Origin of the sequence: Yimella sp. RIT 621 (genome assembly GCF_004146205.1) — a bacterium.
GTDB classification, from domain to species: Bacteria; Actinomycetota; Actinomycetes; order Actinomycetales; family Dermatophilaceae; genus Yimella; species Yimella lutea.
This window is the reverse complement of sequence record NZ_SEIP01000002.1, coordinates 226,798-283,334: the sequence shown is the minus strand read 5'-3', so window position 1 is coordinate 283,334 and position 56,537 is coordinate 226,798. Positions and strand designations below refer to the sequence as shown.

Annotated in this window: 55 protein-coding genes (1 of these 55 running past the window's edge); 29 read left to right on the top strand and 26 right to left on the bottom strand. The window is 67.4% G+C overall.

The window, feature by feature from the left end; genetic code table 11:
- Both EU513_RS03205 and EU513_RS03200 read right to left on the bottom strand, forming a co-directional pair.
- On the bottom strand, window positions 1-2,058 hold the 5' portion of the coding sequence (locus EU513_RS03205; protein WP_129624446.1) for a discoidin domain-containing protein. 132 nt of this gene lie to the left of the window's left edge; only the first 2,058 of its 2,190 coding nucleotides appear in the window; its start codon is at window positions 2,056-2,058; its stop codon lies beyond the left edge, outside the window.
- A gap of 118 nt (window positions 2,059-2,176) precedes the next feature.
- Window positions 2,177-2,731 (bottom strand): TIGR00730 family Rossman fold protein, encoded by a 555-nt coding sequence (locus tag EU513_RS03200; protein ID WP_129624445.1) that lies wholly within the window; start codon window positions 2,729-2,731, stop codon window positions 2,177-2,179.
- Window positions 2,732-2,909: 178 nt separating this feature from the next.
- On the opposite strand from EU513_RS03200, the gene EU513_RS03195 reads away from it, so the two are divergent.
- The 5 genes from EU513_RS03195 to EU513_RS03175 are packed head-to-tail and all read left to right on the top strand — an operon-like array spanning window position 2,910 to window position 9,127.
- Window positions 2,910-4,352 carry a cytochrome ubiquinol oxidase subunit I gene (locus EU513_RS03195; RefSeq protein ID WP_129624444.1) on the top strand — a complete coding sequence of 481 codons (1,443 nt, stop codon included), beginning with the start codon at window positions 2,910-2,912 and terminating at the stop codon, window positions 4,350-4,352.
- A 33-nt stretch (window positions 4,353-4,385) separates the two neighbouring features.
- Window positions 4,386-5,450 (top strand): cytochrome d ubiquinol oxidase subunit II, encoded by a 1,065-nt coding sequence (gene cydB, locus EU513_RS03190; RefSeq protein WP_129624443.1) that lies wholly within the window; start codon window positions 4,386-4,388, stop codon window positions 5,448-5,450.
- A gap of 1 nt (window position 5,451) precedes the next feature.
- On the top strand, window positions 5,452-7,071 hold the full coding sequence (gene cydD / locus EU513_RS03185; protein ID WP_129624442.1) for a thiol reductant ABC exporter subunit CydD: 1,620 nt from the start codon (window positions 5,452-5,454) through the stop codon (window positions 7,069-7,071).
- Window positions 7,068-8,747 carry a thiol reductant ABC exporter subunit CydC gene (gene cydC, locus EU513_RS03180; RefSeq protein ID WP_129624441.1) on the top strand — a complete coding sequence of 560 codons (1,680 nt, stop codon included), beginning with the start codon at window positions 7,068-7,070 and terminating at the stop codon, window positions 8,745-8,747. Before cydD ends, cydC begins: the two co-directional genes overlap by 4 nt.
- The gene (locus EU513_RS03175) at window positions 8,744-9,127 is read left to right on the top strand and encodes a BlaI/MecI/CopY family transcriptional regulator (protein ID WP_129624440.1); all 384 of its coding nucleotides are present in this window, start codon (window positions 8,744-8,746) and stop codon (window positions 9,125-9,127) included. The genes cydC and EU513_RS03175 overlap by 4 nt, the downstream gene beginning before the upstream one ends.
- On the opposite strand, the gene EU513_RS03170 is transcribed toward EU513_RS03175, so the two are convergent.
- Window positions 9,128-10,012, bottom strand: coding sequence for a M56 family metallopeptidase (locus EU513_RS03170; protein WP_129624439.1), 885 nt, complete (start codon window positions 10,010-10,012; stop codon window positions 9,128-9,130).
- 83 nt (window positions 10,013-10,095) lie between these two features.
- Here EU513_RS03170 and EU513_RS03165 point away from each other — a divergent pair, with 83 nt between their 5' ends.
- From EU513_RS03165 to EU513_RS03155, 3 genes are all read left to right on the top strand, one after another.
- Window positions 10,096-11,553, top strand: a complete 1,458-nt coding sequence (locus tag EU513_RS03165) for a UDP-N-acetylmuramoyl-L-alanyl-D-glutamate--2,6-diaminopimelate ligase (protein ID WP_129624438.1) — start codon at window positions 10,096-10,098, stop codon at window positions 11,551-11,553.
- 257 nt (window positions 11,554-11,810) lie between these two features.
- Entirely contained in the window at window positions 11,811-12,098 is a 288-nt protein-coding gene (locus EU513_RS03160; protein WP_129624437.1) for a mycoredoxin, read from the top strand.
- Between the two features lie 3 nt (window positions 12,099-12,101).
- A complete protein-coding gene (locus tag EU513_RS03155) occupies window positions 12,102-12,599 on the top strand; it encodes a metallophosphoesterase (protein WP_129624436.1) in 498 nt (165 codons plus the stop codon).
- Window positions 12,600-12,619: 20 nt separating this feature from the next.
- On the opposite strand, the gene EU513_RS03150 is transcribed toward EU513_RS03155, so the two are convergent.
- Window positions 12,620-13,606: a 3-hydroxyisobutyryl-CoA hydrolase gene (locus EU513_RS03150; RefSeq protein ID WP_129624435.1), complete on the bottom strand. Its 987-nt coding sequence runs from the start codon at window positions 13,604-13,606 to the stop codon at window positions 12,620-12,622.
- A 147-nt stretch (window positions 13,607-13,753) separates the two neighbouring features.
- Here EU513_RS03150 and EU513_RS03145 point away from each other — a divergent pair, with 147 nt between their 5' ends.
- The 5 genes from EU513_RS03145 to EU513_RS03125 all read left to right on the top strand — a co-directional run bounded on the left by EU513_RS03145 (window position 13,754) and on the right by EU513_RS03125 (window position 18,085).
- On the top strand, window positions 13,754-14,524 hold the full coding sequence (locus EU513_RS03145) for a glycerophosphodiester phosphodiesterase family protein (RefSeq protein WP_240795896.1): 771 nt from the start codon (window positions 13,754-13,756) through the stop codon (window positions 14,522-14,524).
- Between the two features lie 18 nt (window positions 14,525-14,542).
- The gene (locus tag EU513_RS03140; RefSeq protein WP_129624434.1) at window positions 14,543-14,974 is read left to right on the top strand and encodes an ATP-binding protein; all 432 of its coding nucleotides are present in this window, start codon (window positions 14,543-14,545) and stop codon (window positions 14,972-14,974) included.
- Between the two features lie 98 nt (window positions 14,975-15,072).
- The gene (locus EU513_RS03135; RefSeq protein ID WP_129624433.1) at window positions 15,073-15,948 is read left to right on the top strand and encodes a DUF5926 family protein; all 876 of its coding nucleotides are present in this window, start codon (window positions 15,073-15,075) and stop codon (window positions 15,946-15,948) included.
- A complete protein-coding gene (locus EU513_RS03130) occupies window positions 15,948-16,646 on the top strand; it encodes a glycosyltransferase family 2 protein (RefSeq protein ID WP_129624432.1) in 699 nt (232 codons plus the stop codon). The genes EU513_RS03135 and EU513_RS03130 overlap by 1 nt, the downstream gene beginning before the upstream one ends.
- Window positions 16,643-18,085, top strand: a complete 1,443-nt coding sequence (locus EU513_RS03125; protein ID WP_129624431.1) for a hypothetical protein — start codon at window positions 16,643-16,645, stop codon at window positions 18,083-18,085. Before EU513_RS03130 ends, EU513_RS03125 begins: the two co-directional genes overlap by 4 nt.
- 17 nt (window positions 18,086-18,102) lie before the next feature.
- Here EU513_RS03125 and EU513_RS03120 read toward each other — a convergent pair whose 3' ends face one another.
- The 5 genes from EU513_RS03120 to arsB form a co-directional block, all read right to left on the bottom strand.
- The gene (locus tag EU513_RS03120) at window positions 18,103-19,032 is read right to left on the bottom strand and encodes a cation diffusion facilitator family transporter (protein WP_129624430.1); all 930 of its coding nucleotides are present in this window, start codon (window positions 19,030-19,032) and stop codon (window positions 18,103-18,105) included.
- Complete coding sequence (locus EU513_RS03115; protein ID WP_129624429.1) at window positions 19,029-19,454, bottom strand: arsenate reductase ArsC; 426 nt, start codon at window positions 19,452-19,454, stop codon at window positions 19,029-19,031. The genes EU513_RS03120 and EU513_RS03115 overlap by 4 nt, the downstream gene beginning before the upstream one ends.
- Before the next feature lie 443 nt (window positions 19,455-19,897).
- Window positions 19,898-21,664, bottom strand: coding sequence for an arsenical pump-driving ATPase (gene arsA, locus EU513_RS03105; protein ID WP_129624428.1), 1,767 nt, complete (start codon window positions 21,662-21,664; stop codon window positions 19,898-19,900).
- 12 nt (window positions 21,665-21,676) lie between these two features.
- Window positions 21,677-22,099, bottom strand: a complete 423-nt coding sequence (gene arsD / locus EU513_RS03100; protein WP_129624427.1) for an arsenite efflux transporter metallochaperone ArsD — start codon at window positions 22,097-22,099, stop codon at window positions 21,677-21,679.
- Window positions 22,092-23,201, bottom strand: a complete 1,110-nt coding sequence (arsB, locus tag EU513_RS03095; RefSeq protein WP_255407408.1) for an ACR3 family arsenite efflux transporter — start codon at window positions 23,199-23,201, stop codon at window positions 22,092-22,094. Before arsB ends, arsD begins: the two co-directional genes overlap by 8 nt.
- Before the next feature lie 262 nt (window positions 23,202-23,463).
- Here arsB and EU513_RS03090 point away from each other — a divergent pair, with 262 nt between their 5' ends.
- Window positions 23,464-23,811, top strand: coding sequence for a metalloregulator ArsR/SmtB family transcription factor (locus EU513_RS03090; protein ID WP_129624425.1), 348 nt, complete (start codon window positions 23,464-23,466; stop codon window positions 23,809-23,811).
- Between the two features lie 63 nt (window positions 23,812-23,874).
- Here the strand turns inward: EU513_RS03090 and EU513_RS03085 are convergent, their stop codons facing one another.
- Window positions 23,875-25,902 carry a hypothetical protein gene (locus EU513_RS03085; protein ID WP_129624424.1) on the bottom strand — a complete coding sequence of 676 codons (2,028 nt, stop codon included), beginning with the start codon at window positions 25,900-25,902 and terminating at the stop codon, window positions 23,875-23,877.
- A gap of 108 nt (window positions 25,903-26,010) precedes the next feature.
- Here EU513_RS03085 and EU513_RS03080 point away from each other — a divergent pair, with 108 nt between their 5' ends.
- Window positions 26,011-27,276: a glycosyltransferase 87 family protein gene (locus EU513_RS03080; protein WP_129624423.1), complete on the top strand. Its 1,266-nt coding sequence runs from the start codon at window positions 26,011-26,013 to the stop codon at window positions 27,274-27,276.
- Between the two features lie 2,081 nt (window positions 27,277-29,357).
- Here the strand turns inward: EU513_RS03080 and EU513_RS03075 are convergent.
- Complete coding sequence (locus EU513_RS03075; protein WP_129624422.1) at window positions 29,358-29,987, bottom strand: TMEM165/GDT1 family protein; 630 nt, start codon at window positions 29,985-29,987, stop codon at window positions 29,358-29,360.
- 36 nt (window positions 29,988-30,023) lie between these two features.
- Between EU513_RS03075 and EU513_RS03070 the strand changes: the two genes are divergently transcribed.
- Window positions 30,024-30,509, top strand: coding sequence for a DUF4446 family protein (locus tag EU513_RS03070; protein WP_239702640.1), 486 nt, complete (start codon window positions 30,024-30,026; stop codon window positions 30,507-30,509).
- A gap of 117 nt (window positions 30,510-30,626) precedes the next feature.
- Window positions 30,627-31,565, top strand: coding sequence for a prephenate dehydratase (pheA, locus tag EU513_RS03065; protein WP_129624421.1), 939 nt, complete (start codon window positions 30,627-30,629; stop codon window positions 31,563-31,565).
- Here the strand turns inward: pheA and EU513_RS03060 are convergent.
- Both EU513_RS03060 and EU513_RS15705 read right to left on the bottom strand, forming a co-directional pair.
- Window positions 31,562-33,106, bottom strand: coding sequence for an HNH endonuclease signature motif containing protein (locus EU513_RS03060; RefSeq protein WP_129624420.1), 1,545 nt, complete (start codon window positions 33,104-33,106; stop codon window positions 31,562-31,564). The genes pheA and EU513_RS03060 overlap by 4 nt on opposite strands.
- A gap of 548 nt (window positions 33,107-33,654) precedes the next feature.
- Window positions 33,655-34,029: a class F sortase gene (locus tag EU513_RS15705; protein WP_168990117.1), complete on the bottom strand. Its 375-nt coding sequence runs from the start codon at window positions 34,027-34,029 to the stop codon at window positions 33,655-33,657.
- On the opposite strand from EU513_RS15705, the gene EU513_RS15700 reads away from it, so the two are divergent.
- Window positions 34,028-34,630 carry a hypothetical protein gene (locus tag EU513_RS15700; RefSeq protein WP_168990116.1) on the top strand — a complete coding sequence of 201 codons (603 nt, stop codon included), beginning with the start codon at window positions 34,028-34,030 and terminating at the stop codon, window positions 34,628-34,630. The genes EU513_RS15705 and EU513_RS15700 overlap by 2 nt on opposite strands.
- A 191-nt stretch (window positions 34,631-34,821) precedes the next feature.
- Complete coding sequence (locus tag EU513_RS03050) at window positions 34,822-35,277, top strand: hypothetical protein (protein WP_129624418.1); 456 nt, start codon at window positions 34,822-34,824, stop codon at window positions 35,275-35,277.
- Window positions 35,278-35,301: 24 nt separating this feature from the next.
- On the opposite strand, the gene EU513_RS03045 is transcribed toward EU513_RS03050, so the two are convergent.
- Together EU513_RS03045 and EU513_RS03040 are read right to left on the bottom strand one after the other, a co-directional pair.
- Window positions 35,302-35,748 carry an SRPBCC family protein gene (locus EU513_RS03045; RefSeq protein WP_129624417.1) on the bottom strand — a complete coding sequence of 149 codons (447 nt, stop codon included), beginning with the start codon at window positions 35,746-35,748 and terminating at the stop codon, window positions 35,302-35,304.
- A complete protein-coding gene (locus tag EU513_RS03040) occupies window positions 35,745-36,677 on the bottom strand; it encodes a diacylglycerol kinase family protein (protein WP_129624416.1) in 933 nt (310 codons plus the stop codon). The genes EU513_RS03045 and EU513_RS03040 overlap by 4 nt, the downstream gene beginning before the upstream one ends.
- An 83-nt stretch (window positions 36,678-36,760) precedes the next feature.
- Between EU513_RS03040 and serS the strand changes: the two genes are divergently transcribed.
- The 7 genes from serS to EU513_RS03005 all read left to right on the top strand — a co-directional run bounded on the left by serS (window position 36,761) and on the right by EU513_RS03005 (window position 42,173).
- Entirely contained in the window at window positions 36,761-38,074 is a 1,314-nt protein-coding gene (gene serS / locus EU513_RS03035; protein WP_129624415.1) for a serine--tRNA ligase, read from the top strand.
- Window positions 38,075-38,187: 113 nt separating this feature from the next.
- Window positions 38,188-39,129 (top strand): hypothetical protein, encoded by a 942-nt coding sequence (locus EU513_RS03030; RefSeq protein ID WP_129624414.1) that lies wholly within the window; start codon window positions 38,188-38,190, stop codon window positions 39,127-39,129.
- Window positions 39,130-39,215: 86 nt separating this feature from the next.
- Window positions 39,216-40,001 (top strand): HAD family hydrolase, encoded by a 786-nt coding sequence (locus EU513_RS03025; RefSeq protein WP_240795894.1) that lies wholly within the window; start codon window positions 39,216-39,218, stop codon window positions 39,999-40,001.
- A gap of 18 nt (window positions 40,002-40,019) precedes the next feature.
- Entirely contained in the window at window positions 40,020-40,829 is an 810-nt protein-coding gene (locus tag EU513_RS03020) for an RNA methyltransferase (protein ID WP_129624412.1), read from the top strand.
- Between the two features lie 94 nt (window positions 40,830-40,923).
- On the top strand, window positions 40,924-41,577 hold the full coding sequence (locus tag EU513_RS03015) for a VOC family protein (protein ID WP_129624411.1): 654 nt from the start codon (window positions 40,924-40,926) through the stop codon (window positions 41,575-41,577).
- Between the two features lie 86 nt (window positions 41,578-41,663).
- Window positions 41,664-41,945: a metal-sensitive transcriptional regulator gene (locus tag EU513_RS03010; RefSeq protein WP_129624410.1), complete on the top strand. Its 282-nt coding sequence runs from the start codon at window positions 41,664-41,666 to the stop codon at window positions 41,943-41,945.
- 15 nt (window positions 41,946-41,960) lie between these two features.
- On the top strand, window positions 41,961-42,173 hold the full coding sequence (locus tag EU513_RS03005) for a heavy-metal-associated domain-containing protein (RefSeq protein ID WP_129624409.1): 213 nt from the start codon (window positions 41,961-41,963) through the stop codon (window positions 42,171-42,173).
- A 211-nt stretch (window positions 42,174-42,384) separates the two neighbouring features.
- Here EU513_RS03005 and idi read toward each other — a convergent pair whose 3' ends face one another.
- The 10 genes from idi to EU513_RS02955 are packed head-to-tail and all read right to left on the bottom strand — an operon-like array spanning window position 42,385 to window position 50,957.
- On the bottom strand, window positions 42,385-42,927 hold the full coding sequence (gene idi, locus EU513_RS03000; RefSeq protein WP_129624408.1) for an isopentenyl-diphosphate Delta-isomerase: 543 nt from the start codon (window positions 42,925-42,927) through the stop codon (window positions 42,385-42,387).
- Complete coding sequence (locus EU513_RS02995; protein ID WP_129624407.1) at window positions 42,924-43,802, bottom strand: phosphatase PAP2 family protein; 879 nt, start codon at window positions 43,800-43,802, stop codon at window positions 42,924-42,926. Before EU513_RS02995 ends, idi begins: the two co-directional genes overlap by 4 nt.
- A complete protein-coding gene (locus EU513_RS02990) occupies window positions 43,799-44,281 on the bottom strand; it encodes a hypothetical protein (RefSeq protein WP_240795905.1) in 483 nt (160 codons plus the stop codon). Before EU513_RS02990 ends, EU513_RS02995 begins: the two co-directional genes overlap by 4 nt.
- Window positions 44,281-45,375, bottom strand: coding sequence for a glycosyltransferase family 2 protein (locus EU513_RS02985; protein WP_129624405.1), 1,095 nt, complete (start codon window positions 45,373-45,375; stop codon window positions 44,281-44,283). The genes EU513_RS02990 and EU513_RS02985 overlap by 1 nt, the downstream gene beginning before the upstream one ends.
- Window positions 45,368-46,747, bottom strand: coding sequence for a cytochrome P450 (locus EU513_RS02980; protein ID WP_129624404.1), 1,380 nt, complete (start codon window positions 46,745-46,747; stop codon window positions 45,368-45,370). The genes EU513_RS02985 and EU513_RS02980 overlap by 8 nt, the downstream gene beginning before the upstream one ends.
- Window positions 46,744-47,076, bottom strand: coding sequence for a lycopene cyclase domain-containing protein (locus tag EU513_RS02975; protein ID WP_129624403.1), 333 nt, complete (start codon window positions 47,074-47,076; stop codon window positions 46,744-46,746). Before EU513_RS02975 ends, EU513_RS02980 begins: the two co-directional genes overlap by 4 nt.
- On the bottom strand, window positions 47,076-47,441 hold the full coding sequence (locus EU513_RS02970) for a lycopene cyclase domain-containing protein (RefSeq protein WP_129624402.1): 366 nt from the start codon (window positions 47,439-47,441) through the stop codon (window positions 47,076-47,078). The genes EU513_RS02975 and EU513_RS02970 overlap by 1 nt, the downstream gene beginning before the upstream one ends.
- Window positions 47,438-49,015, bottom strand: coding sequence for a phytoene desaturase family protein (gene crtI, locus EU513_RS02965; protein WP_129624401.1), 1,578 nt, complete (start codon window positions 49,013-49,015; stop codon window positions 47,438-47,440). Before crtI ends, EU513_RS02970 begins: the two co-directional genes overlap by 4 nt.
- On the bottom strand, window positions 49,012-49,878 hold the full coding sequence (locus EU513_RS02960; RefSeq protein WP_129624400.1) for a squalene/phytoene synthase family protein: 867 nt from the start codon (window positions 49,876-49,878) through the stop codon (window positions 49,012-49,014). The genes crtI and EU513_RS02960 overlap by 4 nt, the downstream gene beginning before the upstream one ends.
- Entirely contained in the window at window positions 49,875-50,957 is a 1,083-nt protein-coding gene (locus EU513_RS02955) for a polyprenyl synthetase family protein (protein WP_129624399.1), read from the bottom strand. Before EU513_RS02955 ends, EU513_RS02960 begins: the two co-directional genes overlap by 4 nt.
- A gap of 110 nt (window positions 50,958-51,067) precedes the next feature.
- Here EU513_RS02955 and EU513_RS02950 point away from each other — a divergent pair, with 110 nt between their 5' ends.
- The 3 genes from EU513_RS02950 to EU513_RS02940 are packed head-to-tail and all read left to right on the top strand — an operon-like array spanning window position 51,068 to window position 54,916.
- Complete coding sequence (locus tag EU513_RS02950) at window positions 51,068-51,961, top strand: MerR family transcriptional regulator (RefSeq protein WP_129624398.1); 894 nt, start codon at window positions 51,068-51,070, stop codon at window positions 51,959-51,961.
- A gap of 52 nt (window positions 51,962-52,013) precedes the next feature.
- Entirely contained in the window at window positions 52,014-53,396 is a 1,383-nt protein-coding gene (locus tag EU513_RS02945) for a tryptophan-rich sensory protein (protein WP_129624397.1), read from the top strand.
- Window positions 53,397-53,416: 20 nt separating this feature from the next.
- The gene (locus tag EU513_RS02940) at window positions 53,417-54,916 is read left to right on the top strand and encodes an acyl-CoA carboxylase subunit beta (RefSeq protein ID WP_205744649.1); all 1,500 of its coding nucleotides are present in this window, start codon (window positions 53,417-53,419) and stop codon (window positions 54,914-54,916) included.
- A gap of 160 nt (window positions 54,917-55,076) precedes the next feature.
- Here EU513_RS02940 and purB read toward each other — a convergent pair whose 3' ends face one another.
- Complete coding sequence (gene purB / locus EU513_RS02935) at window positions 55,077-56,489, bottom strand: adenylosuccinate lyase (RefSeq protein WP_129624395.1); 1,413 nt, start codon at window positions 56,487-56,489, stop codon at window positions 55,077-55,079.
- Window positions 56,490-56,537: the final 48 nt, after the last annotated feature.

The window sequence follows — 56,537 nt, the reverse complement described above, 5'->3', positions numbered from 1 at the left end:
GCCGTCACCGTCCGTCACGGTCGAGACCGTGCGCCAGGTGGCGCCGTCGTCCGACACCTGCACCTGGTAGCCCTTGGCGTAGGCCTTTTCCCAGTCGATCGCGACCCGGCCGATCTGCCGGCGCGAGCCGAGGTCGACGCGCAGCCACTGCGGCGCGGTGCCCCAGTTGCCGCTGGCCCAGCGGGTGTCGATGCGTCCGTCGGTGGCCTTGGCCGCGGCCAGGCCGTTGAACAGCGCCCGCTCGTTCGAGCTTGCGGTGGTCGGCTTGTTCAAGGCCAGGTTGGCGGTGCCGGAGTAGCTCTGCGCGCCGGCGTAGGTGCGCAGGTAGGACTCGGCGCCCTTTGCCAACTCGTCCTGGATGCCGGAACCGCCGATGCCCTTCACGTCCTCCAGCCAGTCCGGAACCTGCCCGTATTGCGCGACGCCGTCCTTGTTGTAGTCCCAGACGCGCTCGCCGCTGACCTGGCGGTCCATCACCGTGCCGCCAAGCGCGACGAACGGGTAGCTGATGCCCCTGCCGGCGGTCGTCGTGAGCGACTTGCCGAGGTTGGAGGTGGAGTCGGCCGAGGGTGTCGCGCGAGCCATGAGCGGCGGACGCGGGGTGCCGCCGAAGCCGTTCATGTCCATGCCGTACCCGGCGCCGACGTTGTACTTCGCCCGCAGCGCGGCCGTGGCCGGGTCGTGCAGGTCGGCCGCGTACTCACCGGCCGAGTGACCGTACGGGGTGACGAATCCGCCCAGGCGGTAAAGGCGCTCGGTGAACGTGCGGTCCATCCAGGAGTGCGACGACACGACCCCGGGGTAGTTCTGCTGCTCGAGGATGTCGAGCGCGCTGTTCGCCGACTTCACGCTCATGTGATCGACCTCGACGATCATGCCGCGCTTGATCATGCCCTTGAGTGCGTACTCACCCAGATCGGTCAGACCCTTGGTGTTGCAGTGCGGACCCTTGGGGTAGACCGGCAGCGCGGTGCCTGCAGGCAGGTACTTCAGCACCTCGTTCGGGATGTCGGTGTTGGCGATCGTGTTGTCGTGCTGCGGGCCGGTGCAGACGGTCGGCTTCCACCACTGGTCGGTGTTGATGAAGTTGCCGACGTTGACCAGCACGCCCTGCGTGCCCTCGTCGTAACGCACCCCGCACAGGGCGTTGTCGAACTTGTGACACAGGAACATCGAGCTGACACCGAGGCTCTTGAACTCGTCCAGCCCGCGGTCGATGTCGCCCTTGCTGCACCGCGCAATGCCGAGCGTGGTGGTGCACCCGAACGGGTTCGACACCTCGACGCCGATGATCACGGCCATCTTTCCCTGCGCGACGAACTGACGGGCCTGCGCCGGGGTCGCCGCGATGCGGAACCAGCCCTTGCCCGGACCGCCGTACTGGTTGTCGATGAAGGTCTGCAGATTCTTCGTCTCGCTGATCTGGCGGCGGACGGTGTCCATGTCGTCACAGCTGTACTTGTTCGCCTGCAGCGGCAGACCGCACAGCACGTTGTTGTTGACCGCGTCGGCGACCATGATGCGTTGGCCGCCGCGCCAGGCCCGTTCCACCCACTTGTGGTACATCTGCTGGTGGGTGAGGGAGGACCACTTCGGCCAGTCCTTGAAGGTCGGCCAGCCCGTGGTGTCGTGCTTGTCGAACGGGCCATTGCCCTCGAGATTGGTGAGGTTCTCCAGCACTCCGGTCGAGCCGTCCGTGCCGTGGCTGCCGCAGTCCTTCAGCGCTTGCGCCGGTCCGTGCTCGTGGTGGGTCGCGCCGCAGACGATCGAGCCACCGAAGCCGACATTGCTCATCAAGTGGGTGTGCGAGTCGATGTAGCCGCGGACGGTGCCGTCGGCCTGCGTGCCCCGGAACGGGGCACCCGTGGCGTTCACCTCGGAATCAGGAGTTTGCGGGTTGGTGGCTTCGTACCACTGCGCAACTGCGGTGACGGATGTCTCGGCGCCCGCCGCCGGGAGTGACAGCGCGACGACGGCCGCGGTCACCGCGGCGAGCACGGTGCCGGTGCGCGCGGTGGCTCGGATTGCTCTTCGGGTGGGGCGACGGCGTACCGACATGGCTGCTCCTCGGGGGCGATGAAGTGCAAATGTGACCCAGGGCACATCGAGATTTCAGCAGCGTAGCGAGGAACCAGCCAGAGTTGAACAAGTGATCAAGTAAATTTTCGACAGGTGGTCAGACGCGTTCGGCCAGACCTGCGACGGCCGCGTCCATGGTCTGTTCCACAACGATGTCCTTCAGCGTCGCCTCGTGGACGAAGTCGTTCGCGACCATCGCCCGCAACACTTCGAGCATCGGCTGCCAGAAGCCGCCGGTGTCCAGGAAGCCCACCGGCTTGTCGTGATAGCCGAGCGTGCGCCAGGTCCAGACCTCGAAGATCTCCTCGAGGGTGCCCAGCCCGCCGGGCAGGCACAGGAACGCGTCTGCATGGTCCGCCATCAAGGCCTTGCGCTCATGCATGGTCTGGACGACGTCGAGTCGGGTGAGGTCGTGCCGACCCCATTCGCGGTCGATCATCGACTGCGGGATGACGCCGATCACTTCGCCACCGGCGTCCAGTGCGCCACTGGAGACCGCGCCCATGAGACCGCTGCCCCCACCGCCGTACACCAGGCCGATGTCGTTGCGGGCCAGCCAGTTTCCGGCGTCGTATGCAGCCTTCATCAGCGAGTCGTCGATCCCGGGTCGGGATGCGCAGAACACGGCGATGCGTCGCAGCGGTGAAGTCATCCGGCAATTGTTCCAGGCGCCGGTTGCCGGTCGGGGACGGCGAACAGCCGTCTGCGTGACGGGTATCACGCGGTGAAAATCCAGTACAGGTAGCGGGCAGTACTACTAGGAGTAGTATCTGACTCGGCGACACGGGGACCACCTGTGTCCGGACCCGGGAATTTCAGGAGTACGCCCAGTGGATGCGCTTGATCTGGCGAGATGGCAGTTCGCCATCACGACCGTCTACCACTTCTTCTTCGTGCCGATCACGATCGGCATGTCCGCCGTCGTCGCCGGCTTCCACACCGCGTGGTTGCGCACCCGCAACCCGGAGTGGCTGCGCTTGGCGAAGTTCTTCGGCAAGCTGTTCACGATCAACTTCGCGCTCGGCCTGGTCACCGGCATCGTGCAGGAGTTCCAGTTCGGGATGAACTGGTCGGCCTACAGCCGGTTCGTCGGGGACATCTTCGGCGCCCCGCTCGCGTTCGAGGCGCTGCTGGCCTTCTTCCTGGAGTCGACCTTCCTCGGCCTGTGGATCTTCGGTTGGGGGCGCATACCCGAGAAGCTGCACGTGATGTGCATCTGGCTGGTGCACATCGGCACCGTCCTGTCGGCGTACTTCATCCTGGCCGCGAACTCGTTCATGCAGAACCCGGTCGGGTTCAAGTACAACGAGTTGAAGAACCGCGCAGAACTCACCGACTTCGTCGCCGTCCTCACCAACAAGGTGCAGCTGGTCACCTTCCCGCACGTCGTGTCCGCCGCCTACATGACCGGTGGCGCGATGGTCATGGGAGTCGGTCTGTGGAAGTTGATGAAGGGACGCGCGGAAGCCGACCGCGGCATGTACCGCAAGAGCGCCCGCGTGGGTGCCTGGGTGACCCTGGTCGCCAGCGTCGCGATGCTCATCTCCGGCGACATCCAGGGCAAAATCATGACCGACGTCCAGCCGATGAAGATGGCTGCCGCCGAGGCGCTGTACGACACCGAGCAGCCGGCGAGCTTCTCGGTGTTCACCATCGGATCTCTGGACGGCAGCAAGGAGGAGTTCGCCGTCACCGTCCCCAAGGTGTTGTCGTTCCTGGCCACCGGTGACATGAACGGCGAGGTCGCCGGCATCAACGATCTGCGTCGCGAACTGCCGGCTGCCATCGCGGAGAAGAACAAGGAATACGGCGTCCCCGAGCACTACATCAGCCCCTCCAGCTACGTGCCGAACATCCCCGGCTCCTACTGGTCCTTCCGGTTCATGATCGGCCTAGGCATGGCGGCGATGGCCGGCGCAGCGCTGGTGCTGTGGAAGACCCGCAAGGGCGGTACTCCGAAGAGCAAGCTGTTCATCTGGATCGCGGTGCTGACCCCGTTCGCGCCGGTGTTCGCCAACAGCTTCGGCTGGATCTTCACCGAGATCGGTCGTCAACCGTGGCTGGTCTACGGCGTCATGACCACCGAGACGGGTCTGTCCACGGCCGCCTCGACCGCCGACGTCGCGATCTCGCTGATCGTCTACACCCTGCTGTACGCGGTGCTCGCCGTGATCGAGGTGAAGCTCTTCCTCGACTACATCAAGAAGGGTGCCGAGCCCTTCGAAGAACCCAAGATGCTCGAGGACGACGACCAGTTGGCGTTCGCCTACTGACCGCCGGACATTCGCGAAAAGGACTGAGAACACATGTCTCTCGAAACACTCTGGTTCATCATCATCGGCGTCCTGTGGACCGGCTACTTCGTGCTCGAAGGCTTCGACTTCGGGGTCGGGATGTCGCTACCGATCCTCGGCAAGGGCTCGGACAAGGCCGACACCGACAAGCGTCGCCGCGTCCTGCTCAACACCATCGGCCCGTTCTGGGACGGCAACGAGGTCTGGCTGCTCACCGCCGGCGGTGCGATGTTCGCGGCGTTCCCGGCTTGGTACGGCACGCTCTTCAGTGGTTTCTACCTGGCGCTGCTGCTGATCCTGGTCGCCCTGATCGTGCGCAACATGGGCTTCGAGTACCGCCACAAGCGTGACTCGGACGCGTGGCGCAAGGGCTGGGATCTGTGCATCATGATCGGCTCGTTGCTGCCGCCGCTGCTGCTCGGTGTGGCGCTGACCAACATCGTCGCCGGTGTGCCGATCACCCAGGACCGGCACCAGGAGTTCATCTTCACCGGCAACCTGTTCACGCTGCTGAACCCGCTGTCGCTGCTCGGTGGCCTGGTGTTCGTCGGCCTGTCGCTCACCCACGGCGGCCACTTCATCGCGCTGAAGACCGCCGGTCAGATCCGCCACGACGCCCGGGCCTTCGCCACCAAGGCCGGCCTGGTGACGGCGGTACTGGCCGTCGTGCTGCTGCTGTGGGTCGGCCTCAAGACCGGCAACGTCGGCTCCTGGATCACCACGGCGATCGCGGCGGTGTCGCTGCTCGCGGCGATCTTCTTCAACACCAAGGGTGCGGAGGGCAAGGCGTTCATCGGCACCACCATCACCTGGGCGATGGCCGTCGCGACCTACTTCCTGGCGATCTTCCCGAACGTCATGCCGAGCACGACGGACGATCGGTTCAACCTGACGGTCGAGAACGCGTCCAGCTCGCACCTGACGCTGCAGATCATGACCGGAGCAGCGCTGATCTTCACCCCGATCGCGCTGGCGTACACCGCGTGGAACTACTGGGTGTTCCGTCGCCGGATCAGTGTCGAGCACATCCCCGGCGCCGTCGACCCGCTGAAGATCCAGGACGAGGTGGACGCCTGACATGAAGCCGTTCGACCCCCGACTGGTCAAGGAAGTACCCGCCACCCGAGTGCCCGTTGTGGTGCTCGGTGTGCTGGGTGGCCTGTCGGGGGTCGCGGCCATCTCCGGTGCGTTCGCGATCGCGGCGCTGGTGGTGGCTCTGGTCCGCGGGCACTCGCTGACGGGCCCGGCGGTCGCGGTTGTTGTCGTCTTCGTAATCCGCGGTCTGCTGTCCTTGCTCACCGAGCAGGTCGCGTCCTGGGCGGCGACCCGCATCTCGGGTGCACTGCGTCGCGACTACCTGCGACGGATGCTCGCGGCGCCTGCGGACGAGCGTCCGGACGCCGCCCGTCTGATGACGGTCTCGACCCACGGGGCGAGCGCGGTCGAGCCGTATGTCGCCCGCTACCTGCCCTCCTTGGTGGCGGCTGCCGTCGTGCCACCGCTCGCCGTCCTCTGCCTGCTCTTCGTCGACTGGAGCAGCGCGCTCATCGTGGTGCTGACGTTGCCGCTGCTGCCGGTGTTCGCGGCTCTGATCGGACGCTTCACGCAGGACGCCACCGAGAAGCGGTGGAAGACACAGACCCGCTTGTCCGGTCACTTCCTCGACGTGATGCGCGGACTGCCGACGCTGGTCTCCTACGGCCGCGCCGAGCACCAGGCCGAACAGGTTTCCGCGGTCGGCGACCGGCACCGGGTCGCCACCGTCCGCACGCTGCGGATCGCGTTCATGTCGTCCGCAGCCCTGGAACTGCTGGCCACCATCTCGGTCGCGATCGTCGCGGTCTGGACCGGCATGCGTCTGGCATGGGACGAACTGGAACTCGGTGTCGCGCTGACCGCGATCCTGCTCGCGCCGGAGGCGTACTGGCCGATCCGTCGGGTGGGGCAGGAGTTCCACGCCGCCGCCGACGGTGTCGAGGCGATCGATTCGTTGCTTCCGAGCGCGCCGCCCGACCGCTGGTCGTGCCGTTCGGATGAGGAACGAAACCGCACGCGCCGAAACCAAGGTGCTGCGGACGCAGGAGCCGCAAGGAGAGCGCTGGTGCTGGACGGCGTCCGCTATCGCTACCCGGGCACCGACCACGACGTGCTGGACGACGTCTCGTTCACGGTCGAGCCGGGCCTCACCGTGCTGGCCGGACCCTCCGGATGCGGCAAGACCACGCTGCTCGAACTGCTCGCCGGACTGCGCACACCGACGGCCGGCACCATCGAGCGTCCGACCACCCACCTGGTCACCCAGACCCCGTTCATCGCGCCGATGAGCGTGCGCGACAACCTGCTCTTCGGTGTCAGCGACACCTCACGTCTCGACGAGGCGATGTCTGCCACCGGCTTCGAGCGCATCCTCGGCACCCTCCCCGTCGGTTTGGAGACTGCGTTGGGAGACAACGGCTTCGGCCTGTCCGCCGGCCAGCGCGCCCGTCTCGTTCTCACCCGAGCCTGGCTGAGCGACGCCGACGTGCTGCTCGTCGACGAACCCACGGCGCACCTCGACCCCGAGGCGGCGGACGACGTCCGCGACCTGATCGTCGATCTCGCCGCGCGGCGTCCGGTGGTGGTCGTCAGCCACGACGACGAACTCATCGACCGCGCCGATCACACCATCCGCCTCGCTCACCGGGCGGTGGCCCGATGAACCAGTGGACCCCGTACGGACCATCGATCAAGAAGCAGTCGGCTCCGTCACGCGCCAAGATCGTGATCGCCGGGGTCATCGGCGGCCTCGCCGTCGGATGCGGTGTCTTCCTGACCGCCACCTCGGGCTGGCTGATCGTGCAGGCGAGCAAGCACCCGGTGATCCTCACCCTGCTCACCGCGGTCGTCGGCGTTCGCGCGTTCGGCATGGGACGCCCGGCGTTCCGTTACGTCGAGCGGGTCATCTCGCACGACGCCGCGTTGAACTCGTTGCGGCACGAGCGCACCGAGGTCTACCGGCGACTCATCCCGCTGACCCCGGCCAGGCTCGGACGCCGGCGTCGCGCCGATCTGCTCACCGGCGTCGTCCGCGACCTCGACGATGTCGTCGATCTACAGGTGCGCACCGTCGTGCCGCTGATCGCCACACTGGTCGCGTCGGCCGCTGCGGTCATCGTCGCATTCGTGCTGAACGCAACAGCCGGGTTCGTGCTGGTGGTGTTCTGTGCTTCAGCCGTGCTCGTGGGGGCGCTCGACCTCGCGCTGGAACGCCGCGGGCAGGCGCAGGTGCTCGAAGCACGCGCGGCGGTGCAGCGCGCGGCGCACCTCGTGTCGGCCAACCCCGCCGAGCTGCAGGCAATCGGGGCATCCGACGAAGCGCTGCGCTGGATCGACGAGGCGCAGGCCGAGCTCGAAGGCGCGAGTCGCCGGCAGGCCCGCGGGCGCTCGGTCGGTCTCGGACTCTCGTTGGCGCTCACCGGGACTGCCACCGTCGCACTCGGCTACCTGTTGTTCGACCCGGTGCGTAGCGGTGACCTGGACACGCCCCTGGCAGCCCTGCTCGTGTTCATGCCGTTGGCGCTCGGCGATGTGCTCGGCCTGATCCCGGACGCCGTCGGCGCGCTCGCCCGCGGCCGAGCTGCCACGAAGCGGCTGAGCGTCCTGCTCGATCAGGCTCCGGCGGTCGTCGCGACTGCTCACGACGAACCGGGCACGGACACGACTGTCGAGCTGAGCGATGTCAGCGCCGCGTGGACCGACGATGCGGTGCACCTGGCGCCGCTCGATCTGATGATCTCTCCGGGCGAGCACGTGACGATCACCGGCCCGAACGGCTCCGGCAAGTCCACGTTGCTGGCGGTGCTCGCTCGTCACCTCGACCCGGCGTCCGGGTCGTACCTGATCGGCGGACGCGACGTCCGCAGCCTGTCGCTCGACGCCGTCCGTGACCTGTTCGCCGTCGTCGACGACGAACCCCACATCTTCGTCGGCACCGTGCGCGCCAACATGCTGCTCGCTCGTCCGGGAGCGTCCGACCAGCAGGTCGCGGCAGCCCTGGTGCAGTCCGGGCTCGGACACTGGCTCGCCGCGCTGCCCGCCGGCCTCGACACCGAACTCGGCGACGGCAACCGAGGCGTCTCCGGCGGAGAACGAGCCCGACTGGGGATCGCACGCGCCGTGCTGTCGGGTCGGCCGATCGTGTTGCTCGACGAGCCGGTCGCTCACCTGGACACCCCGACCGCACGCGAGGTGCTCGCCGACCTGCACAGCGCGACCATCGGCCGCACCGTGATCCTCGTCGCGCACCAGCCGGTGGGAACCATCGGTGCCCAGCGCGTCGTAAAATTGAATGATCACCGCTCTTACGAGCCCGCACCACCGGGATGGACCTCATGAATCGTGACAACGTCAGCGCCAACGGCCTCGGCGACCTCGAACGCGCGATCATGGAGTGCCTGTGGGCCACTGAGACTCCACTCATCGTGCGTGAGATCGCCGAACGCCTCGAACAGACCGACGGCAAGAAGCGCGCCTACACGACGGTGATGACGGTTGCCGACCGTCTGGCCAAGAAGGGCCTGACCGAGCGCGTCCGTGACGGGCGTGCCTGGCGCTACAGCGCGGCGTCCAGCCGTGAGGAGCTCACCGCCCAGGCGTTGCGCGAAACACTCGCCGACTGGGCCGGCCCGGCCGAGTCGGACGCCGTGCTGCACTTCCTGCAGGACATGCCCGACCGCGATCTCGCCCGCGTCCGCAAGGCGCTGGAGGCGCTCTGATCAGCTGACGAGAGTCGCCACGGTGAGCAGCCCGGGCAGCTGCAGCACGAACATCGCGGTCAACACCGTTCCGACAGCCAGTCGCCGGCGGTAGGTGCCGTACGCCAGCTGCTCGACGCGGATCACCGCATCGTCCGTCGCGCCCAGCGCCGACGCCGGGTGTTGGCCTTCGGCGAGCGCCAGCATCGCGGTGGCGACCGGCCGCTTGCCGGTCACACCGACGGCCCAGCGGTCGGCCAGCAACTCGATCAGCAACTTCACCTCGCGCAGCCCGGCAGTGCTGCGCACCGCCGCGGGCACGGCGGTGTGCAACACCGTGAAGAACTCCAGGACGAGGTCGTGCCGCTGCCGCAGATGCGAACGCTCATGTGTCAGAACGGCCTCCAGTTGATCCGCGTCGAGAGCGTCGAGCGTTCCCTGGGTCAGGATCACCCGCCGGCTGGAGCCGGGAACGCAGTACGCCGTCGGTGTCGGGTGAGCCAACACCCGGACGTTCTCCCCGAGGGCCGCGTCATCGATGCCGATGAGGTCGACCAGTTCGGTGTGCTCACGGCGTCCGCGGCGTAGGTCCGTGCCGATCCGGTGGCCCTGCAGCAGCAGGCGAGCCAGCAGGAAGCCGGTGACCACGAGACCGGCCAGCAGGAGTGTCACGTGCTTGCCGGGGTCGGGATCGTGATGTCCGCAGGTCGCTCGGGCGTACAGAAGGACGGCCAGCGGGGCTGCGAGCAGTCCGGAGGCGACGGCGGCGAGCGATACGCTCTGCCACAGCAGCAAGGCCGCCGCGGGCACCGAACGCAGTGCGGTGAGCCGGGGGAGAAGACGGGGCATCGGCCAGGCCAGCAGCACCGCCAGCAGGATCAACGCCACGACGAACACGCGTCCCATTATCGCCAGGACGGCTCCTCGCCACGACGTCGGTCGGCAAGCGCGTCGAAGGCGGGTCGGGCGCCCGTTGCTAGGCTCGTCGGGTGAGGCTGAACTCCGCTGCAATTGCAACCGTTCTGAGCACCGAGGTGCCGGTCGAAGGCGAGTTCACCGCCGTGACCAATGCATCGAACCAGGTGCAGCCCGGCGGGGTGTTCGTCGCGATCAAGGGGTTCACCAGCGACGGTGCCAAGTACGCGCCGGACGCGATCTCCCGCGGCGCACGACTGGTCGTGGCGCAGGAACCGATCGACGGCGTGCCGACGGCTGTTGTGCCGGACGCCCGGGTTGCCTTGGCACAGTTGGCGTGTGCGTTCGCCGGGGATCCGTCACATGAACTGACCGTCTACGGCGTCACCGGAACGAACGGCAAGACGACGAGTTCGTATGTGCTGCACGGGATTCTGTCGGCCGCGTACGGCGAGGACGCGACTGGCCTGCTCACCACTGCCGAGATCGTGGTCGGGAGACACCGCGAACCGGCGGTGCGGACGACGGGCGAGGCACCTGTCGTCCAGGGCAACCTGCGTCGCATGCTCGACGGCGGCGCGAAGCATGTCGTGCTGGAGACCAGTTCGCACGGTCTCGCGCTGCACCGAGTGCTCGGAACCCGTTACGCGGCAGCACTTTTCACCAATCTCACGCGGGATCACCTCGACTTTCATCCCGACATGGAGGACTACTACCGCACCAAGCGGAGGCTGTTCGAGCGCACCGACGGACCCAAGCTGGTCAATGCCGACGACGAGTACGGTCGCCGCATCGCCGACGAGGTAGACGGCACGCTCACGTACGGCGCTTCCGCCGACGCCGATTACCGCATTTCGGACGTGCGGCTTGAGGGGGCCGGGACGGCGTTCACGCTGAAAACCCCCGCCGGGCAGTCACTCGCGTTCCGTACTCCGCTGCTGGGTGACTACAACGTGCACAATGTCGCGGGCGCGTCGGCGTTGCTGCTGGAGATGGGCCTGGACGCCGACACGCTCGTCGCGGCGGCGCAGACCATCCCGCAGGTGCCCGGCCGGTTCGAGCGGGTCCCGGCCGCTGCGGATCGCGGGTTCGAGGTGATCGTCGACTACGCCCACACCGACGATGCACTCCGCGCCCTGCTCGAGGTGGCCCGTGAGGTGACCTCGACGCGAGGTGATGATGCCCGGTTGATCGTCGTGTACGGCGCTGCGGGAGAACGGGATCCGGCCAAGCGTGCACCGATGGGGACGGTGGCCTCCCGACTGGGCGACATCAACATCATCACCACCGACGACGCGTACTCCGAGGACCCGCAGACCATCGCCGACGAGGTGATGAGCGGTGCCGACAGTTCGAACACGGCGGTCGTGCTCGAACGCCGCGAAGCTATCCGTCAAGCCCTGGACGAGGCGCGTCCGGGCGACGTCGTGGTCGTCGCCGGCAAGGGGCACGAACGCGTCCAGCACCTGCCCACGGGTGACATCGACTTCCACGACCCGACCGTCGTCACCGAGCTGCTCGCCGACCGTTGATCGGGTGCTTCGTGCGCGGGAGTGGTTTCGGCGCACGCTGATTCGTTCCTCATCGGCGTGGCTCAACCAGCGGGAGTTGCGTGGGTCAGCGTCCTGCCGCTGGTCGAGCCCATACCCGCTCGCTGGTTGAGCCCTACGCATGAGGAACGAATGCGTAGGCGCCGAAACCGCGCGCATTCGTCGGTGTTCCGGCACAGCGGAGGGCAGCGGGCGGCGCACGGTGGAATCCCGATCAACGCTGTGGTGTTGGTGTGGTCATGAACGTGAGCCAGATCCTTCCCCGCGGCGTCGAGTTGCCGGCCGCGGGCACCGTCACGCTGTTCTCCACCGGGTGGTGTGGCTACTGCCGCCGGTTGAAGGCCGGCCTCGACCGCGAGGGCATCGGTTACACCGAGATCGACATCGAGCGCTCACCCGCCGCGGCCGAACTCGTCGAGGTGATCAACCACGGCAACCGCACTGTGCCGACCGTGGTCTTCCCGGACGGGGACTGCGAGACCAATCCCTCGCCGGCACAGGTGCGTTCACGCCTCGGCGGCAACTGAGTCGTGACGAGAGTCCTGGTGCTGGCCGACACGCATGCGCCTCGCTTCTGGAAGACGGTGCCGCCGGCGCTCGTTCCGCTGCTCGAGCAGGCCGACCTGATCCTGCATGCCGGTGACGTGTGCGTCCCGTCGGTGCTCGACGAACTGGCCGCCTACGCGCCCGTGCGAGTGGTACTCGGCAACAACGACGGGCCGGACGTGGCGGCGTGGAACGCCGGGGTGCCAGAGACGCTGGAGTGGGAGATCGACGGTCTGCGGGTGGCGATGATCCACAACTCCGGTGCGCGCCAGGGTCGTGGCCGCCGGATGCGGCGTCGTTTCCCGGACGCGGAGCTGGTCGTCTACGGGCATTCGCACATCCCGATGGACGTGGTCGACGACGGGTGCCATCTGTTCAATCCCGGATCGCCGACCGACAAACGCCGGCAGCCGCGTCCGACTGCAGGGATGCTGGAGATCGAGGCCGGCGCACTGGTGCGCCACGACCTGATCACCCTCTGAAGTGCACCGGGGCGTCGGCCTCAGTCGAACGCTGCGTCGACCTCGTCCTTCGGAACGTCGTCGAGCGAGTCGTGCGTCCACTTCGGGGCACGGTCCTTGTCGACCAACTGCGCACGCACGCCCTCGGCGAAGTCGGCGTGGTGTGACACGACGCGGGCCAGTCGCAGGTCCTGGGCCAGCACCTCGTCGACCGTTTCCATCGAGGCCGCCCGGCGCAGAGCCGCGAGCGTGATCGAGACCGACCAGGGCGAACGCTGCGCAATCAGTTCGGCGGCCACCCGGGCCTGCTCGACGGACGAGGTGCGAAGGCGTTCCAGAATGACGAACGCGTCATCCCCTGCGTAACACTCGTCGATCCAATCCTGTTGTCCGGCAAGTTCACTGCGCACGTGCTGCGCCTCATAGTCAGGTGCGCGTCCGTCGGCGAGCGAGGAGACGACGGCCGGCCACGACGCCGAGTCGATGACGGCGTCCGAGAGTCCGGCGTAAACCGCGTCCGCACCGGAGATCATCTGCCCGGTCAGTGCCAGGTGGGTGCCGATCTCGCCGGGCGCCGAGGCGAGCAGGTGCATCGCGCCCACGTCCGGGAAGAAGCCGATGATCGTTTCCGGCATCGCGACCTTGGTGCGTTCGGTCGCCAGCCGCAACGAGCAATGTGCCGACACCCCCACGCCGCCACCGAGCACGAACCCGTCCTGGAAGACCACGATCGGTTTGGGGTAGGCGGCCAGGCGGGCGTTCATCGCGTACTCGGCCGCGAAGAAGTGCTGACCGTCCTGGCCGTCGAGAATTTCCGTGCGCACTGCGACGACATCGCCGCCCGCGCACAGCCCACGCTCGCCGGCGCCCTCGATCGTGAGCGAGCTGATCGCTTCGTCGCGCTCCCACTGCTGCAGTTGCGCATCGACGGCCTCGACCATGGGCAACGTCAGTGCGTTGAGTGCCTTCGGCCGGTCGAGCACGATGCGGCCGAGACGCCCCTCCACCTGGAACTCCACGTCAGTCATAGCGCCACCTTCTCAGACGGACGCGTCCGCTTGGCGTAAGGCGCGGCGATCGCGCCTTACGCCCGGGCACGAGTCCGTACCACGGCGTAAGGCGCGACGGTCGCGCCTTGGTGCGGGGTGGCTGTTGAGTGCGGCAGGATTGCAGTCGTGCGTGAGACACCGCCCCTGGTGATTGCCCATCGCGGATCGAGCGAGGCTCACCCCGAGCACACACTGAGGGCGTACGAACAAGCCTTCGAGGACGGAGCGGACGGCGTCGAGTGCGACGTCCGGCTGACGTCCGACGAGCAGCTCGTGTGCGTCCACGACCGCACACTCCACCGCACCAGCAGTGGCACCGGCGTCGTCTCCCAGTTTACGCTGGAACAGTTGCAGGAGTTCGAGTGGGGCTCCTGGAAGGGCGAGGGCCACACCGGCTCGCTGCTCACCCTCCGGGAACTCATCGAGACGCTGCTCGACGGGCCGCGCAAGCTGCAACTGGTGATCGAGACCAAGCACCCGTTCCGGCAAGCGGCTCGCATCGAGGAAGTGCTCGCCGAGGTGCTGGAGGAGTACGGGCTGCTCGATACGGCGACGGCCGATCTGCAGGTGCGACTCATGTCGTTCTCGTCCCGGGCAGTCGCGCGCTTCGTACGGTTGGCGCCAGAACTCGAGCGGGTGCAGTTGGTCGAGACCGTGCAACTGCTTCGCTACCGCACCTGCGTCGGTCCGAATGCCTCGATCGCCGGTCCCGGTATCGGGTTGCTGCGCCGGGACCGCAAGTTCGTGGCCCGCCACCACGCGGTCGGCAACCACGTGCACGCCTGGACCGTCGACTCGCCCGAGGACATCCAGTTGTGCCTCGACCTCGGCGTCGACGCGATCATCACCAACCGACCCGCTGCAGTTCGAGAGGCTGTCGAGCGCGCCTACTCCTGAGATGACAAACTTGCGCGCATGACCGAAGACGGCTCCACCAACGACTCCTGGGTGCGCACCGTGCGCCTTGCCTTCACCAGCGACTCCGTGCCGGAGGTGCGGCGCGTGTTCACCGAGGACCTCGCCGGTTCACTCGTACCCACCGAGGTCATCGAGGAGACCGAGACCGTCGTCTCCGAACTCGTCGCCAACGCGTTGCTGCACGGCCGCCCGCTGCCCGACGGCACCATCCGAGTGCACTGGAAGGTGCGGCCGCCGCGCATCGAGATCGAGGTCAGCGACGGCGGTGGTGAGCGTTCGCCCCAGCCCAAGCCCCAGACCCCCTGGGCCAACAGCGGCCGCGGCCTGCGCATCGTGCGTTCCCTCGCCCACGAGTGGGGCGTCGCGGACGAGGACAGTCGCACCACCGTCTGGGCTGCCATGGGTGGCCCGAGTCGTCGCCGAGTCTGACCGGTAGCTCACCTGCGGGCTACCCACCTGCGTGACGCGAGGAGCGCATCGAGCGCCCGGGACCGATTCGGTGCCACGGGTAGGTACGCTGGCCCACCATGGGCAAGGCTTCGCGACGCAAAGCACAGAAGAAGGCCGCCGGGATCAAGCCGGCGAAAGTACAACCGGCACCGTACGTCGCCCGACCCTTCGAAGGCTTGCCGAACCAGGCCCAGTGGGTCGCCATGCGCGAGATCGTGCCGGCCGCGTCCGCCCCGGTGACCGTCGAGGTCGACGGCACCAGCCACGACATCACGCTCGCCACCGTCCTGCCGATGGGTTGGCCGGCGATGAAGCGCGACACCGGCGAGATCTTCGTCGCCCTGCAGTCGCTCACCGGCTCCGGTGATGCCAGCCGCGACCTGGCTGAAGTCGTCCGCGCCGCAATCGAACTCGAGGCCGGCATGCCGCTCGAGGACGCTCCGCGCACCACCGCCGACAGCCCCCGGATGCAGGACTTCGTCAAGAGCGAGGACCTCGAGGTCACCGTGCACGACGGGTTCGACTTCTGGGTCGAGGGCCAGGACCTCGACGAGGCCGGTCGTGCGTCGATGGACCGTGCGAACGAGTCCGTGTCGCCGACGGTCCGGATGAAGGACGTCCCGTCCGCGTACTGGTGTCAGATCGGTCAGCGCACCTATGTGCGTTGGGTCCTCGAGGTCGACGAGGACAAGGCGACGGATGCCCTCGCGCGTCTGCACGCTGCCGGTGAGAGCGGCCTCGGCGAGGGACGTCTGCTCGGTGCATTCCGTGCGTACGGCCTGCTCGTCCCGGTGTGGGAGGTGGACGCGTCCGTGGAAGCGTCCGCGCACGACGCCGAGATGAAGGCGCTCGCCGCCCGTTTCGACAAGGCTGTGAAGAACGACGCCGCGCTCACGCCGCAGGAGCGTCGCGCCCGTAACGGCGTCGTGAGTCGACAGATCACGCTGCGCTGATGCCGGTCCGGCAAGGGGTCATCGCGATCGTCCCGGCCAAGGACGAAGTGGCAAGGATCAAAGCCACGGTGCAGGCGGTGTTGAGCCTGCCCGAGGTGCTGAGCGTCATCGTCGTCGACGACGGGTCCGGCGACGGAACACACCAATTGGCAGCGGACGCAGGCGCTTACGTGTTGCGGCACCCGCGCACGCTCGGCAAGGCGACCGCGATGGACAGCGGTGTCGTCTACGCCGAGCAGCTCGGTTACGGCAGGAGCCCCGTGCTGTTCGTCGACGCCGATCTGGAGGACTCCGCTCACGAGATCACCCCGCTCATCCGGCCGATCCTTGCGGAGGAGGCCGACATGACCATCGCCACGTTGCCTGCGCAGAAGAGCTCCGGTGGTGGCACCGGACGCGTCGTCCGACTGGCTCGTGATGGCATCCAGGGGGCCACCGGGCGACGTTTCGAGCAGCCGCTCTCCGGACAGCGCTGTCTGAACCGGGAGGCCCTCGACGAAGCTCTGCCGTTCGCCGCCGGCTGGGGTGTCGAGGTCGGGATGACGATCGATGTCCTGCGGGCCGGTCTGCGTGTGCAAGAGGTGCCGGTCGCCCTGCACCACCGGGTCACCGGCACCGATCTGGGCGCGCAGTTGCATCGTGCGAATCAGTTCAAGGACGTCTGGATCGCGCTTCGCCAACGGCGGGCCAAACGGTGAGGCTGCTTCGGCAGTCACGAATCCCGTTGCTGCTGCTCGCGTTCGGCCTTCTTCTGTTGGTCGGTGCCGGCCGCACCTCCGCAGCCAAACCTCCTCTCGGACCGGGCGAGTTCGCGCCCGGCCCTTTCGTTCCCTGGTATCCCAGTGCCGCCGTCGTCACGACGATCCTGTTCGTCGCCTGCATCGCCGGAACGATCGGCGTTCTGCTCGGCCTGTTGCGGATGCCCCCGCGTCCGGCCCGGTGGTGGGCCGTCGCGCTGCTCGGCGCGGGAGCGCTGCTGACCGGACCGTTCGGTTCGGCTGATCACATCAACTACGCCGCCTACGGTCGCATCGCCGTCAGTGGTGACGACCCGTACGTCGAGTCGCCGATCAAGTGGCATCAGGGCCTCGACCCGGTGGCCAGTGCCGTGCAGGCGCCGTGGCAGGACACCCCCAGCATCTACGGGCCGATCTCGACCGCGCTGCAGGCGGTCTCGTCTGCGGTCGGCGGGACGAACCTGCGCGACACCGTCTGGATCTGGCAGTGGTTCGTCGTCTTCGCCTGGGTCGCCGTGCGAATCCTGTTGCTGCGCATGGCCGCCGACGATGTCTCCCGACGCCGCGTGGACGTGCTCTGGACCTTCAACCCACTGGTGTTCAGCGTCCTGGTGCTCGGCGCCCATGTCGACCTCATCGCCGGAGTCTTCGTGCTCGGCGCGCTCTGGGCGATGCACAAGAACCCTGTGGCGACAGGGATCTTCGTCGGTTCAGCCTTCGCAACGAAGGTGACCTACGGCGTCGTCCTGGTGGCGATCCTGTGGGCCTGGCGGACGCTCGACCGCGAGCGACTGAAGTCTTCCGTGCTGCGACTGTTCGGCGGTTTCGCATTGGTCGTCGTACCTGCGTATCTGATCGCCGGGCCCAACGTGCTGCGCCAGCTGAAGGCGGCCGGCGGTTCGTTCTCGTACGCGTCCCCGTGGTCGCCGGTTATCCGGGGGCTTCGCCATTTCATGCCCGAATGGGCCGTCACCGCAGTCGTTTTCGGTCTGTCCGCCGCCGGCATGATGGCGTTCGCGTGGTTCGGCTATCGGCTGGCGTGCCGACTCGGACTCGCAGACTCGATCCACGACGACCACACCCGCGACGCCGTGCTGGGGACGTTCGTGCTGATGACCGCTTACGTGCTGCTCGCGCCGTACACACTGCCCTGGTACGACGCAGTCACCTGGATGTTGCTGCCGCTGGTGGTCCCGTTCGTGTGGGACGCGATCCTGCTGGTGCGCCACCTGTTCATGACGCTGGCGTACGTGCCCGGTCGCGCCACCGGGGTCGCGCCGTCCGTGCAGGAATGGACGCTCGGGTTCCGCGGCAATGTCACGCCGTACGTGTGCTGGGCCTCGCTGCTGGCGCTCGCCGCTCTCGCGTGGCGCTCAACGAAAGCAACCGACCACTCGTAGCGCAGAACCCGCGCCGGTCAGGCGTGGGTCGGGTACTCGTGACCGCCGTGTGCGGGTCCCTCGAACTGGATGGTCGAGTGCTCGATCGCGAAGTCGTCCCGGAGCCTTCGCTGGACGGCGTCAAGCAGTTGCAACGTGTGCGAATCGCGGAAGCAGGTGTCGTCGACGACCAGGTGTGCGGTCAACACGGGGATCCCGGTCGCAACCTGCGTCGCGTGCAGATCGTGCACGTCACGTACGTGGGGAAGGGCCAGGATGCTTTCCCGGACGGCCACGAGATCGAGACCCGGAGGCGTCGACTCCATCAACACGTGCACCGCTTCGCGGAGCAGGCGGATGGTGCGCGGCACAATCAAGGCGACAATGACCAACGAGGCGAACGCGTCCGCCCGGGTGAAACCGGTGGTCGCGATCACCACAGCGGCAACGATCACCGCGACCGAACCGAGGGCATCGTTGGCAACCTCGAGGAACGCCGCTCGCATGTTGAGGTCGGCTGATCGCGAACCGGCCAGCACGGCCATCCCGATGGCGTTGCCCACCAGACCGACGATTCCGAAGACGACCATGGCGGTTGAAGTGATCTCGGGCGGCTCGAGCAGTCGCTGGACACTCTCGACCAGAATGAACACCCCGACGGCGAGCAGGAGCATCGCCTGCGCAGCCGCCCCGACGATCTCCGCGCGCAGGAATCCCCACGTGCGGAACGGTGTTGCCGGCCGACGCGCGAGCGTGGCGGCGAGCATCGCCATCGTCAGGCCGGCGACGTCGGTGAGCATGTGGCCGGCGTCGGCCAGCAACGCCAGGCTGCCGGACGCAATCGCGCCCACGACTTCAACGACCAGGACGGTGACGGTGATGGCAAGCACGGCCGCCAACCGTCTGCGGTGATCGACCAACCCGGACGCGTGGTCGTGGCCGTGCCCGTGTCCCTGCGCGCCGCTCACCGTTCGACCGGCTCGACACCCAATTCGCGCAGCAGCGTCCGCACCCGTTCCTTGATCTCGTCGCGGATCGGGCGAACCGACTCGACGCCCTGACCCGCCGGGTCGTCGAGCGTCCAGTCGAGGTAGCGCTTACCGGGAAAGAACGGGCAGGTGTCTCCGCAGCCCATCGTGATGACGACGTCCGAGGCCTGCACCGCTTCGGTGGTCAGGACCTTCGGCTTCTCGGCCGAGATGTCGATGCCCTCCTCCAGCATCGCCTCGCGCACCGCAGGGTTGATCGAGTCGGCCGGAGCTGAGCCGGCGGACCTGACCTCGACGGCTCCTGCGGACAGGTGGTGGGTGTAGGCCGCGCCCATCTGAGAGCGTCCGGCGTTGTGCACGCAGACGAACAGGACGGACGGACGGTCAGTGTGTTCGGACATTCGTGTTCCTTCCGGGTGGGCAGATCGGTGAATGCCCAGAGGATCTCGCGCAGCAGCGTAGTGACGCGCGCCTGGATGTCGTCGCGAATCTCGCGGACCGCCTCGAATTATGCGCCGGACAGGTGTTCGGCCAAGGCTGCCGCCATCTGGGAGCGACCGGCGTTTGTGCACGCACACGAACAGCAGTTCGGGCACCTTCTTGGCGACACGGCCTTCGGCCTGTGCTGTTGCCATGAGTTGTTCGCGCGCCTGGCGCGCAACGAGCACCGGTAGGTAGGTGTGCACGGTCGAGCGGGGAGCCAGCAGGCCCCACGTCGGTGACGGCGGCTTCGATCTTGTCGGAGTCGAAGACCCCGGAGTAGGAGTGGTTCATGTCGTCGATGAGTTGGCGGACGACGGTGTCGCGATCGAGTTGCATGGCGGGCTCCAGCGCGAGTGATGGGTTAGGTGGGTTGGTGGCTCGACTCGGTGAGTCGGCGGAGAGCCTGCGGGCCGTGGGGCTCGTCGGCGAGCATCGGGATCATCGCGGTGCGGTCGGCCCGTCGGCTGATTTGGTTCAGGTGTTGCTCCTCGGCGGCGGCGCGGGCGGCGAGGAACGGCGAGGTGGCGTGCGCTGCGGCCAGCGAGCCGTTCACGACCCAGGCCCACGGGTGGATCTCGGCACGCTCCAGGTCGTTCTGCAACTCGGTCGCCTCCAACACCGGGGTGGTGTCGGGCAGGGTCACGATCACGACCTTGGTCAGGTCGGGGTCGCGCAGTCGCATCAGCGGGGTGGTGTACGTGCCGGAGTCGCCCATGCTGCGGGCGATGTCTCGGTGATACGAACCGGTCGCGTCCATCAACAGCAGCGTGTGCCCCGTAGGCGCGGTGTCCATGACGACGAAGTGACGGCGGGCCCGGTTGACCATGTGGGAGAACTGCCCGAAGACGGCGACCTCTTCGGTGCACGGCGACAAGAGGTCTTCGGCCAGCCGTGCCCGGCCGGCGTCGTCGAGGTTCTTGCCCTTGCTCGCCATCACCTTGTCGCGGTACTCCTGCGTGGCCAGCTGGGGATCGATGCGCGACACCGTCAGGTTGCCGACCACCTCCTGTTCCAGCACCTCGTCCAGGTGTGCGGCCGGGTCGGTGGTCGTCAGGTGAACAGCGTGCCCGCGGTCGGCGAGCGCCACGGCGATCGCAGCGGCCACCGTCGTCTTGCCGACTCCGCCCTTGCCCATGCACATGACCAGCCCGTGATCGGACGTCGCGAGTTCGTCGACGAGCCCGGCCAACGGGCCCAGGTCCAGTTGCTCGCTGCTTTCGGCGCCGTCGGGAACCTCGATGTCGGATGCAAGAAGGTTTCGGACGGCGTCCACGCCGACGACCGTGTGCGCCCGTAAAGGAACGGTGGTCAGCGGCAGAGGCTTCAGGGCGGCGGGCAAATTCTCGATGGCGTCGGTCTCTCGGCGGTGGACCGCGTCGGCCAGGTCGTCACCGGTGGCGGCTGCGGGGAGAACAGCATTGACGACGAGGTGTTGGCTGGTGATGCCGATCTGTGCGAGTTCTTCGCTGGTGCGTGCTGCTTCGCGCAAGGTCGCCTGCTGGGCTCGGGCGACCAGCACCAGTCGGGTGATGGCGGGGTCGGCCAGGCGGCGGACGGCTTCGGCGTAGACCGCGCGGGTGCGGTCGAGCCCGGCCATCGGGCCCAGGCAGGAGGCGTCTGCCTTGCCGGCGTCCAGGAAGGAGGTCCACTCACCGGGCAGTTGCAGCAGTCGGATCGTGTGTCCGGTCGGTGCGGTGTCGAAGACGACGTGGTCGTAGTCGCTGATGCGTTCGTCGTCGGCCAGGAAGCTGGTGAACTCGTTGAAAGAGGCGATCTCGGTCGTGCACGAACCCGAAAGCTGTTCGGTGATCGAGTCGAGCTCGGCCTGGGGGAGCAGGTCACGGACCGGTGCGATGATCTTCTCCCGGTAGGCCTCGGCGGCCTCGTTCGGGTCGATCTCGAGCGTATCCAGTCCGGGTACCTGGGGTACGGGCGTGATTCGGTCACCGACGGTGAGGTCGAACACCTGCCCGACATTGGATGCCGGGTCGGTCGACAGCAAAAGGACGCGCTTGCCGGATTCCGCGAGGCTCACTGCTGTTGCGCAGGCCAGCGAGGTCTTCCCGACTCCGCCCTTGCCAGTGAAGAAGACGAACCGGGGGAGTCCTTCCAGAAACGTCAAGGTCATATCGAACTCCGTTCAGCAGCAGTCGGATTCGGCGTCGGGACCGCAGGCTTTCGCGGTCGAGGACAGGCCCACATCGGTAACGCCGGCGGGAAGACCGGCCGGTGCAGTGATACCGGTGAAACGCGAGAGTTCATCGCGGTCCGGATACCGCCCGGTCACGACGGTCACTCCGTCCACCGTCGTCAACGGCAGACCGGCTGAACCCGCGACCCGCAGAAAGTCGGCGACGACTTGGTTCGCGGCAAACGCCGATGGATCGTTCCCGAGGTTGTGCCGCTCTATGTCGGCACCCTGATGCTGCAGGTGATCGAGGTCGGCGGTGAAGCGCACCAACTCCTCGTCCAGTTCCGGCCCGCAGACCCCGGTGTTGCAGCACAGCGCAGGCTCGAAGACGCGGACGGCCGGGCCCAGGATGGACGGACGCGACTCAGACATGATTCTCCTTGGAACTGTCAGTGCTGGTAGAGCGGTCGAAGCGTGGACGCAGGGCGAGGGCGACGTAGACCAGAGCGACGAGCACGGGCACTTCGATCAGTGGACCGACCACACCGGCGAGTGCTTGGCCGGAGGTGACTCCGAAGGTCGCGATCGCGACGGCAATCGCGAGTTCGAAGTTGTTTCCGGCGGCGGTGAAGGCGAGCGTCGTGGTGCGCTCGTAGCTCATGTCGAGAGCTCGGCCGAGCAGGTAACCGCCTCCCCACATGACGACGAAGTAGGCCAGGAGCGGGAGTGAGATCCGGGCAACGTCCATCGGGCGAGAGGTGATCTGTTCACCCTGCAGCGCGAACAGGATCACGATGGTGAACAGCAGGCCGTACAGCGCCCACGGGCCGATCTTCGGCAGGAAGGAACGCTCGTACGCGTCTGCGCCCCAACGCTTCTCGCCGATCCTGCGGCTCAGGTATCCGGCAAGCAAGGGGATGCCGAGGAAGATCAGAACGGACTTGGCGATCTGCCATGCGGACACGTCGAGCTGGGTCTGGTCGAGTCCGAGCCAGCCCGGCAGGACAGACAGGTAGAACCACCCGAGAGCCGCGAACGCGATGACCTGGAAGACCGAGTTGATCGCGACGAGTACGGCAGCGGCCTCCCGATCGCCGCAGGCAAGGTCGTTCCAGATGATCACCATCGCGATGCAACGGGCCAGGCCGACAATGATCAGGCCGGTGCGGTACTCCGGCAGATCGGGCAGGAAGATCCACGCGAGGACGAACATCAGGGCCGGGCCGATGATCCAGTTGAGCGCGAGGCTCGCGCCCAACAAACGCCGGTCACCGGAAACGGTGTCGAGCCGGTCGTAGCGCACCTTGGCAAGCACCGGGTACATCATCACCAGCAGTCCGATGGCGATCGGAAGCGAGACTCCGTCCAACTCCACGGCGCCGAGTGTGGATCCGAGGCCGGGCACCAATCGGCCGAGCAGTAGCCCGATGACCATCGCGGCAAGGATCCAGACCGGAAGGAAGCGATCGAGAGTCGAGAGCTTGGTGGCGACCGATGGCTCGGACTTCGCGGTGTGCGTCCGCGTGTCGCTGATGGGCGTACCGCCCGGACGATCGCAGCCTTGGCGAACTCGTGCACCTCGTGGGTGTAGCAGATCCCCACGTCTGTCCATCCGCTCGCTTCGAGGGCGTCTCGGTACGCGGCCTCGCTCAGAGGTGGAGCGAGCGGAGTCGGCGTACCGCTGCCGTACCTGTTCACGGATGTCGGACCGGTCGACCATGAGTTGTTCCTCGGATTAGATGAACGTCGATACAGCAACCCTGGCGGATTGCTTCGATATTTGTCAATATGGATGGATGACGAAGCTCGCGCCTGCTCCCGCCGCCGACTGCTGTGCACCTGGTGAGCCGGCCGGACTGTGCGTCTCGGATGCCGAGGCTGCTGCGGTGCTGCTCAAGGCCGTGGCCGACCCGGTGCGGCTTCGTCTGTTCTCCCGGATCGCCGCGGTTACCGATTCGCTGTGCGTCTGCGACATCCAGGACGTCGGGGTGTCCCAGCCGACGGTCTCGCACCACCTGAAGAAACTGCGCGAAGCCGGGCTCATCGACTGCGAGCGCCGCGGTACATGGGTGCACTACTGGCCGACCGAACTCGGCAAAGAGGTCAACCGTGCGGTGAGCACACTGGCGAGACTTCGGGCCTGACCGGCGCGGGGGCCAAGACAGCCCCGCCACGCGACCCGAGCAAGCTCGATATCCGAGGGCGGATCAGATGTGGATCGTCGGGTCCTGCTCGCGGCGAAGGGTCTGAGCCGCGAGTGCAAGAGCGAGCGCCAGGGCGAGTCCGATTCCGTTGAGCAGCAAAGCGAGTCCGGAGTCGTTGAGCACGAACCCGAAGGTCCAGAGCACCAGCAGACCGATCAAGGTCTCGCGGCCGAAGCGGACGCGGGCAAGCGCGTCATCGAGCGCCCGGCCAGGACGTGAGGTCGGTCGGGCAATCATCCAGATCAGCACGGCGAGGGCGATGGGCACGAGCGGGCTGAACGGCGTCCCGAACACCAACCGCACGTTCGCACCGAGCTTGTCACCGACGACGCCGAGACCCTCGCCGTCGATCACCTGTTGCACGAATTTGCCCAGGTGGGTGCGGGATTCGGCCGGACGAAGCCAGTCGGCGAACGCGAGCACTGCCGCCACGGCCAGCGCGGCCACCCCGGCGAACAGCACCAGACGCAGACGCAACCGGGCGGCGAGCGCGAGCAGGGCCAGCACCACGGCGGCCAGCACGACGGCCGGCGGACCGCCGAAGTCCGCTCCCCAGCCGGGCCATCCGTCGATGATCACGGTGGCCAGGCCGGCGAGGGCGATGGTGACCGCTGCGAGGCGTCGTTCACCGCGGACGATCAGCGCGCCGGCACCGAGGCCGGCTGCGATCAGGGCGCTGGTGGCGAAGAGTCCGAACCCCACGTTGCCCATGCCGTAGAAGCGGCCGCCGTTGATCGGTTGCAGGCCGAGCAGCGATCCGAACTGAAGCCTCGAACCGTGCATCACGTCCACACCGATGATCACCCAGGTGGCGATCGCGACGGCGATGATCGGGCCGGTCGGGGTGCGGCGCCACCGACCGGCGTACGCGATCGACACGATGATGCCTGCGAACAGCAGCGTGAAGACCACCAGCCAGACCGGCGCCGCGGGCCAGGCCGCCCATGGTGCCAAGACGCTGAGGAAGGTGGCAGCCGGAACGGCGGCCCACACGGTGACGACTGGTGGCAGCCAGCCGGCGACACGAGTGCGGCTGCGCCACAGCAGGATCCCGAGGATGAGTCCGAGCAGCGCCCAGCCGGCGAAGAACGGGACGCTGAGGTCGAACACGCCGCGCAACTGGTCGTCGGCCTGCCGCGCCTGATTGACCAGCGAGGACGACGGAGTCTCATTGGGAGCCAGTTGCAACGGTGATCCCTGCACCTGCGAAGGCACGGGACCAAGTGGCGCGAGGAATGTCGCGGTCAGGTCGGGCAACTGGACGATGCCCGACTGGCGCACGGACGCCGACCACAGCGTGCCGTGCTTCACCGAGTTGCCGAGCACGAACAGCATCCGAAGCCGTGCGTCGCCGGGCTCCTGCTGGCCGGGTCCGTCGGAGAGACCGGTGACGATCACCGTCGCGGACGCGGGGATGCCGGCGAACGCCTCGTTCAGCTGGGCCATCGTGGTGCGCGCCGAACCACCGGATGCGTCGACGAGGGTGAGGGCGCACTTGTCGTAGCGAGCGCCTTTCACCGAGGGGGTGAACGAGTCGACCGTGCCGTCACTGCCCAAGGCGCCCAGGGCCGCGTCCTGGCCCACGGCAGCGACGCACTTGCCGGCTGCGCGGTAGCGGTCGGCGAGCAGGCCGATCCGGTCGGCCTCGTCGGTGTTCCACGACGACCGGTCGGCGAACCTGGCGCCGCTCCCGGAGACCGCCGGCTTCGGCGGATCGGTGCAGAGCGCAGGAACCGACACACCTCGTCCTGCAGAGACGCTGAGCCAGGCGTCCGTCGAACACGTACCCGTCTTGCCGCCACGAGGCGTGACCGAACCGATCGCGCCGTAGTCGAGCGTCTCCCGCAGATCCGGGTACGCGGCGCGGGTGACATCGGCCCAGCGAAGACCGGGTGCGGCGATCACGACGATCGACCGGTCGGCCTTCAGATCGGTGCGGTCGGGGGCGCGATCGACCAGGTTCACCAACCCCAGGAGAGCGGCGAAGGAGACCAGAGCAGCCAGGACGACGAGGGTGTACCGGCGGGTCATGCGCTCAAGGGTAGGCGTCCACCCGTGCTGCAGTTCGACGGTGCCGAGCTGCGACCGCCGTATGATCCCGGGACTCGGCTGCTGCCGGTGGACAGGCACAATGTCCGGGTGACCGATCAGACCCGCCGCCGACTCGCCTGGGTCGGTGCAGCGGCCCTGATCCTGGCCTCACTCGCACCGCTCGTCTGGCTGCACCTGATCGATGCCCGGCCGGGTCGCTGGCAGGTGGACCTGGAGGTCTACCGCAATGCCGGCATCTCCCACCTGATCGGCCGGCCGGTGTACGAGTCGATCACGCCGCCGCCGCAGCTGCTGCCGTTCACCTACCCGCCGTTCCCGTCGATGCTCGCGGTCCCGCTGGCACTCATTCCGTTCCACGTCGCCGGCGTGCTCTGGTACGCGCTCCAGGCACTGACCAATGTCGCGATCGTCTGGATCGTCGGACGGCGCTGGTGGACCAAGCCAGAATGGTGGCGTCCGCTGACCTTCGGTCTGGCGCTCGCGGTCGCCCAGCACATGCTGCCGGTCACCGACGGGTTCCGATTCGCGCAGGTCGGTGCGTTCCTGCTGCTGCTCGTGCTGGCCGACTTCACCCGGTGGCGTCCGGTGCGTCGGATCCCGTTCGGTGTGTTGACCGGGTTCGCCGCCGCGATCAAGCTCACCCCGGCGATCTTCATCGTCCATCTCGCGATCACCCGTCAGTGGCGCGCGTTCTGGACCGCGACCGGCACAGCGGCTGGGCTCACGCTCCTGGCAGCGGCGGTGGACTTCCAGACCTCGGTCGACTTCTGGTTCGGCGCGTTGCTCGACCCTCACCGGCTCGGTTCCAACGCCGGTGTCTCCAACCAGTCGATCCGCGGCATGATCTACCGCCTGCGCGGCGACAACCTGGCCGGGTCCTTGATCTGGATCGTGCTCGTGGTGGCCGTCCTGTTCGTCGGGATGCGGATCGCCAAGCAGGCCCACGACCAGCGCAACACTCTTGCTGCGGTCGCCGCGGTCGCCCTGGTCGGTGTGCTCATCTCGCCGGTGTCCTGGATCCACCACCACAACTGGCTGTTGGTGGTCTTCCCGGTGCTGATCAGCCTCGCGGGACGCGACCGCAAGCGGCTGGCGATCATCGGGCTGCTGTTCGTGACGTACACGTTCAAGTGGCCGTGGTGGGCGTTCTGGGCGATGAACTCCCCGGGCGACATCGCGACCGACTGGTCGCTCAACCCGTTCTGGCAGCTGTTGGCGAACAGCTACGTCATCGCTGCGTTCGGGGCTCTCCTGCTGATCGGGAAATGGCTGCGATCCGCGCCCGTTGCATCACGACCAGCGGAGCCAGCAGCATCAGCCCGGCCGCAGGGATCCCCGTCCCCGAGTCGTTGACCGCGAAGCCGATGATCCAGCACACGGTGACGGCTGCCATTCCGTTCTGCAGCACCGGCAGGTGCGCGAAGATCGGGCGCAGTGGTGCACCCAACGGGGTCTGCGGGCGCAGCAGGACGTAGCTCAGCAGCAGCGGGATCAGCGGCACGAGCAGCGACAACGGACTCTCGGTCAGCATGTTCCAGTTCGCCTGCCACACCCGTTCGGCGCGGGAGAAGTTGCCGTTCATCACGGCTTGGGCGAAGAAGTCACCCAGGTGGGTCCGTTCGGCCGGGCCGCGCAGGTAGTCCAAGGCCGCCATGCCGGCGACGACCAATCCCGCGGTCGCGCTGATGATCAGGAAGCGCAACCAGGTCAGGCGCAGCCCGGCGGCGTTGATCGTGAGGTACGCGAACGCGGGGAGCATCGCGATCGGCCCGCCGGCTTCGGCGCCCCACCCGGGGTAACCGTCGACGACGATCGCCGCCACGCCGACCAGGGCCACGGTGAGCGCTGCCAGTCCGTGACGTCCCTCGTCGTGCCGGGTCAGCGGGCTGGCGACGATCGCGGCGAACAACAGGGCCGCGGTCGCGAAGAAGGCGAAACCCACGTTGCCCATGCCGAAGAAGCGTCCGCCGTACACCGGTTGAAGTCCGAACATCGACAGCAGTTGCAGGTCGTCCCCGTGGGTGACGTCCAGGGCGATCACCGTTCCCGTGATCAGACACAGCGCGGCCGTCGAACCACCGAGCCAGCGCCGCCACGGCCCCAGCAGAGCGACCGCTGCCAGTATGACCGCGATGAGCACGACCCCGCCGACGAGAAAAAGTCTGGGCCGGTCGTGCCTCCACCACGGGTAGGCGTTGACCAGGAAGGTCGACACCGGCATTGCGACGGCGGTCGCCGCGACGAAGGCGACGAACTGGTGCGCTGCTCTGCGCAGCTTGTCGCGGCCGCGGGCGGCCAGCACCATTGCATACCCGGCAGCGAGAAGCACGACGATCACGACGTAGAAGCCGATGACGAAGTCCCGGACCGTCGCGTGCTCGACGTGCAGCGCGTGGCTGAGTTCAGCCGTACGCAGCACCGGAGCGGTCGGACTGCCGGACGGCTGGACCAGCAGGTTGCGTCCCTCGGGCAGGTTCGGGGCCTTGTCGCCTGCGCGGGAGAAGATGAATGCGGACAGGTCGGTGAGCTGGACGATGCCGCGCTGACGGGTCGAGGCCGACGTGAGCAGCCCGTGCTGGACGCCGGGGCCGACCACGACCACGGGGTGCAGGCGCTCCGGGCCGGCGTCGTCCCCGAAGGAGCCGACCACAATCGTCGAGCGCGGGGGAGCGCTGTCGAGAATGCGCCGCAGGAAGGTGTCGTCCGGACGGTCGAGGCTGATGAAGGTGATGTTGCATCGGTTGATGTCGACCGCGCGAGGGTCCGGGGAGTAGTGCCCGACGACGCCGTTCCTGTCGGCGGCGCCGAGGGCCGCGTCCCGGCCGCCGGCAGCGATGCACCGCCCGGACGTGGACTGGCTGAACAGGCTGCCGACGGCACCGATCGGAGCCGGTTGCTGGCGCGCGAGCGTGGTCCGTCGCCAGGACGGCCAGTCGGGGAAGTTTGCCGAACCATCCGGGTACGTTTCGGGTGCGGGCGTCACTGGGCACGGTTCGGTGGGTTCGCCGGGCGGGGTCGCGCGCACGGATTTCCACAGGGTGGTGCGGACCCCGGCGGAGAGGCTGAGCCAACTGTGCGGCGAGCAACTGTGATCGGACATGCCGCGGGTCGTCATCGCGCCGACCGCACCCTCCCGGGCGAGGTCCCACAGGGCGGACGTACGTGCGTCCGGACCGTCGGTCAGCGTCAGGCCGCGAGCCGAGATGACGATGAGCGGACCGGGTTGGTCGCTCACCGGCTGGACCTTTGGTCGGGCCTGGACAGCAGACCACGCGACCGACGCTGCGATGCACGCCATCACCGTGAATGCGGTGATGAGGATCCAGCGGCGCAGCATCAGGTCAGCCTAGGTGCCCCGCCTGTGCCGTACCGAAACGAAAGGCGGCCCCAGGTTCGATCGTGACGAACGCTTCACCCGCAGCTGGCAGCGTTGCTCACAGGGGCAGCCAGTGCGGCAGGTCGACCCCCGCCAGCTGCAGCGCCATCGTGGCGGCGAAGAACAGGCAGATGCAGCCGGCGATGCGTCGGATCGTGGCCAGCCGGATGCGCTGCAGCAAGGTGCGTCCGAGCAGCGCGGCCAGACCGGAGACCAGCGCCAGCGCAAGGAAGGCGCCGACGCCGACCGCCCACGGGTTGCCGCCGCGGGCCACGAACCCGGCGGTGGCGAGCTGGGACAGGTCGCCCCACTCGGCGAGGAACAGCACCAGGAAGCTGGTCGAGATGACCTTCAGGCCCTGGGCCGATTTCGTCGCCTTGGCGCCGAACTCCTCCTCGACCTCGTGCTCCTCCTCGTCCGCCCTTGATGCGCCCTTGAGCAGCAGCACACCGGCAACGAAGAACAACACCATGACGACGGCCTTGACCGGCGTTTCGGGCAGCCGTCCGAGCAGGCCACCGAACGCGACCGCGACGACCGTCTGCACGAGGAAGGCGGATGCGACGCCGACCCAGACCAGCAGTGGCCGGTACTTCGTCGACAACACCAAGGTGGCGATGAACGTCTTGTCCGGGAGTTCAAGGATGAAGAGCGTCGTGAAGACGGTGAAGGCGAGTGCGAGATCCATGTCCGCGCGAGTTTAGTGCCCGACTAACCTGCCCAGGTGACCTCCACCGCTGTGGCGCTGCTCGCCCTCGTCGTCGCGGTGCTCGCATTGGCGGGTGCTGCGGTGGCCGTCCTGAGTCTGCGCGCGGTGCAGCGCAACTTCGAGGTGCTCTGGGGCTCCAGCGAACGCGGTCACGACGTTGCGTCCGTGGTGAAGGCGGAGCACGACCGCATCAATGCACTCGACCAGCGGGTCACCGCACTCGCAGGACGCGTGGATGGAGTGCACGAGCACGTCGCCGCCGGGCTGCGACACGTCTCGGTGGTCCGTTACGACGCGTTCGGCGACATGGGCGGACGCCTGTCGTTCTCGGCCGCGATCCTGGACGACTCCGGGGATGGTCTGGTGATCAGTTCGATCCATGCCCGCGGTGAGTCACGCACCTACGCCAAGGGCGTGATCGACGGGCGCAGCGAGATCACGCTGTCACCCGAAGAGCGCCAGGCCCTCGCTGCGGCGCGATCGGACCACCGCGATGCCTGACCGCCCCACCCGAATCGGCGTGAGTTGGTGCCCTTCGCCGGGCGCGGCCAAGGGCACGAACGCACGCCGATTCTTGCGACTTGCAACGGCACCCGCACCCGTACCAATGAGGATCACATGAGCTACGGATACTTCGGACCTCGCGGCACCTTCACCCAGGCCGCGCTTGCCTCGTACCTCGAATCCAACGGCGCTGCAGCCGAGTTGGAGCGTTCGGTGCCGTTCTCGACCGTGCCCGCGGTGCTGGACGCCGTGATGTCGGGCGAGGTCGACTTCGGTGTCGTCCCGATCGAGAACTCGGTCGAGGGCGGGGTCTCTGCGACGCTCGACGCGCTCAACGCCCGCGAGGACCTGTTCATCAGGGCCGAGGTTCTCGTACCGATCACGTTCGTCCTTGCAGCGCGTCCCGGAACGCCGCTGGAGTCCATTGATGCGGTGGGTTCGCACTCGCACGCCTGGGCACAGGTGCGCGGGTGGATGAGCACCAACACCCCTGCGGCACAGTACGTTCCGACCCTCTCCACGGCAGCTGCGGCCGAGGCGCTCGCGTCGGACGATGACGTGCCCTATCAGGCTGCGGTCTGTGCCCGGATGGCTGCGGAGACGTTCGGGCTGGAGGTGCTGGCCGAGGGAATCGGCGACAACGCGTCCGCGGTGACCCGCTTCGTCGTGGTGTCGGGGCCGGGCAAGCTGCCGGCCTCGACCGGGGCCGACAAGACGACGCTGATGCTCTTCCAGCACGACGACCACGCCGGTGGTCTGCTGGCGTTGCTCGAGCAGTTCGCCGCCCGTGGGATCAACATGACCCGTTTGGAGTCGCGTCCGACCGGTGTGGCGATGGGCTCGTACTGCTTCTCGATCGACTTCGAGGGTCACCTGGACGATGCTCGCGTGGCGGAGACCTTGAAGTCGCTGCACCGCGTGGCGGCGAAGGTGCGCTTCTTCGGTTCCTACCCGCGGGCCGACCGGCGTCCGGCAACTGTGGTGCCGACGGCGACGGACGAGGCGTTCGGCGAATCGCAGACGTGGTTCGAGATGTTGCGGCTGGACAGCTAGGACGCTGCCCCGGCGCTCCATTGCTGCACCCCTTCGCCGGCGGGATGCCAAGTCACACCTTCGGCCGTGACGGTCGCAGTCAGATTGTCGCGGTGGACGATGCGGTGGTGGGTGCTGCACATGAGTGCCGAGTTGAGCAGCGAGGTCTCGCCGCCGTGCCACCAGTACTTCACATGGTGGACCTCGCACATGACCGGCGGTCTGGTGCATCCCGGATGAGTACAGTGTCGATCTCGTTGAATCACTGCTGCGCGGAGTTCCTTGTCGACCAGTCGACGTTTTCGACCGACGTTCAACGGTTGGCTCTTCGATCCGAGCACCATCGGGATGATCTCGGCGTCGCAGGCCAGTTGTCTGACCGTGTCGGGCGTCATCCCGACTCCGCCTTGGCTGTAACCGAGGCCGGACAGGACTCCGGCGAGGTGTTCGTAGTTGATGGTGACCACGATTCTCGCGGTGCCGGCAGACTTGGTCTGACCGTCGTTGTCGACCGCCTGCGCGGCAATACGGATGAGTTCGGTGAACGCATCGGCGCGGCGCTTCCCGGGGGTGCGCAGATCGGGCTCGCCCTTGCTCTTCGAACTGTCGTGGTGAGCATCGCCGTCGGCCTCGTCCGTCCGATGGTTGTGGTGCACGTTGTCGCAGCACTCGGAGGCCGGCGAAGGGGCGGCCATCGCCTGGATCGCGTGCTTCGCCTTCTCGGCGTTGTCGGGGCTGAGGTCGGCGATGAGCCGTACCAACCCGTTCGGCAGGTTGGACCACGACAGCGACTCGTGCCGCTGCATAGCGTCTTCCTTGGCATCAGGCTGGTCGTCGTCAGCGAAGCGGGCGACGATCCGGCGGGTGAGTTCACGGACTGCCTTCGCGCCGGACCCGGGCGGCAGGCAGAGGAACGCGCCCAACAACTCGTCGCGATCGGCGCCCGGCAGTATCGCGGTGACCGGTCCGATCTCGTGCAGTGCGGTCGCCGCGATGGCGGTGTTGGTGCGTCCGCTGATGATCGCGTCCAGCACCAGTGCGTTCTTGGGTGCACGACAGGCTTGGGCAAGCTTCGCCAGGCGCGAGCAGTGTCCGGGCTCCAGTCCGGCGACGACCTGGAGGGGTTCCTTCGGATCGGCGTCCGTCGCCGCGCTCGGCTCCTGACCGATCGGGACGAGAGGGCCGGCCGCGCCTGTGCCCGCCTCACCCATGACGGCGGTGATCGATTCGCCGCGGGACAGGCGGCCGATCCATTGCGCTGCGTCGGCTGCCGTGGAAGAGGCCACCAGGCCGCGATCGATCGCATCGGTCGTCAGGGCGACCACAAGCGCCTCGGTCTGTTGCATGTGCGCGAGCGCGGAGCGTGCGGCCGCGGTGAGTTCGGCGTCGGTGAGGTTCGTACTGATGTCGGCCAGGCGCCGCACGGCCGGCAGCGCACCGGCCACGGTGTCGACGCAGCCGGCTGCCTCACCGGGGCGACTGGGCGCAGCCTCGCGCATCCCGAACGCGATCGGGCCCTGGGCCAGCGGGTCGTGCGGCAGTGGAATGTCGTCGATGGCCATACCCGGTCACCCCTCCCCAGAAGTGCTCTACCTGATGCATTCATCGTACATGTGTTCGAAGATGAATGGAAGAGGCTCGGTTACGAATTTCGTTCGTCGACAGCGAAATTCACCTACCGGCGGGTATCCACAGCCCCTTGTTTCGGCGCTGGTTGTCCACAGGCCGCGGACGCCGGTTGACGGCGGCTACCGAGCCGGACGAAGCGCTTGTTCGACGATCGGCCACCAATGGCGCGCGTCCAGAGACTGACGCGCTACATCGAGCGTGACCCACGTGCCCGCCACCACGGGTTCCACCTGCGCATCGACCACGATCACCGGCAAGTGAGCGTGCGGGACCGGGTGCGGATACGGACCTCGGCGGTGCTGCCGGCGGGGAGCCAGGGTGCGGACGGCGTTTCGCCGAGCAACTTCTCCGACTCGTGAATGGAGCAAAGCTAGGCGACGTCTGCAGCCGGTCGTGGTGTGGCGGTCGCCTGCTCCTACGGGGCGCCCGTTGAAGGCGCCTTCGGTCCCTGGGGCAGGACGAAGACGAAGCGACCCCGAAGTCAGGCCGGACGAACCCAGACCACGTAGTTGTTCAAGTGGTGACCGTCGACGACCTTGGACGCACGGTCGCAGGTGATGAGCGCGACGACCGGGGTTTGCGAGGAGCCCCAGACGCGGGCGTCCCTGGTGAGTGCGGTCTTGTTGACCGACTGCCGCTCGGTGACCTTCCAGACCAGGGTGCGTCCGTTGCTGCACTTCACCGAGACGGACGCGCCAATCGCGACGCGGTCGAGTTCGTAGAAGTCGTCCGGCCCGTCGTACGTCACGTGACCGGCGACGACGGAAACGCCCTTGTCGCCGGGCTGCGGCGATTTGTCGTACCACATGGTGGTGCGGGCGGGCGGGTAGATCTGGCCCTGGGAGTTCGTGCCCATGGCGACGATCGGCTCGGTGATCCCGACGCTCGGGACGTCGACCCTCGTCGGCACGCAACCCTGTCCGGGGGTCGCAGCGATCGATGTCGGACGACTGTTGTCCTTCGGCCGGGGCACCACCGTCGACGTCGTGGAAGAGCCGGCCGGGCTACTGGTCGCTGATGTCGGAGTCGATACGGATGTACCTGGGGCAGAACTGGATTCGGGGGACGAGGATGCACCGCTGGTGCCGCTGGAGGTCTGGTTCGTCGAGCCAGGATCGGCAGGGGCCGAACCGGTGCCCGAGACGCCGGTCGTCCCGGAGGTGGCCGACGTGGCGGCGCCGTCGCCCGAGTCGTCGGAGCACCCGGCGAGCAGTCCCGTCGCCAGGGCGGTTGCGGCCAAGGTGGCGGGAACGAGTGCGGAGCGCATCGGATCAGTCCTTGCTCGGGCCGGTCGGGACGCCTTCAGCCTAGGCGGTCGCGCGCTGCTCCGCCGCCTGGTGACGCATCGCGTGGGCGATGCGTCCGGAGTCGATGCGCAGTTCCCGCGGGGTGCCGCTGATCGGATGGGTGTAGCCGATGAACCACATTCCCGCAGCACCGCAGCGCCCGGCGCCTGATGTCCGCGGGAGACGACGGGGCGTGCGTGCTCGTCCAGCACGCCGAGATCGCCGATGAGCGGTTCCAATCCGTGGGTGTATCCGGTGATCGAAGCAGGCTCGCTTACGTGCCGGGAACCATGAACCGCAGTTCGACGTCGCACTGCCGGTTCACACGCCCCGCGCGGCGGGGCCCGAGAGGGAGAAACACCATGAAGAACACGGTTCGTACGCGGGCAGCGGCAGCGCTGGTGGTAGCCGGAATGGCGGCGGGGATCGGCGTCGTCGCCTCACCCGCAGCGCAGGCGGTCGACGACGACATCCAGACCTGCCGGGTCAAGACCAGTAGCGGCACAGTGATGGCGTCCTACAAGGTGACGCGATACAACGGCAAGCTGCGCGACAAGGTCGTCATCAAGCCGATCTACTACAAGACCAACAGCAACTACACCTTCCGCGGACTGTCCGCAGTGATGATGCAGCACAGCTGGGTCGGCGGAAATCGGTGGGGGGGCTACTACATCACGCGAGGTGTGTGGGACACGATCACGATGGAGTCCGCGCGCGGCACGAACGCCCGCGGGGCCGAGGTGCACATCCGACTCGACCACAAGAAGCTCGGGTCGTACGCCGACGTGGACAAGACCTGCAAGGTCTTCTTCTACTGACCGATGTTCAACAACGCCGGCACCTCACGGGGTGCCGGCGCTTCGTCGTTCCAGAGCGCGCATGCCTGCGCGCATCATCAGTCGATGGTTGAGGACCAGCACCGGTGCGCCGATGCTGGCTGCAAGACCGTAGCCCCGCTTGGTGGCGACGGCCTCCTGGTCGTAGACCAGTCGGGCTCGTCCGGCTTCAGGGGAGACGACGAACTGCGTCCAACCGGTCAGGTCGCCCTCAAGCGAGGCCTTGAGCGTCCCACTGGTGGAATCTTCCACCAGCGCAATCAGCTTGATTCGGAACGTGATCGGTAGTACTGAGCGAATGGCGACGTGGCCGCTGACGTCGTCGATGCGTTCGACCGAATGCACCTGCGGCCACCACAGCGGCCAGCTGTCGATGTCGCGCAATGCCTCGAAGACCCGGCCGGGCGCGGCGTCCAGATCGAACTCGGAGTGGAACCGGAAGAGGCGGGTCACGAGGGTTTCGACGAACGAGGAACCCGTACCACGAGCGACTTCGGTTTGATCGAGATCCGGACGGCGAGCGCGTGCTCGTGCACCTCACCATCGATCTCGACGCGGGTCGGTTCCTCGCACTCGATCCGGATCGACTCCGCGGTGCGGTGCCGCACCTGGGACGTGGTCCGGGTCGAGGCCGACAGCACCTGCGTGATCAACGGCGCCCATGAGGCGCGCTCGGCAGACAGTTCGAGGACGTCCAGGACGCCGTCGTCGGGCTCGGCGTCCGGCATCAGGCGAACGCCACCGGTCAGGCGTCCGCAATTGCCGACCAGCACGGTTGTCAGTGGACGCTCATCCTCGAAGTCGTTGTCGTCCAATGCGATTCGCATCGGCGTGCGCCTGGCGTTGATGTGCCGCAGTCCCGCGATCGGGTAGGCGAGCCAGCCGGCTCGCGCCTTGAGGCGTTCGGACGTCGACGCCATGATCTCGGCGTCCAGCCCGCACCCGGTCATCACCGTGCAGATCGCGGACTCGTCCGCGACCCCGTCCCCGGTGGTGTCGATCTCCACGAACAGCGTGTCGATCGCCCGGTCGCGGCCGGCGAGCGCTGCCCGCAGCGCGACCTTGCGATTGCGGATCGGCAAGCCCAGGTTGCGGGCGAGCAGGTTTCCGGTGCCGGCAGGAAGGACCGCGAGCGGGATGCCACTTCCGAGGAGCGTGGTCGAGACGTTCCGGACCGTCCCGTCGCCGCCGAGGGCAACGACCAGATCGACCTGGTCGGAGATCGCCTGTTGGGTCTGACCGAACCCCGGATCCTCGATCGTGGTCTCGTGCCAGACGGGCGCCGCCCAGCCATGACGACGCATCACCTGCTCCACCTCGCGGTGCAGCAGGCGCATGTCCTTGATCTTGATCGGGTTGACGACCATCGCAGCGCGCTTCATGGCGGGCCCAAGCCTGCCAGCCGATGCGGCCTTGCGGTAAACCGGGAGGTAATGGGTCTGGCTCAGCGACTAGCCTGGCTCGCGTGATCGACATCAAGTTGCTGCGCGAGAACCCCGACGCCGTCAAAGCCAGCCAGCGTGCCCGTGGCGAGGACGAGTCCGTCGTCGACAAGATCCTGGACGCCGACAAGGCGCGCCGATCCTCACTCGGTGAGTTCGAGCAGCTGCGCGCGCAGCAGAAGTCGGTCAGCAAGGAGGTCGGCGCGGTGATGGGCCGCCTCAACAAGGCGAAGAAGGCCGGCGAGGACGTCAGCGAACTCGAGGCCGAGGCCGACCGCGTCCGTGGCGAAGCCGCCACCCTCGCCGCACGGGTCAAGGAACTGGACGCCGCCGCCGACACCGAGGGTGATGCGTTCACCGCCCTGATGCGTCAGGTCGGCAATGTCGTCATCGACGGTGTGCCCGCCGGTGGGGAGGAGAACTTCGTCACCATCGAGGAGCGCGGCACCAAGCCGACCTTCGACTTCGAGCCGCTCGACCACCTCGCCCTCGGCGAGAAGCTGGGCGCCATCGACATGGAGCGCGGCGCGAAGGTGTCGGGCTCGCGGTTCTATTACCTCAAGGGTCAGGGCGCGGTGCTCGCCCAGGCGCTGATGGCGTACTGCCAGCAGATCGCCCGCGAAGAGGGACTCACCCCGCTGATGGTGCCCAACCTCGTGCTGCGCCGGACGATGGCGGGCGCCGGGTTCATCGACAGCCACGCCGACGAGGTCTACCTGCTCGAAGCCGACGACCTGTTCCTCACCGGCACCTCCGAGGTGGCGCTCGCCGGCTACCACGCCGACGAGATCCTCGATCTGAACAATGGTCCGCTGCGTTACTCGGCGACGTCCACCTGTTACCGCCGCGAGGCCGGTTCGTACGGCAAGGACACCCGCGGCATCTTCCGCGTGCACCAGTTCACCAAGACGGAGATGTTCATCTACTGCAAGCCCGAGGACGCCGAGGCCGAGCACGACCGCCTGCTGCGCATCGAGAAGCGGGTGCTGGACGGACTCGAGGTGCCCTACCGGATCATCGACGTCGCCGCCGGCGACCTGGGCGGGCCCGCCGCACGCAAGTTCGACTGCGAGGCATGGGTGCCCACGCAGGACACCTACCGCGAGCTCACCTCGACCTCGAACTGCACCACCTACCAGGCCCGCCGCCTCGGTGTCCGATACCGCGGCGCCGACGGCAAGCCGGAGGTCGCGGCGACGCTGAACGGCACGATGCTCACCGACACGCGTCCGATCGTCGCCCTGCTGGAGAACCACCAGCAGGCGGACGGTTCGGTGCGGGTGCCGGCCGCGCTGCAGCCGTTCGTCGGCACGGACGTCCTCAAGCCGATCGCCTAGGTCGAGCGCTTCTACCGCTACTTGTTCCAGCGCCGCGCGACGGTCCTGCACTAACCTCGCTCTGGGGAATCGTCGGTGCCCATCATCGGCGCTTGGATCAAGAGGAGTTGGACGTGTCCGACAATCAGGGAGCAGGCGGCTGGGATCAGCCGACTCACGCCATGCCGAAGTTGCCGCCGCAGGGCGGGCAGTCCGACCCTCAGCAGGGCGGTTACGGACAACAACCGCAGCAGGGCGGCCCCGGCTACGGCCAGGGTCAGCAGGGTGGCGGTCAGTACGCAAACCCGCAGCAGGGTGGCCCGGGGTACGGCCAGGGTCAGCAGGGTGGACCCGGCTACGGCGGCCCTGCGCAGGGTGGTCAGTACGGCGGCCCGCAGGGTGGTCAGTACGGCGGCCCGCAGGGTGGTCCCGGCTACGGACAGCCGCAGCACCCGCAGCAGGGCGGCCCGTACGGTAACCAGCCGCAGGGTCAGTGGAACCAGCCGCAGGGCGGGTACGGCCAGCCCGGCTATTCCGGTGCTTCCGCCACCACGACCCGTCCGAGCGGTCTGGGCAAGACGTTGGGTTGGGCGTTGCTCGCTCTCGGTCTGCTGCTCGCGCTGGTCACCTTCGGCACGTGGGCCAGCGCCAACGTGAAGATGAACACTTCCGGCTACAACCTCGACATGAGCTACTCGATCAACGGCTTCGGCAGCGAGTCCTACGAGGGCCTCCCGCCCGGCGCCGACAAGCCGGACGAGTCCGATCAGGAAGGTCGTGACCCGTTCGGTCTGCCGATCCTGTTGATGGGCATCGGTATTGCGGCGATGGGTGTGCTGCGCGGGCTCGGTAAGGGAGGTCGCATCGGCGGCATCGTCGCCGCTGCGCTCGGCGCCATCGCGACGATCTTGGCGTTGCTCGACTGGAGTGAGGTCAAGGAGGACATGGACAAACTCAAGGACACCGCAACCAGCGGTGCGCAGGTCGACATCAGCACCGGTTGGGGCCTGTGGATGGCTCTGCTGCTCGGACTGGCCACCATCGCGGTGGGACTGGTCTCGGCGTTGAAGAAGTAGCCGACGAACGTTTGCGGAAGGGCGGGGTGCCGGTCGGCGCCCCGCCCTTCGCCATGCACGCAGGGTCGTGCTCGTACAGTGACGACGTGACGAAACTCCTGATCGGTCTCGACATCGACGGCACCACGATCCACTACGACGGTCACGCGTCCGACCGCGTCCGTAAGGCGGTGTCCGAGACGATCGCCGCCGGGCACGAGGTGGTCATCGCGACCGGTCGCTCGGTCACCGGCACGATGCCGATCGTCGAACTGCTCGGTCTGGAGGCGGGTTACCTCGTCTGCTCCAACGGTGCAGTGACGGCGCAGATCGACCCACAGGAACCGCACGGTTACCGGCTGATCGACAGCATCACCTTCGATCCGCGTCCGGTGCTCGACCGGTTGAAAGGTGCATGGCCGGACGGACTCGTCGCCATCGAGGTCATCGGCGAGGGTTACCTGGTCAGTGACCACTTCCCGGACGGCGAACTCGTCGGCGAGGTGCGCGTCGTGCCCTGGGAGGAACTCGCACAGCCGACCACCCGAATCACCTTCCGCTCACCGAGCGGCACCGCCGAGCAGTTCGTCGAGCTCGCCGAGGGCCTCGGACTGCACGGCGTGAACTACGGCGTCGGCTACACCGCTTGGCTCGACATCAACCCCGAGGGTGTCAGCAAGGCGTTCGCGTTGGAGAAGATCCGCAAGCACCTGGAGATCGACCTTGCCGACACCGTCGCGGTGGGCGACCATCGCAACGACCTGGAGATGCTCACCTGGGCCGGGCGTGGTGTGGCGATGGGTCAGGCGCCGGACGACGTGAAGGCTGTCGCGAACGAGGTGACCGGTACCGTCGAGGAAGACGGTCTCGCGCAGGTGCTGGAGTCGCTGTGAGCGATTCCGAGGCGAGTCATGGCTGAGTTGACCATCACGTCCGCGGCGAACCCACGCCTGAAGCAGCTGATCTCACTACGGCGCAGGCGAACTCGTGAAGAACTCGGCCTGACCCTGCTCGAGGGGTACGACGAACTCGTGCTCGCGCTCGAAGCCGGCGTCCGGTTACGCACGTTGTACTTCTGCCCGGAGCTGATGCTCGACGCCGACGTGCAGCAGCAGGTGGTGGACGAGGAACGCGACAACGGGGTCGAGGTGGTGCGGCTGGCGCGGCAGGCGTTCGAGAAAGTCGCGTATCGCGAAGGCGCGGACGGCTTCCTCGCTGTGGCTCCGTCCGTCCGACACGGGCTGGACCAGTTGGACCTGCCGGCCGACCCATTGGTGCTCGTTGCCGAGGGAGTGGAGAAGCCGGGCAACCTGGGTGCGATGTTGCGCACTGCGGACGCCGCCGGTGTCGACGCGGTCATCGCTGCCGACCCAGTGACCGACTGGGGCAACCCCAACGTGGTGCGCGGCTCGAAGGGCACGGTGTTCTCGGTGCCGGTCGCCTCCGCTTCCACGGATGAAGCTCTGAACTATCTGCATCGCAACGGTATTCACCTGCTCGCCGCAACGCCCGACACCGAGCTTCTGCATACCGACGCCGACCTCACCGGACCGGTCGCCATCGCGGTCGGCACCGAGAAGTACGGCCTGAGCGACGAAGTGCTGGAGCGGGCGGACGCGCGGATCAGGATCCCGATGGTGGGTCGCGCCAACTCGCTCAACGTCTCGACGTCCGCCGCGATCGTGCTGTACGAGGCGGTGCGTCAACGTGCCCGACGCTGAGCGCCCTCACCTGCGAGTGGTCCGACCAGGGGAGGCCCCCGTGGAGGTGACCCCGATTACGTTCCGGACTGATCGCAGTGGCACGATCTATGGCATGCGAGTCGACCATGTGGTTTATGCCGCTGAGGCCGAGGGCTTGATCCCCACGGCGAAGCGTCTGGGGGAGGCGCTGGGTGTCGAACCCGGCGACAGCGGGGTTCACCCCCGCTTCGGAACGCGCAACGTGATCATCCCGTTGGCGAACCGGCGTTTCATCGAGGTCGTCGAGGTGCTCGACCACCCGGCGTCCGACAAGGCACCGTTCGGCCAGGCCGTCCGCGCCCGTTCCGAGCAGGGTGGCGGCTGGCTGGGCTGGGTCGTCGAGGTTGCCGACATGGGGGCTGCCGAGAAGCTCGTCGGTCGCACCGCTGCGCCCGGCAACCGGCACCGTCCGGACGGCACCGAGGTCACCTGGACACAGTTGGGTGTCAAGGGTCTGATGTCCGATGCTCAGGTGCCGTTCTTCATCGCGTGGGACGGCAACGCGCCGCACCCGTCCGAGATCGGCGACACCGCTGCCGACCTGAGGGCAATGACCATCGCCGGTTCGCCCGACCGCGTGCGTGAGTGGCTCGGTCTGCTCGGTGAGCCGGGCGTCGACCGCGACGAGTGGGAGCCCGACATCGACTTCGAGTTCGTCGCGCCGCACGGCACGCCCTGCGTCCTGTCGGTCACGTTCGACACACCCGGCGGACGCGTCGAGATCTGATCAACCACGAACCCCGTCTCCCGATGAGGCGGGGTTCGTCGTTCTCGGCCCACCGTCGAAATACCCCGGAGGGGTATAGTGACTGCATGGTTGGTTACACCGGGACCAAGGACGACTACCTCAAGCGGCTGCGCCGGATCGAAGGTCAGGTGCGCGGCATCCAGCGCATGGTCGAGGACGACACCTATTGCATCGATGTCCTCACTCAGGTCAGCGCGATCACCAAGGCGCTGCAGGCAGTCAGCCTCGGGTTGCTGGAGGACCACATCGGACACTGCGTCGTCGACGCTGCCCGTGAATCGGACGAGGCCGCCCAGGCCAAGGTACGGGAGGCGTCCGACGCCATCGCACGCCTCGTGAAGAGCTGACGAAGGAGAATTCCAATGGAAACCAAGAAGATCACCGTCTCGGGCATGACCTGCGGCCACTGCGTGGGTGCGGTCACGGAAGAACTCACGTCGATCGACGGTGTGCAGGACGTGCAGATCGACCTCGTCGCCGGCGGTGATTCGCCCGTCACGATCACCAGTGACGCCCCGATCGCGGACGCCGACATCGCGGCTGCTGTCGACGAGGCGGGCTACCAGCTCGCCTGACTCTCACGCCATGGGTCGATGATCGGTACCCGCCGAGCGCTGCACGTCAGGTGCCGGAAGGAGCGGGAGTCACATCCAGGGACACCCCAACGACGGTCTCGGCTCAAGTTGGTGGCCGCCGGGTGAGTTGGTGGTCCTTGACGGACTTCGACCTGCGCCCATGGCCACCAACTCCGCCGTAGGCCACCACATCACGACCCCGACCTGGGCCTCAATCAGCGAGTTCTTCCGGAAGTTCGGCCACCTGCAACGCGCACCACGGACTCACGTCGCGTTCGCCGGAGAGCACCTGTGAACGGAACGCGGCCCAGTCGTGCCACTCGATCGCGGCGACCTCAGCCGGGTCGGGGCTCAGGTCGTCCGGCTCGGTGCAAACGGCGACATAGACCGGACAGACCTCGTTCTCGACGATTCCGTTGTCCATCACCGCGCGATACCGGAAATCCGGCAGAGCCGGGCGGAGATCGGTGAGTTCGATGCCGAGTTCCTGGCGGGTGCGGCGCCGGACGGCGTCCTCGACCGACTCGCCAGGAGCAGGGTGGCCGCAGCAACTGTTCGTCCACGCACCGGGCCAGGTCTCCTTGCGCAGCGCCCGTTTGGTCACCAGCACGCGTCCGGACTCATCGATGACGTAGCAGGAGAACGCAAGGTGCAGGGGTGTCGATTCGTTGTGCACCTCGCTCTTGGGACAGGTGCCGACGGCGTTGCCGTGCTCGTCCAGCAGGACGACTTCTTCAATGGTCTGTGCAGTCATCTGCTGCCTCCTGAACTCGGGATACGGAGTACTGGTGCGTTCGGTGCCGGGCTCGGCGAAGGTGCTGAGGTGCTGGACGGACGCAGCTTCCGGCTCACCGCGATCGCGACGACGGCGACCAGCCAACCGACAAGCACATCGATGACGTAATGCTCTGCGGTGAGCACGAGCGTCACTGCCATTCCCACGACGTAGGTACCGAGCAGGACGCGTCCGCGTCGTCCGACGTGGGGCGCGAGGAACAGCGCCACCAGCAGCGCGGCTCCGGCGTGAAGCGACGGCATCGCCGCTACCGGGTTGCTGCCGTCCTGCAGACGTTCGAGCAGCTGCCCGATCGGTCGCAGATGCAGGTAGTCCCAGCCGCTGGCCGAGGTGCGAACGACCGGTCCGATCTCACCGCGGTCCGACGCCCACCACGGCGGCGCGGCCGGGTAGAGCACGTACCCGGCCATGCCGAGGGTGCTGAAGGCCAGGACGGCGCCGATCCAGCGCGTGAACCGGGCGCGGATGCGGAACCACGCCACCGCCGTCACCAACGGGATACCCATGAAGTGGGTCACATAGATGACCGACGCGACGGCGTCGTACCAGTGCGGTTCCCCCGTCGCGAAGTGCTCCTGCAGCCAGACGGTCGGCACCGCTGCGAAAAAGCTGCGGTCGACGTCCGCGGGGCCGGAAACCTGCAGGCCGATGCCGATGCGGTTGGTGGCGTGGGTCGGGTCGTCGAGCAGCGGCGCAGTGATCCAGTGGGTAAGCGCATACCCGATCAGGATGAGGGACAGCGGCGACAGCGCGATCAGCAACTGGGCAATGGGCCCGTGCCGCGTTGGTTCGACCTTTCGCTCGGCCGTCGGGGTCACGGTCGAATTCGTCATCGCGCCCGCCGCAGGAGTGGCTCAGTGCGGAAGCGGTTGTATCGCTGAATCGCTATGAACGGCAGGTTGATCGCAATCCCGTACCCGATGAGCACGGCAGCGATCGCGGGCGGGTTCCACAGCATGAACACCGGGCCGGCGAGCATCGCCCACCAGTGGCCGAGTTCGGCACGGCGGGTCTCGCGGACGAACAGTTCCAGACCGGATTTGTCGAGAGCGGGCAGCTCGCGTTTGCTGACCCCGCCTGCGAACAGTGCGCCGGCCTCCGGCAGAGCGTCCTTCCACCGGTTGATCCGCAGCCGGCGGCGGTACCAGCGTCCGCCCTGCTCGAAGGCGAGCGGGCGCAACAGCCGGTGATCTCGGGCGAGCCACTGCGGGGTGAGTCGGTGGGCTGCGTATCCCGTCGCCGCATGGATGACACCCCAGGCGGCGACGTCGGCCAACACGGTCCAGCCCTGCGGCATGACGTAGTCGAGCATCACGCCCCCAACCGCACGGTCCGCCCGCGCCAGCGCACCGAGCCACGCAGGGTGTTCACGGTGGAGATTGCGAACAACAGGTCGAAGGTCAGGAGGGGCAGCGGGAACAGTGCCCAGGTCCACCAGCAGAAGGACCCGACACGGCGCAGAATGACCCGGAGTTGGAGCGCGAACACCACCCACGCGAGCAGCCATATGCCTGCGTCAAGAGCCTCGTCAGCCGTCCACATGGCGAGCAGTGTGTTCACGGCGACGAGGTGGTGGGCGCAGATCCACAGCCCGGTGGCAAGGCCGGCCCGCGGATCAGTGGCGGCTGCACCGGACGCCATGTTCTTGGTCCATCCGGCGACCAGCTGTCGAATCCCGGCGGGATAGCTGCGCATTCGGATCTGCGAACCACCGGCAACGCAGTACACCGACAGCCCGGCCTTTTCGTAGGCGGCTGCCAGTTCGACGTCGTCCAGGATCTCCCCACGCACCGCTGCGTGCCCGCCCGCGCGCTCGTAGTCGTCTCGGGAGGTGAGCAGACAGGGGCCGAAGGCCATCGGACGTCGTCCGACTCCGGACGCGAACACACCGCTGGCCATCACCGCGACGGCGTTGAAGTATGCCGACAGTTGCTCATAAGTGCGCTGCACACGGTGGTACGGCTGCACGGAGATCAGGCCGCCGAACCTTCGATGCAGGTCGACGATGCCGCCGAGGGCGCCGGACGCGAGCACCGTGTCGGCGTCCAGGAACAGCAGTAGTTCCGCGTCGGTGGAGTTGGCTCCGACGTGACAGGCCCACGCCTTGCCGGTCCACCCCGGCGCAGGGGTGCCGGGCGAGATCACCTCGACGCCGGCCTCGCGGGCGAGGGCGACCGTCGCATCCGTCGATGCGTCGTCGATGACGAGCACGCGCACCGGGACGGTCGACCGGTCCAAGGATTCGAGTAAGGCCGGCAAGGAGTTCTGCTCGTTGCGAGCCGGAATGATCGCGCACACGTCACCGGCGGCGCTTCCGCTCGCAGCGACGACGCGGAACCGGAGCAACAACACGTAGCCGGCGAGCACGGCGGCGACGAGCACCACCGCGTACAGCACCTCAAGCATGGTGATCCGCAGGAGTCAGTCGCAGGGGCATCCCGCCGCGCGGATGCACAGCAACGAGCGTCTCGGGGTCCGGCCGCGTCCAGCCCGGAGGCGTGTCGAGCCGATAGGACGACAACAGTTCGCCGATCACCACGAGCATCTCGCCGAGCGCGAAGTCACGTCCGATACACAGCCGCGGACCCTGTCCGAACGGGATGTAGCCCGATGTCGGAACGCCCTGTATGAATCGCTCCGGTCGGAATTGCGTTGGCTCGGGCCAGGATTCGCCTCGTCGGTGCAACAGCCACGGGCTGATGATCGCCAATGTGCCTGCCGGGAGGTCGACGTCACCGACCCGCTCGGCAGCGAGTGAACGCCGGGAGATCGCCCAGGCAGGCGGGTACAAGCGCAGAGCCTCGTCGATGGCCGCACGGGTGATCGGCAGTTGCTCGCGGGGGGTCAACATGGAAACCGGCGAACCGAGCGCGCCGAGTTCGGCGCGCATCCGATCCTGAATCTCGGTGTGCTCGGCCAGCAACATGAGCGTCCAGCTGAGCGCGGCGGCGACGGTCTCGTGACCCGCGATCACCATCGTGATCAGTTCGTCCCTGATCTCGACGTCGGTGAGCTCGCTGTCGATGAGCAGACCGAGCAGATCGTCGCCGTGAAAGTCAGGCGTCGAAGGCGCGGCGGTCCGGCGTCGAGCGGCGATGATGTCGGTAGCCACCGCGTCGAGTTCCCTCCGCACCGAACGCAATCGGAGGTTCGTGCGGGTCGGCGCCCACTGCGCGGTCGGCAGCACCGATCGACCGAGGCGGACGATGAACTCGGCCGCGCCACTGGATGCGTCGAGGAGGCGTTCGGTGCTGGCGGTGAGGTCGCTGCAGAAGAGGGCACGGCCGACTGCGTCCAGGCCGATGCGATGCATCAGCGGACTGACGTCGACGACGGACCCCGAGTGGGCAGTAGGGGTTTGATCGGCGAGGACGGTGCGTGCGGCGTCACGCACCTGCTCGCCGACTGCCTCCAGACGCCGGCGGTGGAAAGCCGGCGCGGCCAGGCGTCGGTGCTCGATCCAGTTCGGTTCGGCGCAGGCAAGCAGGCCGGGCCCGGTCACCCGGGCCAGCGCGGCGTACTGCACGGTCTGCTTGCCCCAGTTGCGAGCCGAGGTCTGCAGCACCTGGCGAACGTGAGCGGGGTCGTTCAGCAACACGGCCGGTGCACCGGGCACGGGGAAGGCGACGGTGTCGCCGAAACGTTCGGTCACCTCGGTCAGGAAAGTGAGCGGGTCACGACGGACGGACCGGAAGGCGCGCGCCATGTCGGCAGTACTCGGCCCTGGCACACCGATATCGGCCGGTTGCAGCGCTTGCAGCCGGGCAGCGAGGTTCATGCCGATGCCTTCTCCCGGCGTCCCGACCAGACCCACACCGCGCAACTGGTGAGCACCAACGCGAATCCGAAGGCGAGGTCCTCGACAGGTGCGAAAAGAAGGCGTCCACGTCCGAACGCCACGACCTCGGAGTCGCCGATGATGACGTCAGGGTTGTACTGCACGATGCGGCGGCCGGTCAGCCAACCGTTGGTCAGGATCTGGAAGAACACGATGATCGCGTACGACAACCACCACGTGCGGGACGTGGTCAACCGGGTGCGCAGACCCCAGCGGTCGACAGCGATGCTCGCCACGACACCGAGGACGGCCAGGACGGTGTACGCCATCAGCGTTCCCGTCCGTCGACCGGGTCGCGTCGGACCGTTGCGCGAATACCGCCGTGGCGCAGGACTGTTCGGACTCCTTCGAAGGTGATGACGCTGACGATGGGGATTACGACGAAGAAGAGGATCTCCTCCGGTGGCAGACCGCCGATACGCCAGGGCAGGGTCTGATCGGCGTCGAACCACCAGTGTCCGGCGTGGGTCACCAGCACGTCCCAGATCAGGAACGGAGTTCCGGCGAGGACCACGGTGAGCAGCAGCCGGCGCCATCTGCGGCCCAGCTCCAGCCCGAACGCGGGGATCAACGGCAGCGTCGCGCCCACGCAGAAGACCAGCATCGCCAGGTAGGCGAAGCGTTCGAGACTCATCGACCGTCCACCAGGGTCGGGGAACTGGACCGATCGCCGGTGAGGCGCTTGAGCACGAGTTCGGCGCTGATCAGGCACATCGGTAGTCCGACGCCCGGCACCGTGCTGGCACCCGCGTAGTAGAGCCCGTCCACTTTCGACGACACGTTCGACGGGCGCAGGAAGGCGCTCTGGCGCAGCGTGTGCTCCAGACCGAGCGCGCCGCCGCGCCAGGCGTTGTAGTCGTCGGCGAAGTCGGCGGGACCGATGGTGTGCCGCACCAGGATTCGCTCCCGCAGATCGGGTACGTCCGCCCAATGCGTAATTTGGTCGATGGCCGCATCGACGGCTCGCTCGACCTGCTCGTCGCCGGTGCCGTCCGGGCCGCCGTGGCCGATCTCGGTGTCAGCAGGGACAGGAATCAGCACGAACAGGTTCTCGTGCCCCTCGGGGGCCACGCTCAGGTCGGTCGCCGACGGCTTGCAGACATAAATGGACGCGGGTTCGGGCACGCGCGCAGCTTTGCCGAAGATGTCGCCGAAATTCTGTTTCCAGTCCGCGGTGAAGAACAAGGAGTGATGTGGCAGCTGCGGCATCTCACCTTCCACACCGAGGAGGGCGAGCACCGCACCGGGCCCGGGTGAGCGCTTGGTCCACGCCTTCTCCGGGTGGGTCTGCTGCTTCTCGGGGAGCAGGGTGGTCTCCAGGTGGTGCAGATCGGTCGCACCTACGACGACGTCGGCCTCGATCACGGACGCTGCGCCATCCGCGCTGAGGTGCTCGACGCCGGTCACGGTGGGCTTGGCGGACCCGTCGGTCAGAATCCGGGTGACAGCCGAGCCTGTGTGCAACCGGGCCCCGTGCTTCTCGGCAAGCGCCGCGATCACGCGGATGAGTTCGGTGAAACCACCCTGTGGGTAGAGCACCGATCCGGCGATGTCGAGCCGGCTCATCAGGTGGTACATGCTCGGTGTGCGATCCGGTGAAGAACCGAGGAAGACCGCCGGGTATCCCAGGATCTGACGAATTCGGTTGTCGCTGAAGCGGTCCGCGACGAACCCTTCGAGCGACTGGGTCAGCAACCGGGACAGTTTCGGACTGCGCCGCATGACGTCGGTGCCGAAGAACGACGCCGTCGAATCGAAGTTGGAGTAGAGGAAGCGGCGCATCGCCATGTCGTACGTGTCCTGCGCCGACGACAGGTAAGCGTCCAGGCTCTTGCCCGCGCCCGGCTCCAGCGACTCGAAGACGGCCCGGTTGACATCGCGGTCCGGACGGACGTCGACGGACTCGGGGTGATCCTGGAAGAACACTCGATAGCTCGGGTCGAGCCGGACCAGGTCGAGTTCGTTCTCGACGGTGGTGCCGAGAAGCTCGAAGAAGTGCTCGAACACTTCGGGCATCAGGTACCAGGACGCGCCGGTGTCGAACCGGAAACCGTCCCGCTCCAGGCTGCCGACGCGGCCGCCCAGTACGTCGTTCTTCTCCAACAGATCGACGTCGTGGCCCTGGGCCGCGAGCAGACCCGCAGTGGCCAGACCGGCGATCCCACCACCGATGACCACGACCCGTCGCGAACCGGTACCCGCCGTCATCGCAGGTCCTGACGAACGGCATTGCCGGCGATGCGCAGCTTGACGTGTCCGGGCACACGAACCCGTTCGCGTCGGATCTGCTCGGCCGGCGTGGCGCGTAGACGGACGCCGAGTTCGGCGAACGTGTCGTGTGCGGCCTGGACGGCTCGTCGGCTGGACGGGGGGAGGTGGTCGATGGCGTTCTGGGCGGCCGCGAGGTCGGCGTCGATGTCGTTCAGGATGCGGTCGCGATCGGCGTCGGTGAAGTTGTCGGGGTCGACCCCGGGGAAGTAGCCACGGTCGAGGGTATCCGTGTCCTGGGCGAGGTCGCGCAGGAAGTTGATGTTCTGGAACGCGGCGCCGAGCCGTCGCGCTCCCGGCGCCAGTTCGTCGTACCGCGCGGACCGGTCCGTCTCGGTCGCCAGGAAGACCCGTAGGCACATCAACCCGACGACCTCCGCCGACCCGTAGACATAACGGTCGATGCTTTCGGGAGTGTGCGGTGCGGGGTCGAGGTCACGCGCCATCGATGCGAAGAAGGGGTCGATGAGGTCATCGCCGATGTCGCAGGCCCGAGCGGTCAGCGCGAAGGCGTGCACAATGAGGTTTGCGCTGTAGCCGGTGACCAGGGACTGGCGGACGTCGGCGAGGAGCGCGTCCAGCATGGCCGAGCGCTCGGTGCTGCCCAGGTCCGCATCCGGGTTGTCGACGATCTCGTCGGCGATCCGGACCAGTGCGTACACGTTGCGGACGTGGCCGCGCACCGGCTCACGCAGTAGCCGGGATGCCATCCCGAACGAGCTGGAATACCGGCGGATCACCAGGTCGGCACCGGCCCGGGCCACCGAGTCGTAGAGCTCGTTCGTGCCGTGAACACTCCTCATGCCGCTTCGCTGTCGTCGAGCAGCAGGGTGAGGCTGTCGGTGATGATCGACGGCAGTTCCGTGGGCAGGCAGAGCGCCGTGATGTGCGCCTGCGCGAGGCGCAGGTGCTCGTGCATCAGCCCGGTCGCGAACTCTCGGGAGCCGTTTCGGGTCAGCAATCGGCGCACTTCTGCCAGCTCGGCGTCGCCGAGGTCGCGTCCGAGATGACTGTCGATCTCGTCCCACTCGTCGGTGGAACGTGCGTGGCTCAGCAGCGGGGTCTGCTTGCGGGTGCGCAGATCGCAGGTCGTGCTCTTACGGGTCAGATCCGGATTGCCGAACACACCCAGCAGGTCGTCGGCGAGCTGGAAGGCGACGCCGAGGTGGCGTCCGACGACATCGCACTCCTGCACGATGTCGGGTCCGGCACCTGCGAGCAGCGCGCCCGCCTGCAACGGAAGGGAGAAGGAGTAGGCGCTCGTCTTGTGTTCTGCCATCGCCAGGCTGGCGTCGGTGGATGCCGGTTCCAGTCCGAGCGAGAGGCGGACGTCGGCCAGTTCGCCCGCGGTCGTGATCTGCAGCGCAGTGTCGAACAGGTCGAGCAGACGGTTCGTGACGGCGGGGGAGACGCCGCAGGTGGCGATCGCGCGCAACGCCGTGGCCATGGCCAGGTCTCCGGCGAGAATCCCCGCGGTGAGGGCGAGTTCGGCGGCTGCGTCCTCGTCCGCGCCGTGCTCTCGAGCCCAGGTGCGGAAGGTGCCACTGACGTTCGGACGCCCGCGACGGATGTCATCCCCGTCGATGACGTCGTCCTGGATGACGAAGGCGGTGTGCAGTAATTCGATCGCCGCACCGACCTGTGCGACAGCCTCGTGCTCGGTGCCGTCGAACGTGTCGTGAGCGGCACGGACGAGAGCCGGCCGGAATCGCTTTCCTCCGATGCTCGCGTCCTCGAGTGCATTCCACAGACGCGTGTGGTCCGGACTGCTCAAAGCGGCCCTGCTGCGCCCATCCCCGAGCATCGCCGAAAGGGTCCGGTCGGCGGCCGCGGTGTCCCGCCAATGACAAGCAGCCGGCCGAGTACCGGTCTGAGTGGCCATCGAGTCTCCTTGGTCGTGGATTTATCAGACTGACCGCCGTGTGATCAAGATGTCAAAGCTTTGTCCAAGGTTTCGCACTGCTGTCGCACGCAAGAGGTTAGGTTGAGCCGGTGGCCAATCAAGCTAGCATCCGCATCGGGCGCCTCGCCGAACTCGTCGGCGTCTCGCGCGATGTACTGCGCGTATGGGAGCGCCGGTACGGGCTGTTCGAGCCCGAGCGCACGCCCGGAGGATACCGCCTGTACTCCGAGGCCGACCTCGACCTCGCACGCCGGGTGCTCGCCTTGCGGGAGAAGGGCGTGCCGATTTCAACCGCCGTTTCCGCACTCACCCAGGGCCGACCGATTCGCTCGGCGAGCGCGGAGCAGGGGTTGCGATTGCGCCGCGAACTCGAGTCTGCTGCAGGTGAATTCGACGAGTTCACGTTCGTTTCGGTGCTCGACCGCGCTATCGACGAGTTCGGTGTCGCCGATACCATTCACGACATTCTGATGCCGCACCTGCAGCAGGTGGGCACGGAATGGGAAGCGGGTCGGATCAGCGTCGCGCAGGAACACTTCGTCAGCCATATCGTTCGTCGAAGGGTCGGCTCGCTGGCCAGGCTGGTGGACGACGCGGACGCTCCCATCGCGGTGCTGGCCTGCCCGCCCAAGGAGTTGCATGACATCCCGCTGCTCGCGCTCGGCGTCCTGATGTCCGATGCCGGATGGCGGGTGCGTTACCTCGGCAGCAACACCCCGCTGAAGGACCTCTACGGAGCATGCGAACGACTCGACCCCGACCTCATCATCATGTCGGGCACCCGGCGCACCGTCTTCGAGGCCCGTGCAGGAGCCCTGCGTCGGCTCTCGCAACGCTGGCCGATGGCCATCGGAGGGCGAGGCGCGACGCCCTCGGTCGCCGCCGTGATCGGTGCCGACCGCTTGCCCGAACACCTCCGAGACTCAGCCGAATTCCTGCTGACGTCCCGGGATCAATATCGTCGGCCCGCCGCCGGTCAGTAGACACTCCCGGCGTCTGCCGGTCCGTTCACCACGATTGCCTCGGAGGAAGCTTATGAGCTCGTCCCGTCTTGCCCTGGTCACCGGAGCAACCGGCCACGTCGGCGGCCGTTTGGTGCCGGCACTCCTCGACGCGGGTTTCCGCGTGCGGGTGCTCAGTCGTCACCCCGATTCACTTGCGTCGGCATGGGCCGAGCGCGTGGAGGCAGTCGAGGGTGACGCTTGCGAACCTGCTGACCTGGCGAAGTCTCTCGCCGACGTCGATGTCGCGTACTACCTGCTGCACTCGATGGACGGCCAGGGTGACTTCGAGGAACGCGACCGAGAAATGGCGTCCAGCTTCGCCTCTGCTGCAAAGAAGTCCGGCGTCGACCGGATGGTCTACCTGAGCGGACTACACCCCTCTGGCGAATTGTCGCCGCACCTCGCATCGCGGGTGGAGGTCGGCAAGATCCTGCTCGACTCCGGTGTGCCGACCGCCGTGCTGCAGGCCGGCACCGTGATCGGCGAGGGATCGGCGTCCTTCGACATGCTGCGTCACCTGTCCGAGCGACTGCCGCTGGTCATCGCTCCCCGCTGGCTGAAGAGCAAGATCCAGCCGATCTGCGACGACGACGTCATCCATTACCTCGTCGGCGCGGCTGACTTGCCGCAGGAGGTGAACCGCGCCTTCGACATCGCCGGCCCGGACGTGCTCACCTACGCCGACATGATGCGCCGGTATGCGTCCGCAATCGGGTTGCCAAAGAGGCGGATTGCGACCGTTCCGGTGCTCACACCGAACCTCGCCGGTCATTGGGTCGGGCTCGTCACCCCCGTGTCGGCAGGGGTCGCCAAGCCGTTGGCCGGGAGCCTGGTGCATGACGCAGTTGCATCGGAGAACGACATCGACGAGTACGTGTCACCGCCCGAGGGTGGACTCGCCGGGTTCGAGGAGTCGGTGCACCGCGCGACCAAGGACGTCGACACCCGCGCGTGGTCGCGTTCGGTCAAGACCTCCGCGGCGATGGTGGGGGTAACAGCCCTCGTGGGTTCGTTGCTGACCGACCCGAACAGCCGCTGGTACAAGAGCCTCGACCTGCCGCCGTGGCAGCCGCCGACCTGGGCCTTCCCGGTCGCGTGGACGACGCTCTACACCACGACCGCGCTCGCGTCCGCCGCGACGATGGCTGAATCGCCTGTGGCGCAGACGAATTCGTACAAGAAGGCGCTCGCGGTCAACATGGTGCTGAACGCGGGGTGGAGCGGTGTGTTCTTCCGAGCACACAAGCCCGCGGCCGCGACGGTCGTGGCCGCTGCATTGGCCGTGAGCAGTGCCGACCTGGCCCGACGTGCGGACGTGTCCAACCGCGGCTTGCGTACGGTCGCGCTCGGTGCCTACGCGGCATGGTGCACCTTCGCCACCGCGCTCAGCGGGGACATCGCCCGCCGCAACTGACGCCGCGATACCGTCGGCGCGTGACTGACGACGTCCCGGTGCAAGGACTGAATGAGGTTCTCGCCCGCCGCTACCTGACCGGTGATGAAGCTCGTGCCGACAAGGTGGCCAAACGTCACGCCCAGGGACGGCGCACCGCCCGCGAGAACATCGCCGACCTCGTCGATGACGGGTCGTTCATCGAGTACGGGCGCTTCGTCACGCCTGCCCAGGAGCAGCGGCGTCCCCTCGCCGACCTCGTGGTCGAGGCGCCGGCCGACGGCATCATCGGCGGCACTGCGACCGTCGACGGTGCGCCGTGTGCGGTGCTGTCCTACGACTACCTGGTCATGGCCGGCACGCAGGGAATGCGCGGGCACCACAAGACCGACCGCCTGGTCGAGACCGCCCTTCGCATGAACGTCCCGACGGTGTTCTTCACCGAAGGCGGCGGAGGACGTCCGGGAGACACCGACCTGCCCGGGGTCTGCTTCCTCGACCTCGACCTGTTCGCGATCTGGGGCGCCGCACGCATCCCGAAGATCGCGATCGTCTCGGGACGATGCTTCGCCGGAAATGCAGTGCTCGCCGGATGTGCCGACCTGCGGATCGCCACTGCGGACGCGAACCTCGGCATGGCCGGACCGGCCATGATCGCCGGTGGTGGTTTGGGTCAGTTCGCGCCCGAGGAGATCGGTCCGGTCAACGTCCAGAGCGCGAACGGGGTGCTCGATGTCGTGGCGGAGGACGAAGAGGGAGCCGTCGAGGTCGCCCGGCGCATCCTGGGCTATCTCGGGGCCCGCGCCCACGAACCGGACGCGCCGTCCGAGGAGCAGAATCTCGCCCGGGAGATCCTGCCGCACAACGAACGGGAGTCCTTCGACGTCCATCGGGTTATCGAGACCCTCGCCGACACGGACTCGATCACCTGGCTGCGCTCTGGGTGGGCGCCTAAGCTCGTCACGTGCATCGCGCGTGTCGAGGGGATGCCGGTCGGTTTCATCGCGAACCAGTCGACGCACCTCGCCGGGGCGCTGACCACCGCGGCGTCCGCGAAGGGAGCGGACTTCCTCGACCTGTGCGAGCGCTGGCAACTTCCCGTGGTGTCGCTCGTCGACACTCCCGGCTTCATGGTGGGCCCGGACGCCGAGCAGGATGGACTGGTCCGTGAAGCGTCCAGGCTGGTGACCGCCGGCGCGCGGCTCACCACGCCGCTGGTGGGTGTGGTGCTGCGACGCGGGTACGGGCTCGGAGCGCAGGCGATGCTCGGCGGGAGCACGCACCGCCCGCTGCTGACCGTCGCGTGGCCGGACGCCCACCTGGGTCCGATGGGTCTGGAAGGTGCCGTCCGCCTCGGCATGGCCAAGGAGCTCGCCGCTCTGCCGGCCGAGGAGCGTGAACAGACGGTCAAGGAACAGACGGCTCTCATGCAGCAGCACGCCAAGGCGCTCAACGCCGCCCGGGTCTTCGAGATCGACGACGTGATCGACCCGGCCGAAACCAGGTCGTTGATCGCCCGCACCTTCGTTCGCGCACGCTGACTTCTGCGGCCCGTGGTCGACCGCTGCGTCCAGGCTCAACCAGCGGTGGTGGATGAGCTCGCAATCTCCGCTGGTTGAGCCGTACGGATGAGGAACGAATCCGTACGCGCCGAAACCGCTCGCGTTCCTCGTTGTTCCCGCCCAGGGCGACTCCGCGTTCTCAGCGGTCTAGGTAGGCGACGAGCTGCGGGGCCAGGCCGACGTAGGTGGCGGGGGTGAGGGCGAGTAGGCGGACCTGCACCTCCTCGGGCAGGCCGAGTCCGCGGACGAACTCCTGCAGGTCGTCGGAGTTGATCCGACGTCCGCGGGTGAGTTCCTTGAGCCGCTCGTACGGCTGCTCCATCCCGGGAACTCCTTGTGCGCCGAGGGCCCTCATCGCCGACTGGATCGGCTCACCGAGCACCTCCCAGTTCGCGTCGAGGTCGGCCGCCATGGCCTCCGGGACGGCGTCGAGGCCGGCGAGGCCACGTCCGGCGTTGTCGATAGCGAGCAGCGAATGGCCGAACGCGGTGCCGATGTTGCGCTGCATCGAGGAGTCGGTGAGGTCACGCTGCAGGCGCGACTGCACGAGGGTGGACGCGAGAACGTCCAGCAGTGCGCTGCTGACCTCGAGGTTCGCCTCGGCGTTCTCGAAGCGGATCGGGTTGACCTTGTGCGGCATCGTCGACGATCCGACCGTGCCCTGGCCGCGCACCTGGGCGAAGTAGCCCATCGAGATGTAGGTCCACACATCCGTGCACAGGTTGTGCAGGATGCGGTTGAAGCGGGCGATGTCGCTGTAGAGCTCGGCCTGCCAGTCGTGGCTCTCGATCTGCGTGGTCAGCGGATTCCACTGCAGCCCAAGGCTTTCGACGAACGTCCGGCTGATCTCCACCCAGTCGGTGCTCGGGACGGCGGCGGTGTGGGCGCCGTAGGTGCCGGTCGCGCCGTTGATCTTTCCGAGGAATTCCGCTCGCTCGATGCGCTTGAGCTGGCGGCGCAGTCGGTGCGCAAGGACCGCGAGTTCCTTGCCCATCGTGGTCGGGGTCGCCGGCTGCCCGTGCGTGTGTGCCAGCAGCGGAACGTCCTTGAGGTCGTTCGCCATGGTGGAGACGGCGTCCACCAATGCAGTCGCACGGGGCAGCCAGACCTGCTGGGTCGCGCCCTGCACCATCAGCGCGTACGAGAGGTTGTTGATGTCCTCGCTCGTGCACGCGAAGTGGATGAGTTCGGCCAGACCCTTGGCGTCGTCCTCGCCGACGATCGCGGTCAGTCGCCGCTTGAGGTAGTACTCCACCGCCTTGACGTCGTGGACGGTCTCGCGCTCGATCTCGGCGAGTTCAGTGACGTCGTCCTGGTCGAAGTTCTCGACGACGTCACGAAGTTGCTGCTGCTCGGACTCGGTGAGCGTACGGACGCCGGGCACCGCGCCCTGGGCGGTGAGATGGATCAGCCACTCGACCTCGACGTTGACCCGTTGCCGGTTGAGCGCCGCCTCGGACAGGTGGTCGACGAGCGGGGAGACCGCAGCGCGGTAACGACCGTCGAGTGCTCCGAGGGCGATGGGCGGCTGGGTGTCGGCGAGGGAACGCATGGCCCACATTCTTCCAGCGCTCCCGTACGCCGAGTGGCCGGGATATGA

Coding starts and splice junctions, on each gene's coding strand:
- EU513_RS03200 (WP_129624445.1), bottom strand. CDS start 2,731: ATGACTTCACCGCTGCGACGCATCGCCGTGTTCTGCGCATCCCGACCC.
- cydB (WP_129624443.1), top strand. CDS start 4,386: ATGTCTCTCGAAACACTCTGGTTCATCATCATCGGCGTCCTGTGGACC.
- cydD (WP_129624442.1), top strand. CDS start 5,452: ATGAAGCCGTTCGACCCCCGACTGGTCAAGGAAGTACCCGCCACCCGA.
- cydC (WP_129624441.1), top strand. CDS start 7,068: ATGAACCAGTGGACCCCGTACGGACCATCGATCAAGAAGCAGTCGGCT.
- EU513_RS03175 (WP_129624440.1), top strand. CDS start 8,744: ATGAATCGTGACAACGTCAGCGCCAACGGCCTCGGCGACCTCGAACGC.
- EU513_RS03170 (WP_129624439.1), bottom strand. CDS start 10,012: ATGGGACGCGTGTTCGTCGTGGCGTTGATCCTGCTGGCGGTGCTGCTG.
- EU513_RS03160 (WP_129624437.1), top strand. CDS start 11,811: ATGAACGTGAGCCAGATCCTTCCCCGCGGCGTCGAGTTGCCGGCCGCG.
- EU513_RS03150 (WP_129624435.1), bottom strand. CDS start 13,606: ATGACTGACGTGGAGTTCCAGGTGGAGGGGCGTCTCGGCCGCATCGTG.
- EU513_RS03140 (WP_129624434.1), top strand. CDS start 14,543: ATGACCGAAGACGGCTCCACCAACGACTCCTGGGTGCGCACCGTGCGC.
- EU513_RS03135 (WP_129624433.1), top strand. CDS start 15,073: ATGGGCAAGGCTTCGCGACGCAAAGCACAGAAGAAGGCCGCCGGGATC.
- EU513_RS03130 (WP_129624432.1), top strand. CDS start 15,948: ATGCCGGTCCGGCAAGGGGTCATCGCGATCGTCCCGGCCAAGGACGAA.
- EU513_RS03115 (WP_129624429.1), bottom strand. CDS start 19,454: ATGTCCGAACACACTGACCGTCCGTCCGTCCTGTTCGTCTGCGTGCAC.
- arsA (WP_129624428.1), bottom strand. CDS start 21,664: ATGACCTTGACGTTTCTGGAAGGACTCCCCCGGTTCGTCTTCTTCACT.
- arsD (WP_129624427.1), bottom strand. CDS start 22,099: ATGTCTGAGTCGCGTCCGTCCATCCTGGGCCCGGCCGTCCGCGTCTTC.
- EU513_RS03090 (WP_129624425.1), top strand. CDS start 23,464: ATGACGAAGCTCGCGCCTGCTCCCGCCGCCGACTGCTGTGCACCTGGT.
- EU513_RS03085 (WP_129624424.1), bottom strand. CDS start 25,902: ATGACCCGCCGGTACACCCTCGTCGTCCTGGCTGCTCTGGTCTCCTTC.
- EU513_RS03075 (WP_129624422.1), bottom strand. CDS start 29,987: ATGGATCTCGCACTCGCCTTCACCGTCTTCACGACGCTCTTCATCCTT.
- pheA (WP_129624421.1), top strand. CDS start 30,627: ATGAGCTACGGATACTTCGGACCTCGCGGCACCTTCACCCAGGCCGCG.
- EU513_RS03060 (WP_129624420.1), bottom strand. CDS start 33,106: ATGGCCATCGACGACATTCCACTGCCGCACGACCCGCTGGCCCAGGGC.
- EU513_RS15700 (WP_168990116.1), top strand. CDS start 34,028: ATGGCGACGATCGGCTCGGTGATCCCGACGCTCGGGACGTCGACCCTC.
- EU513_RS15705 (WP_168990117.1), bottom strand. CDS start 34,029: ATGGGCACGAACTCCCAGGGCCAGATCTACCCGCCCGCCCGCACCACC.
- EU513_RS03050 (WP_129624418.1), top strand. CDS start 34,822: ATGAAGAACACGGTTCGTACGCGGGCAGCGGCAGCGCTGGTGGTAGCC.
- EU513_RS03040 (WP_129624416.1), bottom strand. CDS start 36,677: ATGAAGCGCGCTGCGATGGTCGTCAACCCGATCAAGATCAAGGACATG.
- EU513_RS03020 (WP_129624412.1), top strand. CDS start 40,020: ATGGCTGAGTTGACCATCACGTCCGCGGCGAACCCACGCCTGAAGCAG.
- EU513_RS03015 (WP_129624411.1), top strand. CDS start 40,924: ATGCGAGTCGACCATGTGGTTTATGCCGCTGAGGCCGAGGGCTTGATC.
- EU513_RS03010 (WP_129624410.1), top strand. CDS start 41,664: ATGGTTGGTTACACCGGGACCAAGGACGACTACCTCAAGCGGCTGCGC.
- EU513_RS03005 (WP_129624409.1), top strand. CDS start 41,961: ATGGAAACCAAGAAGATCACCGTCTCGGGCATGACCTGCGGCCACTGC.
- idi (WP_129624408.1), bottom strand. CDS start 42,927: ATGACTGCACAGACCATTGAAGAAGTCGTCCTGCTGGACGAGCACGGC.
- EU513_RS02995 (WP_129624407.1), bottom strand. CDS start 43,802: ATGACGAATTCGACCGTGACCCCGACGGCCGAGCGAAAGGTCGAACCA.
- EU513_RS02990 (WP_240795905.1), bottom strand. CDS start 44,281: ATGCTCGACTACGTCATGCCGCAGGGCTGGACCGTGTTGGCCGACGTC.
- EU513_RS02985 (WP_129624405.1), bottom strand. CDS start 45,375: ATGCTTGAGGTGCTGTACGCGGTGGTGCTCGTCGCCGCCGTGCTCGCC.
- EU513_RS02980 (WP_129624404.1), bottom strand. CDS start 46,747: ATGAACCTCGCTGCCCGGCTGCAAGCGCTGCAACCGGCCGATATCGGT.
- EU513_RS02975 (WP_129624403.1), bottom strand. CDS start 47,076: ATGGCGTACACCGTCCTGGCCGTCCTCGGTGTCGTGGCGAGCATCGCT.
- EU513_RS02970 (WP_129624402.1), bottom strand. CDS start 47,441: ATGAGTCTCGAACGCTTCGCCTACCTGGCGATGCTGGTCTTCTGCGTG.
- crtI (WP_129624401.1), bottom strand. CDS start 49,015: ATGACGGCGGGTACCGGTTCGCGACGGGTCGTGGTCATCGGTGGTGGG.
- EU513_RS02960 (WP_129624400.1), bottom strand. CDS start 49,878: ATGAGGAGTGTTCACGGCACGAACGAGCTCTACGACTCGGTGGCCCGG.
- EU513_RS02955 (WP_129624399.1), bottom strand. CDS start 50,957: ATGGCCACTCAGACCGGTACTCGGCCGGCTGCTTGTCATTGGCGGGAC.
- EU513_RS02945 (WP_129624397.1), top strand. CDS start 52,014: ATGAGCTCGTCCCGTCTTGCCCTGGTCACCGGAGCAACCGGCCACGTC.
- purB (WP_129624395.1), bottom strand. CDS start 56,489: ATGCGTTCCCTCGCCGACACCCAGCCGCCCATCGCCCTCGGAGCACTC.